Here is a 57671-nt window from a genome sequence, read left to right as displayed (position 1 = left end):
ATGAAGCGGACGACGTCGAGGAGCTGCTGCTCGGCGGCTTTTCCACGATTTACGACGATTGGTCGAAACATCGCACGCAGGGAGCGATCGCGGAGCGGCTTTACGCCGGCGGGATTCTTTCGTCCATGCATATCATCCTGCGCAAAGAAGCCCGGGTGATCGGCGTGCTGAATTTGATGTCAGGCGAAAAAAGTTTTTTCACCGCGCAAAAAAAAGACCGTCTGGAGAAGCTGTCGCCGATGATCGTTACCGCGCTCGAGAACGCCAGCGAAACGATCCGCATCCGGGATATGGCGATGCGCGACGGGCTGACGGGACTATGGAACCGGCGCTATTTCGAGCAGGCGTTCGACAGCCAATTGGCGAGACAGGCGGCGGGGCAATCGGACGGTCGTCCGCTGAGCCTGATCCTGCTGGACATCGATCGTTTCAAAGTGTTCAACGATACGTGGGGACATGCCGAAGGCGATCTGGTGCTCAAGCACGTCGGCCGACTGCTGCAGCAGCAGGTGCGTACCGGCGACATTCCGGTTCGTTTCGGAGGCGAGGAATTCGCGATCCTGCTTCCGGACACCTCCCAGGAAGAAGCGACGGTCGCGGCCGAACGGATCCGTAAAAGCCTGGAATCGGAATCGCCGTCGCGCAAATACTGCATTACCGCAAGCTTCGGCATCGCGACGAGCGGCGGGGGGCGGAGCAAAGAAAAATTGCTCGAAGGCGCGGACCGAGCTTTGTACCGTGCCAAAGACGAAGGGCGCAACCGGGTCTGCATAGACATGGGCCCCGGCGCGCAAAGCATTGTGTAGATCTGCGAACAGGCGTAGGCAGATCCGTTTTCCTGCTCGTTTCGACGCGTGCGGCGCGGCGGTCGCGTCTGATGATCGGACGAGTCGGGAAAGGATTCGCCGGAACGTCCGCGTGCGATCGGAGAACCGTTCGGAGCTTCGAGCTTCCGGGCGGTTCTTTTGCGCGTTTACGGAAAACGTTTGCGAAAGGGCAGGGATCGACGAAGGAAGCGCGAATCTGTTTAAGACGATCAGAGGTTTGAATCCGGAAAGGGGCAGGCAGGATGACAGAATCGCAGGAAAGAGCAATTTACGAACGCGTGCGCATGGGCGTCGATTATTACCCGGAGCATTGGGAAGAGACGATGTGGGAAGAAGATGCGGCGCTGATGAAAAAGTCCGGCGTCGCCCTCGTGCGCGTCGGCGAATTCGCCTGGAGCCGAATGGAGCCGCGGGAGGGCGAGTTCGATTTCGGTTGGCTGGACCGCGCGATCGATTTGTTCGGCCGCTACGGCATCGACGTGGTCATCGGTACGCCGACCCATACGCCGCCGAGGTGGCTGACCGACAAGTATCCCGACGTGCTGCCGATCACGCCGGGCGGAGGCGTCTATCAACCGGGCGTTCGCGGGCACCGCTGCTTCAACAGCCGTTCGCTGCGCAAATTCGGCGAACGGGTGATCGATAAGCTGGCCGAACGTTACGCCGAGCATCCGGCCGTGATCGGTTGGCAGACGGACAACGAGTTCGGCATGCTGGACAGCCAAACGCCGCAGGCCGCCGAAGATTTCCGCGATTGGGCTTATCGGAAATACGGGACGCTGGAAAACTTGAACCGCGAATGGGGAACGGTCGTCTGGAGCGGCGAATATTCGGATTGGAGCGAGCTGACGCCGCCGCTCGGCGGATCTCCGTACCAGAATCCGTCGTTCCTGCTGGACTTCGCCCGTTTCCAATGGGAAACGGTGGCCGATTTCCAAGCGGGACAGATCGCGGCGATCCGCAGGCACTGCCCGGATCATTTCATCACGCATAACTTCCACAGCTATCCGCAGCGGCTCGATCTGTATCAGGTCGGCGCGGACTTGGACTTCGCTTCGTTCGATTATTATCCGAACACGTCGCCGGATAAAGCCGCCACTTCGCCTTACAGCGGCGCGCTGTCGCTGGACGTGACGCGCGGCATCAAGCGCAAAAATTTCTGGATCATGGAACAGCTCAGCGGCTCGCCGGGCGCCTGGATGCCGATGTGGCGCATGCCGCAGCCGGGTTACATCCGCGCTTACGTCTGGCAGGCGATCGCCCGCGGCGCGGACACGGTCGTGCATTTCCGCTGGCGCAGCGCCCCGATCGGCGCGGAGCAGTTCTGGCACGGCCTGATCGACCACAGCAACGTCCCGGGCCGCCGCTTGGCGGAATTCGCGCAAACAAGTTCCGAGGCCGAGCATCTTGCGCCGCTGCTGGAAGGAACGTCGCCGGAGGCCGAAGTCGCCGTTCTGATGTCGCACGAGCAGCTTGAAGCGCTTCGCGTGCAAAAACAGGCGGACAGCTTCGACTACTACGAGAACCTGAAGACGTATCACCGGGTGCTGACCAAGCTCGGCATCGCTTGCGACGTCATCGACTGGCGTCAGCCGCTGGACGGTTACCGCGTCGTCGTCGCGCCGCATCTTTATCTGTTGGACGACGAAGTCGCGGAGCGCTTGTCCCGTTTCGCCGCGGACGGCGGGACGCTGGTTACTACGGCGCGGACAGGGGTTAAAAACATGAACAACGTCTGCGTGATGCAGCCTCTTCCGGGATTGCTGGCCGATTGCGCAGGCGTGAAGGTTCGCGAGTACGACCCGCTGGGCAGCGACGTTGTTCGGCTCGACGATCAGGACGGGGAGCAGTTTGCATGCAGCCAGTGGGCCGATATTCTTGATCCGATCGAAGGGAGCCGTACGGAAGTTCTGGCCCGTTACGGCGGTACTGCATTTTTTGCAGGGGAAGCGGCCGTTACCCGGCATGAATTCGGGCGCGGGGAGACCTATTATCTCGGCACGCATCCCGAAGAGAATTACTTGCGCAGCCTGCTGCTGCGGATCGCGCGGGAGCGCGGCGTGACGCATGCGGAAAGCCTTCCGCCGGGCGTTCAAGTATCCGTGCGCAGCGGCGGCAGCGGAGCGTACCTGTTCGTGCTGAACTTGGGACGCGAGCCGCGTCGGGTCAAGTTGTCCTCCGATGCTTATGCCGAAGCGGCCCGGGGCGAAGGATTGTTGAGCGGGAAACGCCACGGCGGCGAGATCGAGCTCGAGCCTTACGGCGTAGAAATTTTCCGGATAAAATGATGTTATAAGACTAATTTTTATAAAGCATCTAACTTAAATTTTTATTTTCCTATTGAAAATTTTAAATTAAAAGTAATAATAGAAAGAGAAGCGGAGAAATCCGCCATCCTCACGCAAATCGGAAAGGGGCTCGCCAAGCGATGATTCAGGTCTATCCGGCAAGTTCGCGTTTTGAATATGATAAAGGCTGGTTGAAAGGCGGACACAGCTTCTCTTTCGCCGAGTACTACGATCCGGAGAATGTGAAGTTCGGTCCGATGCGCGTGTGCAACGATGACGTGATCGCGCCGGGCAAAGGTTTCGGCGCGCATCCGCACAGCGACATGGAGATCATTTCGATCATTCTGTCCGGACGGCTGCGTCATGAAGACAGTCTGGGCAACGTAGCCGTTACCGGATTCGGCGGCGTGCAGCGGATGAGCGCGGGAACCGGCGTGATCCATACGGAGCATAATCCTTCGGAGCACGAGAACGTGCACATTCTTCAGCTTTGGTTCGAACCGGCCGAGCGCGGCAAGCAACCTTCTTACGCGACGGGCGAATTCGATACCGCCGCGCTGGACGGTGCGCTGCTGCCTGTCGCTTCCGGTCAAGGGCTTGAAGGCGTGACCGATATGGGACAGGACATGACCATCTATTTGAGCCGCTTGGAAGCCGGGCAGCAGATCGATTTCAAGCAGGCCGTCGGGCGCAGAGTATTCCTTTTCGTGATCGAAGGGGAATTGGCAGTGTCCGGCGCGGGCGAAAACGTCACTCTGGGACGCCGGGATACGGCCCGCATTACCGAAGCGCCGGAGCTTGCCTTAACCGCATCAAGCCCGGTCTTCTACATGCTGGTTGACCTGCCGTGAGCGAAAAGGAGGAATCGACAATGGCCGAACCGCAGCAAGATCATGAACGCATTCTCGTGAAACATGCCGTTACGGGGCGAATGTTCATCAACAGCGGAACCGACGACGTGACCTACGAGCTGGAGCGCTCGGGCGAAGACGGGAGCTGCGTGCTCAGCATCCGAGGTATCGCGCCTTGGTTAGCCGAGGATATTCGCGGCATGCAGCGCGAGCTTAACGTTTTTCACTTCGAAGAACCGCCCGGCATTCCGCCGATCAAGCATTGGTTCTATGTCGGCGAGCATGATGTGGTCTACGAAGAAGCCACGTCCACGCTGACGATTCGTACCGGCGCGGAAATTACGTACAAACCGGATGAATATTGGGCTTGAGCTTTAAAAAACATACAAGCAGCGATCGAAACCGACGTTTAACCGCGTCGGTTTTTTCGTTTTTTACTTTTCAGCAAACATTCAGCCCCGCTTCAGGTTCTTCACAAAATAGCCGGATAAGATGTCCTTGTACCTTCAATGTTGACAAGGTACTTGTCACCCCGTCGGCAGCCGTAACGCGTGAAACACGCCCCAAATATCCGTCCGAACATTCCAAACGGCATGTCGCAGATCGGACGATCTTCAAGGAGGAATACGATATGAACAGAAAAATCGCAACCGGTGCATTGGCTTTGGCGCTTGCGGCAGGAGGAAGCGCCGCCGTGTCGCATACGTACGCGGACGCCGCCGCAGCTCCGTCTTCAGGCAGCCAGACGACGGCTCCGACTATTTCTTCGGCCGACCCGCTTCAATCCGGCAAGCCGCTTCCCGGCCCCGGCGGACACGGCCTCCGCGGCGGTGCGGGAAGCGACCGGGCCGAACTCTCTTCGCTGCTGAAGCTGACGGAAGACGAATTGAAAACCCGTCAAGAAGCGGGCGAGACGCTGTCCGCGATCGCGACCGCTCAAGGCGTGGACCCGCAATCCGTGATCGACCTGCTCGTATCGAAGCACGAGACGAAGCTCAAAGAAGAACTGGCCGCCGGCGATATCACGCAAACGCAGCATGACGAGCGTCTTGCTAAAGTGCAGGAACGCGCGCAAAAAGAAATCGAACAAGTCTTCGACGCTTCGAAAAAAGGCCCGGGCAAAGGGCCGCACGGCGGTCCCGGTGCCGGTATCGGACCGAAAGAAGAACGCGAAGCGGTTGCTTCGCTGCTGGGCCTGACGTCGGATCAGTTGAAAACCCGTCAGGAAGCAGGAGAATCGCTTGAAGCCATCGCGACCGCGCAGGGCGTGGACAAACAGAAACTGATCGATCTGCTCGTATCCGACCGCGAAACGAAGCTCAAAGAAGAGCTGGCCGCCGGCGATATCACGCAAGCGCAGTATGACGAGCGCGCAGCCGAAGCGCGCGAGCACGCGGGCGAACGCATCGCGCGGGTAATCGACCCTGCCGCTGCCGTTCCGGCCGAAGGCCAAAAACGTCCAGGCGGCCCTCGCGGCGAACGGGGCGGCGCGGGCGAAAACGTCGACGCTCCGGCTCCGGAGACGCCTTAATTCGCAGTTTTCAATACCTTGCTCCGCAACCGGACGCCTTTCGGAACGCCACCGAAAGGCGAATGGTTAGTCGGCAGCAGATCTCAATGAAATAAGTGCGAGAGTGCCGTTATTTGATCTCTTTTCCATGCAAATATTAAAATAAGTACGTATGTACAGTTATTTCGAGAAAAGAAGCGAAAATAGGCGCAAATTAAAAGGATTAACTGTATATTTGTACTTATTTTCTTCGAAACGCAAAATAAAACCGAGATAACTGCATATTCGTATTTATTTAGGGAGTGTACGCAAAATCTGCTTCCGTCGGAGTTTGCGTACACTCCCTAAGGTAACCTTCATTATTTTTAGAACACATCACACAAAAAAGGCTGAACGAACGCCGAGGAACGGTATTCGTGTCAGCCTTTTTTATGAATTCAACTTGTATCCTGTCTTCAGAACCAAATTACGTTTTTAATTCGTAGCCGTAAAGCGTTACTGCTCGCTTTTCGACTATTTGCCGTTCAATCTATTCGCCTTTCAACACCACGGGTTCCGATTTGTTGCCGCTGTAATCTTCCAACACGACTTCGACTTTGGACGCCGTCGAGGCGAAGCTCAAGCTGGCCTTGGTCGTGCGGCCGCGGATGATGCGATCGCGGTCGCCGACGTTATAAGTCGTCGGGAACGAACGCAGTTTGCCGTCTTCGTAGACGTACAGGTAACGCCAATCGCGCGTATTCGGCATCGGCAGATTCAGCGTGCTGCCGTTCCAAGACCATTCTTCGGCATACGGTTCGGCGATCGTATCGGCGAAAGCGCCGGAGATCGAGACCGGAGTCAGGCCGTCTTTTTTCACGGTTACGATATACTCGTCGCCGTTAAGCGGCATGTTCTCGAATACGGCAGTCGTATCGCCGTGCGGGATCGTCAGCGTTTCGTCGATCGGCTGCGGCGTGGTCGTCCAGTTGACGGAGCGGACGTTTACCGTCGTATCGCCTTTGACGCTGCGCGGAACGGTCCATTTGACCGTCAATCCGCCGTTTGCGGCGGCTGTGGCCGTTAATTGTTCGGGTGCCGTGTTGAGGTTGAACGGCACTTCGGCGGCCGCGCTTTCCGTGCCGTCCGGTCCGACCGCTTTCAGTTTCACGACGCCGGATTGAGCCGGAAGGTTTTTGATATAAAACGTCTCGTCGTACTTGCCGCCCACGAAGGTGTCGTTGACGTACACGTTGTACAGCTGCACGTCGTCATAGTTGCCGTCCAGGTTCCAGTTCACGACCATCTCGCCGCTTTCCGGATATGCGGCTTCGATCTCAAGTCCGGTCGGAGCGGAAGGAGCGGTCTGCGTGTTGTTCGAAATTTGCAGCTCGCCGACGTTCATCCGGTAATCCGCGATCGGGCTTGCGCCAGGCTCGAACACGAGGCCGAAGGCGGCGATCTCGCGTCCGGCGTACGCGCCGAGATCGACCTGCGTCGTTTTCCAACCCTGCGTTTTGCCTCCGGTGTTCGGTACGGCTACTTTCACCACGTCGTCCGGAGCATCCGCGAAGATCAGGCCGACGCTCATGAGCGAGTCGTCGCTTTTGACCGTTTTATTGTACGTCACGGACAATTCGGAGCCGGAGGCGACGTTCAGGTCCGTTTTGTACAGGCGCAGGAACGTCTCGGCGTCGAGCTTGCCGCGCAGCGCCAGCGAGCTTCCGCCTTCGTAAGCGCCGATCATGGCGCGATCGAACTTGTCGGACACGCCCGTTTTGTACGAACGGCCGTAATCGAACGCGACGTCCAGCTTGCTGCCGGACGTTTCCTGCCACCACTGCCAGCTCGGAAGGATGTTTTGCAGGCTCATGTTGGACCATTCTTCGTCGTTCGATACTTTGCCGTTTACATAGTAATCAAGGCCGTGGCCGGTGTTGAAGTGGGTATGGAACGTATCGCCGCCGACAACGGAACGCTCCGCCACCACGGAAGCGATCCCCGGCCAGTAGCGCGTATCCGCATAGACGTCGGCTGCCTCGTTTTGCGCCGTAACCGCCGTGTTCGCCGGATCGAGGTTCGGACCGGACCACCACAAGCGCTCGCGGATATCCGTCATCCACTGGAAGTCGTTTTCGTTGCGTTTGCGGCTCGGCCAGCTCTGGTTCATGTCTTCGTCGAGACCCGCGTGCACGAAGTCCGCGCCGAGCGTCGCCAAGCCGGCGCGCATTTGGCCGTCGGCGTCGAGCTTGGCTTTCAGCGCCGAGCCCTGCACGTTTTTGAACCGGTCGCGGCCGGCTTCCAATCCGGCGTAGCCGTTTTCGAACAAGCTGAAGTCGGTGCCGTATTTGGCATTCCAATCCGCGAGGAATCTTTCCGCGTTGTCAATCTGGGTTTTGCCCATGCCGTAGTCGAAGAAGAAGGAATCGGATACCTGCTGCCCGTCTTCGGCGTCGTGCAGGAACATCATGTTATTGCCGCGGAACGTGCGGGCGAACGTGTTCGAGCCCGTATCCGTGTTGAGCGAGTCGTACCACTGGATATACAGGCCGGAGTTTTTAAGCGTCTTCACGAATTCCTGGTAATCCGGGATATCCGCGACGGCGACGTTCGGCCCGATCTCTTCCTGGTTCACGAAATAACCATCGTACCCGAAGTATTCCGCCATTTCGATCAGCTTTTCGGCGACGGGGAAATTGCCGTTTTCGTCTTTGACGATCATCTGCTTGTAGGTCTGCTGGCCGCGGTCGTTGTTGGAGAAAAAGATGCCGGCCAGCGACAGGACGCCGTTTTTGTGCGCCGCGTCGGTGTAGGTCGGATTCGGAATATTCAGCATGCCGAACTCGAACCATTTTTGCTGCCAGTCTTTTTGCGCCAGTTCGTCGTAGTATTCCGGCGGCGTGTACGCGGTCGCGGTGCCGTGCCAATACGAATAATAGTCCGTGTACTGCCAGAAGTTGAAATGGTACTGCGCGAACTTATTGGTGTAAGGCGCGTTTTCGATAAACGCGTTCCCGTAATCGCCCGCCACGTTCATCATATGTACGTCGGGACTGATGGTCGGGTCTGCTTGGGTGGCGGCGAACGGCGCGATCCGGGGCTGCAGCGGCACGCGCGAACGCAGCAGCTCGGAATCGCGGTCGCGTTCCGGCGTCCAGTCGAGAATATGCCCGCTGGTGTAGCCGTGCACGCTCGGTTGATTCAGACCCTGGGCACTGTCGCCGGTGAACGGCCAAGTATCGCCGGCGCTCGCTTGCAGCGGCAGGCCGGTCGCGATCAGGGACAGGGCGAGTGCCGCGGCGGCGGCTTTGCGCGGAAAACGGGACTGGGGACGGCGGGAAGACTTGATCCTTTTTCGAGAGCTCATGAGATTCCTCCGTTTCGATAAATGATCATCCAAAAGCACAACAGGCGGAATGAAGCTCGTCCGAATCGACGCGGATCGAACAAAGCTTCGACGGCTGGAAACGACTTCCTTACTAAGCTATACGATGAAAGCCTTTACAAAAAGGGGTGAAAGTAAAGATTGAAGGGCCAAAATAAAGAAAAAGCCCGGATTCGTATCCGTATCTCGGAATAAAAAAGATTGACCGTGACGCATACGTTATGGTTTACACTGAACCCGGAAGGAGCGAACCGCATGATTCGAACCGGAGCCTTGGCGCGCAAAGCCAACGTGAGCAAAAGAACGCTGCAATACTATGAACAGATCGGACTGCTGAAGCCGACCGTCATTTCGGAAAACGGCTATCGCCATTACGACGATCGGGCCGCTTTCCGGTTGCAAAAAATTTTGCTGCTGAAGTCGATCGGCTACACGCTTCAGCAAATCAAACAACTTCTTCAATCGCGCGAAGATGCCGACGAGCACGAGGAATGGCTGAACTCGCTGAAGCAGCAGATCGAACTCATGGAACGGCAAAAAGAAGAATTGAGCCGCAAGCAGTATTATCTGCGATCCGCGATCGATATTCTCAACCTTCGCGGCTTAAGCGGCATGGGCGATCTGCTGGAGATCATCGAAGGGTTGAACGACCGTCCTCTGGTCGAAGGCGTGGTGCCGGCCGAATTCGGCGACGATCCGTCGATCACGCGGGAGGAGCAAGACGCTTTGGCCAAACTGCCGGTATGGGGGAGCGACGACGAGCGATTGGAAGAGCTGTTGTCCCTGCTGCGGCAGGCGTCGGACATGATGCCGGCCTCCCCGTATTCGGAAGAAGCGCAAGCTCTCGCCGGCCGGCTGGACGCGCAAGCGACGGAGCTGTTCGGAGGCGACTCGAAGCTTTTGGATACGTATTGGGAATGGATCAGACCGCAAGAAGGCGAACAACCGGCGGTCATCGGATTGGAAAGCGAATTAATGGATTACGTGGAAAAAATGATCGACTTTTACCGAAAACGAAAAGAGGGTGGACCGGATGGGAAATCGTAGCCCGGGAAGTCGCAGGCCGATAAAAGCTTCTGAAAAAAAGGTCGGCGGGTTGATCTTAGCGTTGTTCCTGCTGCTTGTTCCGACGGCCTGCGGAGCGTGGCAGAGCGGACCCCAAAACGAAACGGAGCCGATTCGGCAGCAAGAAGCGGATTCGCACGATAACGTTAGCAAGCAGCCCGGCAGCAATTCCGACGACTTCATCACCGTCGAGGTGATCGTCGAAAGCGACCGAGATTCCGCTTCCGGATTCAAAACGGAAATCAATGCGCGCAAAAACCCGCAAAGCGCATCGTACGATACGATCGAACTGCCTTACCGCGAAACGTTCGAAGTGAGCAAAGACGCCTTCATCCCGCTTCCTTCCGTCCGGCTTCAAGCCGATGCTGCCGACGATGCCGAATGGATCAGCTGCACGATTTTGTATGACGGCGAAGAAGTAGCGACCCATCTCTCGCGCGGCGACGGCGCGCAGGCCGTGTGCGAGAAAAAGTTTCGTCTGGGTCCGGGGTGAGACGGCTGGCTTTCTTGCGCGTTTCGTTTACAATAAAACCGATCGTTTTTTTATACGGATCGGCGACGAAGAACGTCCCGCTCCTTTCCTGTTACCGGGAAAGGCAGTCGGGACGTTTTTTTGTTTTTGTCGTCTGAATTGCCTGCATATCATCATATACGGGGGGGGGAATTATCATGGATTTTGAATCCGCGCATCGCTTGTTTGTCGAGCATCATCTTGCGGAGCGTTCCGGCGAACGCCAAGATCGCCTTCGGCGAGGACATCGCGAAGCCGAACGGCTTTTTTGCCGAAACGTCTGGTGGCCGCTCCGTCAACATTTCGACCGCCTGCATCCGGAGTATGAAGTGACGGATTGGAGAGGATTGGTTTATTTTTGCGATTTCGCCTGGATCACGCCTTACGCGAAACTGATCATCGAGATCAAAGGCTTCGGCCCGCATATTCAAGATATGGACCGCCGCAAGTTTTGCCGGGAGTTGAGCCGCGAAACTTTTCTGACCGCGATGGGTTTTCAAGTGATTTCGTTCGCTTACGACGACGTGGCTCAGCGCCCGGAATTGTGTATCACGCTGCTGAGGATGGTATTGTCGCGGTATACGAGTTCCGAAAGTCCCGTCTCCGTCAAATCAGGCGTGCTTGCGGAACGGGAAACCATTCGATTGGCTTGCACGTTGGCTCGTCCGCTTCGGCCGATCGATATCAAAACGCATTTTCGAATCGATCATCGCACTGCGGTCAAAATTTTGCAGTCTCTTTGCGAAAAAGGAGCGATGACTGCAGTCTGCGCCGATCCGCAAACGGGCAAAACCCGATATATCGTTCGTTACGAGCTGCGGAGCGAGGCTTTGAATTGGCTTTAGCGGACAGGTGAGAGAAAAGATTTGAACAGGCGGAAGCTTGCACGGATCGAAATAAAATGTTGTGGATATCCATCATTTTCACTCTTATCTATCAATTTTATAAAAAGTGTTGCAGAAATCCATTATTTTTAACTCTATTGAACGACTTATAGCTTTTTCTTATTAAAATGATGGATACTTGCAACAATTTAGGCCGATTATGCATGGATGGTATAGATTTGTTGGATTTTCACAACATTTTGACTACGAATCCGGAGGAGGATGAAAAGGCGGCAAAAGATGCACATCGGAATGTATGAAGACATGTTCCGAGCTCTAGGCGGTGCGCAATATTTTGGTTTTTGATGACGCAGACATGAAAAAAAGGGCGGTTGCCCGCCCTTCGGCCAATTTCCAAAAAGGTTAGCCTAACACGACGACAACCTCATGGCTGCTGCCCGCTTCGAACACCGGCAGCACGTTGCTTTCGATCGGCGAGCCGTCCACCGTAACGGACTTCACGCCTTTCGAGACGTGATCCGGATTCTGAATCGAGATCTTGTACTCCGCGCCGCGGAACGAGCGGGTAATCTTGTAACCGTCCCAAGCTTGCGGAATGCACGGATCAATCCGCAGGCCGTCGTAATCCGGCTGGATGCCGAGAATCGCCTGCGTAATCGCGACATAGTTCCAGGCCGCCGTGCCGGTCAACCAGGAGTTTTTCGCTTCGCCTTCGCGCACGGCATCGCGTCCGGCGATCATTTGCGAGTAGACGTAAGGCTCCATGCGGTGCACTTCGCTGATGTCTTCCAGGTAAGCCGGAGCAATCTTGGCGTACGTCTCGAACGCGCGGTCGCCGCGTCCGATGACCGTCTCGGCAATCGTTACCCACGGATTGTTATGGCAGAAGATCCCGGCGTTTTCTTTATAACCCGGCGGGTAGGTCGAGATTTCGCCGAGGTTTAGATAATACTTCGAATACGCGGGCTGTTGCAGCATGATGCCGTAGTCCGTTTCCAGGCGGTCGCGGACGGAGTTGAGCGCTTTTTCCGCCAACCCTTCTTCAACGCCGATGCCGGCCATGACGCAGAAGCCTTGAGGCTCGATAAAGATTTGGCCTTCTTCGTTTTCGCGGCTGCCGATCTTCTCGCCGTGGTAATCGTAAGCGCGAAGGAACCAGTCGCCGTCGAACCCGTGCTCGATCGTGATTTTGCGCATGTTTTCGATCTCGCGCTCGGCGCGCGTTGCTTCGTCTTCCAGACCGCGTCTGCGAGCTAGCTCCGCGTAATCCGGTCCGGCGAACACGAACAATCCGGCAATAAACACGGACTCTGCCGTTTTGCCGTCCAGATTGGTCGTCGTCTGGAACGACTCGCCCGGTTCTTCGGAGAAGCAGTTCAGGTTGAGGCAGTCGTTCCAGTCGGCGCGCCCGATCAGCGGCAGGCCGTGCGGACCGAGGTTGTTCGTGACGTGGTCGAAGGAACGCTTCAAATGCTCGAACAGCGTCGCGCTGCCCTGGCGTCCGCTGTCGAACGGCACGTCCTCGTCAAGGATGCCGTAGTCGCCCGTTTCTTTGATATAAGCCGCCGTTCCGGTAATCAGCCACAGCGGATCGTCGTTGAAGCCGCTGCCGACTTCGTTGTTGCCCTGCTTGGTCAGCGGTTGATACTGGTGATACGCGCCGCCGTCGTCGAATTGCGTGGACGCGATATCGATGATCCGTTCGCGGGCGCGGTCCGGAATCTGATGCACGAAGCCGAGCAGATCCTGGTTGGAGTCGCGGAAGCCCATGCCCCGACCGATGCCGGATTCGAAGTACGAAGCCGAACGCGACATATTGAACGTGACCATGCACTGATACGGATTCCAGATATTGACCATAAGGCTGAGCTTGTCGTCGCTGCTTTGGATCGAATATTTGCCGAGCAGTCCGTCCCAATAAGCAGCGAGGTCCGCCAGCGCGGAATCGACCTGCGCGTCCGTCGCGAACGCTTCGATCATCGCTTTGGCCGGCTTTTTGTTGATCACGTTCAAGCTTTCCCACTTTTCTTCCTGCGGGTTCTCGACGTAGCCGAGCATGAAGATCAGGGACTGCTCTTCGCCAGGTGCCAGCTCCAGGTGGATGCCGTGCGACGCGATCGGGGACCAGCCGCTGGCGACGGAGTTGCCGGATTTGCCTTCGGACGCGACCTGCGGCGTATCCAGTCCGTTGAACGCGCCGAGGAACGTATCGCGGTCGGTATCGAAGCCGTCGATTCGGCGGTTGACGGAGTAGTAGGCGTAATGGTTGCGGCGTTCGCGGTATTCCGTTTTATGATAAATGACGGAGTCTTCGATCTCGACTTCGCTGATGCTCAAGTTGCGTTGGAAGTTGGTCATGTCGTCGTGCGCGTTCCAGAGGCAGAATTCCAGGTAAGAAAATAACGAAACCCTTTTCGGAGAATCGCTGACGTTGCTGACTTTTACGCGATACACTTCGGCATTGAATCCGAGCGGCACAAAAGCCAGTTGGTTGACTTTTAAGCCGTTGCGCTCTCCGGTAATCGAGGTATAACCGAGACCGTGGCGGCATTCGTAGAAGTCGAGGTCGCGCTTAACCGGCATCCAGCCCGGCGTCCAATAATCGCCTTCGTCATGTACATAGAAGTAACGGCCGCCGTTGTCGAGCGGAACGTTGTTGTATCGGTAACGGGTGAGACGTCTCAGTCTGGCATCGCGATAGAACGAATAGCCGCCCGCCGTGTTGGAGATCAGGCCGAAGAACTGTTCGTTCCCCAGGTAGTTGATCCACGGGTAAGGCGTTTTAGGCGTTTGAATGACGTATTCCTTGTTGGCGTCGTCGAAATAACCGAATTTCATCGTGTGAACTCCTCTCAAATAAACCCTCGATTGGTCAAGAACAACTCGAGTATAATAAGAATGTAAGCGGTTTACAACAGAGTGTGCACAAATGACATGAAATGTTCAGAAATCGTTTTCGGGAAAAATGCGTAGGTGGGGGAAGCGAGAAGACTCCGAGAGAAATTCGTTCAAGGCGCTGTCTCACTTGGAAAAGCCGATTGGAATTTTTAGTTGAAGGTTTCCAAGTTCAAAGGCGCCAACATGGTGCTGAATGTTACCGCAGGTTTTCTTCGAAAACCTGTATTTCACTGAATTTCTCTCTCCGTCTTCTCGCTTCCGGCTACGTTGGGGTTTTTCGACACGATTTAAAGAGGGAAGAGGGGAAAAGGGCATAGATCAAAATCGAGTAGATCGGGACTGTATAAATCAAAACAGTATAGATCAAGACGGGTTGATCCCGTCTTTTAGTTGCCCCATACGCGTTCGCGTTTGCCGTCGTTCATGGTTAACTTCAGCGTGCCGGTCTCCAGTGCGTTATTCCAACTCATATTGCTTGTGATATCGGCCAGTTCGGGGATTGGCTCGGTAAAATGAGCTCCGATGACTTCGATGCTGCGCGTATCGATGTGCGTGTCTTGGAGCGGGATGTCGAGTGTATAGGTGCCTCGGGAATGCAATTCGATATCGATTGAAATCGTCGATTTCAGATCGATCGGTTGACTGCCCCGATTCGTGACCACGAACGAGCAGCCGCCCGTCGCTACGCCTTTTTCAAGATCAATGTTACAAGCCGTTTGCTCCTGATCGACGGCAACGGCATACACGCCCGGCGGAATAGTAGCCTGATAGCCGAGTAATGCTGATTTTCCTAGCATGGGCAGCAGCCATAGTAGGGCCAGGCAAAAAATAATTCGATGGCGGTTGAGCGAATCCCAGATCAGGTACAAAGCCCAAAATGCGAATCCGATAAAGATCAAGTTGGCGTACATAATACTTCCGTTTCCCGCGATCGGAATCGTCAGCGGCAAACGGATCAGGAGCAGCGCCTCCTCGTACAACGGTCTGACGCCGGGATATCGGATCGAGAGAAACGTGAGTATGCCGGTTAGGATCATGGCTTTGCGGAAACGCTTGGGATCGCCAATCCACGGTGCGGCTTTGGGAGACGTGCGGGCGGTAGATTCCAGGTTCATATCAGCTCTCCTTTCCTAATAATCATTGCAGTTTATAAACGCTCGGGCTAAGCTATTCGTTACGGTCAACTTGCAATTCGGGTAATAGGGATTATAGCCACAGAAAAAGCAATGCGGCATAAGATCAGTAGGTTTTCACCCGCCGCACCGATAAGAATGGGGGATTTGTCGATGATTATACGCGAAACGAAAGATTCGTTCGTACTTGTCCAACAGCATGACCACGCCGCGTTTTCGGGAGAAGCCGCGGCTCGGTTTCAGGATCGTTTTTATATGATGGAGAGAGTCGAGGAATCGCCGGGCATGCCTGCGGTTACGAAGGAAGCGATCGTGCTGGGCGTGACGGAACATGACCGCGGTTGGATTCGTCCCGACGATACGCCCGTATGGGACGACCATCTGCATGCGCCGTATTCGTTCAACGAGTATCCGCTGCTGCCGAAAGTCACCTTTTACCGGATCGGGATCGACGAGCTGGAAGAAATGCACCCGTACGCCGCGCTGCTGAGCAGTCTGTATTACAGCGTGTTCGAAGATTTGCAGACGTCGGAGCGCGAAGATTGCGTGGCGTTCGTGCATAACGAGGAAGAGCGCCAACAGCGGATCAGTCAAAAGTATACGGGCGTGCAGCAGGAGACGTTATTGCTCCATCGCCAGATTTTGCAGACTTGCGACGGGTTGTCGCTGTATGTCTGCTTGAACGCGCCGGGCATCCCCAAAGAAGAAGAGCACGAGTGGTTCCAAGACGGCGTGCCGGGTTCGGAACCGTTCGGAGGCGGCGGACTCGTACAGCTGAGTTGGGTCGACGACAAGACGGTTAAAGCCGATCCTTCCCCGTTCGACGGCGAATTCTCCGCGACGCTGCGCGAGAAGCATGTGCCGAAAGACCGGATCAAAGAGGTCGGAATCGCGCAAGCGTATGAAGAGACGGAATGGACGGAGCGGGAGATTAAGTTCGTTTGATCTTTAACGTGAGAATTTGAAAAGGACGCCTTGCGCGAAATCCGCGCAGGCGTCCTTTTTTGCGTATCCGCTGATTTACGGATCACTTATCTTCGAACGTCACGTAAATCTGCACGTCCGAGCTGCGGATCACCGGGAGGGTCTCCGCGTATTGAATGCCCAAGAAATCCAGCTTCTCGCCCCAGTCCGCGCGCTCCGCGTCGTCGAACGCGTCGCCGTAACGATCCAGCACATAGGTCAGCGTATAGAGATCGATCAGCGCTTTGCCGTCCTCCATTTTTGACCAAGTGGCGGGCAGCACGATTTCGTTTTCTTTTGCCGCAATCTTTTTGCCGGAAAAGTTCAGAATCGCCGTCCGTCCTTCGTTTGCGATGGAGACGGTCTTGGCTGCCGAGTTCCAACGGATCGCTTCGACTTGGCCGCCGAACAGGTCTTTGACCGGGATATAGCGACTGTCGTAAAACGTGCCCGTTTGCGCTGCTTCCGGCGTGAAATCACCGCCCAGCCGATGCAGCCAAATTCCGTCAATGTCCGTGAAGTAGGCGATTTCGGCGCGCGTTCGCAGCGAAGGTTCGGCGTGAGCGCTGCCGTGCGGCAGCACGGTCAAAAGAAGCGCCGATGCGATAGCGACAAGAAACGGTTTTTTGATCCGAGAAACGTTCATCCGCAAGCTCCTTTCATGATGGACTTACAACATATGAACGCATGGACTTCCTGTCTTGTTCGACGATTAGCCCGGAATTTTCGTCCGGACGATGATTGCGGAAGGGAGTTTCGAGCTTGAAGATTGATCCGCCTTTTGCACCTCCGCCGAGCCTTCGGCTGCTTTGCTTTGATCGCTGTCCGAAGTTTCGATCGCGTCCGCACCGTACAAAGCCAACGCCTTCCTCGCCGTTTCCCGCATCCGGTATTTCAGGTAATTCCCTTCTACAACGCGGACCCGCTTGCCCAGAAAACGCAGCTTGGTCAGCACGAATTGGCCCTCGCTATCGGTAAACGTCAGATGAATCCGGTAGGTCCGTTCTTCCTCGTCGAACTCGACCCTTTTATCGAAGCAGGAAAAAGCATGCAGAATCCGCGTCAGTTCGGCGTTGAACGTCCGGATTACCTCGACGACGGCTTCGTGCCGCGGCGCTTCGAACAGCTTCTGCGCGCGAACCGTTTGCTCTTCATAAGAGGTACGGGATACGCGCGACTGCTCGACCGACACGATATGGCACAGCCGCGTATGCAGGATCGAGCGCGTCGACGAATTGTACCAGTGCAGATACCATTCGCGTTTGACCATCGAATACTCCAGCTTGTACGGAATCCCTGGCTGCGGCTCGTTGAGTTTGCCTTTTTTGGTGCGGCATTGGATGGTCATTCCCTGACGGTTGCGCAGGATGCGGCGGATCGGCGACAGTAGCGGATGGACGATTTGGGTTTCAAGGCTGCCCGCTTTTTGCTCCAGTCCGTCCAGCAGGTTCGAGATTTCGTCGTCCAGCACGCACTCTTGCAGCTTGGCGATCGTGCGCGGCTCCAGAGCTTCGCGCGCCGCCGGATGCTCCAGCATCGACTTCAGCCAGGAGCGTTCTTGCGACGTGAGCGTGTAGACGCCCGTTTCTTCAAGCCGCGAGGAGAGCTGGTAGTTGAATATTTTTTCAAAAGGATTATTCATAATAGTCTCCGATCTCCTTCCATTCGTCGATGAACGACTGTCTCAAATCCGCGGGCGCCAGCACTTCGCAGCTCGACCCGAACCCCCGCAGCCACGGCCGGATTTCCGTCACGCCGTTGACTTGGATCTCGTAGATGAAGAAGTCTTCGTTCTCCTCCACGATCTCTCCCCATTGGCCCTGCAGCCGCACGCGTTCCGCGATGAAGTCGGCTTGTCCGCGAGGACGGTAGAACTTGGCGCGTACCGTGACGGTCTCGCCGGTATCGATCAGCCAACTGTGGCGCATTTGTTCGTCGAGCTGCTTCTTTTTGAGCGCGAAATACTCGTCCGGCGCTTCCTGCTCTTCCGCGATGTCGATCATGCCCTCCATGCGGAACTTGACGAAACGGCCTTTTGCGGCGGCGCCGATCAGATACCATCTGCCGTATTGATGATCGTAGACGACCTTAAGCGGCAGCGTGTTTTCGCGACGGACCTCCGTTTCGCGGCCGAACAGGGGATTGGTTTCTTTGGCCGAGTAGCTTTTGCGATTTTTCGGCGAAAAGTATTGGAACGAGATGCGCTTGCGCAGATGGATCATGCGCAGCAGGGTATACAGATGGGCTTCGTCCAGAATGCGCGCATCGTAGTGATATTTGTAGGAAAACGGCTCTAATAAACCATCGTCCCATTCTTCCTCGGGTACGGCGGATTTCAGCGCTTTTTTGAGATTTTCGCGCAGCAGATAGCCTTGAACGGACGGAATCTGCGTGTTGGCCATGACATCGACGAACTCGTAGAGATCGATCAGTTCTTTTTGCGACAGGCAGTCGGTCAGGTCGTTGTTCAGCACGTAGCGGTACGGCCGGCCGCCCGTTTCGCGACGAACCACGCCGATCTCTTCCAGATAGCGCAGGTCGGAACGGATCGTTTTCTCGTCCGGCATGGCGGCATCCAGAGGGAGGCGTTCGCAGCAGGCGTCGAGCAGCTCGGCGGCAGTCTGCGGCGTGCCTTTGAGCGCGGTCAGGATGAGCGGCAGGCGGCGGCTTTCCGATTCTTTCATCGACTTGGCGCGGTACAGGAACAGCAGCACCGGCTCGGCCGAATCGGCGTAACCGTAGCGGAACAGGTCGGCAAAATCCGCGTCCCCGCTGATTTCGCGCAGTTTGCGGACCGTTTTGTCGAAGGTATGTACCGAGATGCCGAGACGTCCCGCGAACTGCTGCCGATCGTAACCGCCTCCGGTCAGGGCAAGCAGGCGAAGGAACTGGATCTCTTTGTCGAAACTTTCTTTGGCCATGGGTCTTTCCTCGCTTTCTCGTCACTCTCCATTGTAGACAGCGGGAGCGGGTTTGTAAAAATCCGGGTGCTGCGTGTACGGATATTTTAAACGGAAAGGGAGGAGAGGGGAAAGGGCGTAAGTATGGCGAACGAAGTATCACCTGATACAATTCGCGCTTAGGCAGAAAGTATGGTGAGAGGGCTTTTATCGAAAAGAGTATGTATGAGTTTCTAAGTAGAGAGTAAAATCTTGGTGTTCACAATATTTGAATACTTCTCCATCATTGAGAATTTCGTAAACGCAGTGAACCGGGAAGCCTGCACCAATCGAATTTGATTTGCTTGATTTTAAGTTGAGAAGCGACTTTGGAGCAAAACATCCGTCGTTGATGTGGGCGAGAGCCATGCAGAAGTTAGCTTTATTTGTACGTATTGCTGCGTCGTATTCTAATTTTAAATAGGTACCATTACCAACAATTCTCAAGTTGCAAGTTAAGATCTGATCGAGATGAGGAACGACTTCTAGTTTTTGATCCGTAGTTCCGTCTGGTTTTTTCTTTATCCCATCAGGAGTTAGCTTATTCTTGCTTAAAGCACTATAAATGGAGGAAGGGCTAAACTCTCGATTTGTTTTAGGGTCAATATATTTTATTCCGAAAAGGTGAGCAAAATTCGATTTTCCGGATTTTAGGATTAATTCGTGGTACTTTCCTCCCTTTTTGTATATGTAATGGACCTCTTTGTTTAAGAGTTTTTCATAGTGTTGTTGTGCAGTTTTTAAAAATGAAATCGTCTTTTTACTCTCCATACTGCCTCCAAAATCATAAAGAAAGGGAAGAAGGTAAATGCCCTTCTTCCCTTTCGAGAGTGTAAACAAATTAGGTTTTTATGTTGCTTGCCAACGCCTGGCACCCGAAGTCCAGGAAGAGTATCAGGTTTTTATGTTGCCTGCCAACTACCAGCATCCGAAGTCTGGTAAGAGTATCAAGTTTTTATGGTGCCTAATCACCATTGCTACATTCAATATTATACGTTAAAGAGCTTAAAATGGTCAAGAAAACAATGCCTATATTTATACAAAAATTATTGTAATATCCTTTAAGGCTGTGGATAAATCAAAACATGATCTTCACCGTGCTTGAGATATACGCGGTCCACTTTAGAGAAACCGTCGTTTTGAATCGAGATATCAAAATCTCCATGCGGATGCTTTTTCGTGACGAGTCCGCCTTGCAGCGTGATGTACAGATTGCTGCCGTCTTGTTCGTATTCGCAATCCCGATAGCTCAATGCGCTTGCCATCAGCGTTCCGCTGAGTCTCAGAGCATTAGGCGTCAATTCCACCTGATTGAACGCGATTTCGGCTGTCGACAGTTCGGATTCGTTCATCTCCAGCACCGAACGAAAAACCAAAATTCCGCTCAGGATCACGGCAAGAAGAATGGCGGTTGTCCAGACAAGACGTTTCTTTTTGAACATGGTATACACATCCCTTTATTGAAGATCAAGGTCAAAATTCGAATGATTATTTCTTGAACGCAATCCGATCGAGTTAAGTTACCGCTGTCCAAAAATAATGGATCTTCCCTGCATTTTTTGGCGTTTGCCATACTTTCGCCCTGTTGAAGCCCCTCCAGCCATGCGAAGATGAACCCAGGCAAACGAGAGCGGCGAGGCCAAACGGCCTTGAGCGTGACCGAAATTGTCCGAGGCGCCAGGAAGGGTTACTTCGACTTTTAATCGGCAGGTCGCCGGTTCGAATCCGGTTTCCGCCATGCGCGGCGGAATAGCTCAGCGGTAGAGCAGCTTGTTCCTTTCCACCTTTTTCCTCGGACATGCCCTAGTACTAACCGAACACGTAACGTCGACGAGGCGCGGGAGAGGGTTCCTTCGACCATAAAAGAGAACCAAAACGGCAGTAAAGGGTTTCGAGCAGCTTGTCTTGTTTGGAGGTAGGGGTACGCCCGTCTGAATCCCACCTAAAGCGTATGGGTTTCAGCCGATCGTAACCCAAAATTCAAGTCAGACAAGCTACTGGCCCCGCGTGACCTTCTCCGTTTTTCTTCGCCGGCGATTCGTGTTCATCTATTATCTGCTGCTTAAACGCAAGACGTTCATCCATGTCGTCGCGCAAAAACATGAACGTCCCGCGTGTGAGCAGCACAGCGATCCGTTTCCTGATCAACACTCCGAATAAACAGTCCGATATCCAAAGGAGGCCATCGACATGAGTCGTGCCGTGCAACGTTTTACCGAATCCCTGTTCAACGCCGAAGGGTACCGTGCCCACAATCGCAGCTTCGAAGAAGAATACGTGCAGATGCTGCTGACCAATACGCTCGGCAATACTTTTTATGCCGACGCCCGCGATCTGCTGGCTCAAGCTGCCGATACGCACGAAGCGATGGTCGAGCTGAATCCGGAATTCATGGCCAAGGCGCTGGTGTTCGCGAGAACGAAAGGCTTTATGCGTTTGCAGCCGATTTACGGGTTGGCGGTACTGTCCAAAGCGCGCCCTGACCTATTCCGCAAAGTATTTCTGCACGTCGTTCTGATCCCGCCCGATCTGTCCGATTTCCTGACGATTCTGAAAGGCATGGGCCGCGGGCAGGGAGGACGCGCGGTCAAGCGCCAGATCGCGGCTTTCCTGCAAAAAACGTCGGAATATTGGGCGATCAAATACGGCGGCCGCGGTCGGGGGTATAATTTGGGAGACGCGATCGCGACCGCGCATCCGATCCCGACCGACGAACGCCAGCAGGCGCTGTTCCGTTATCTGCGCGGCCGCGAGACGACGCTCGACGGTCTGCCGCAGATCCAAGCCGTCGAACAGTTGAAACAGGCGAGCAAAGACAGAACGCGCATCCGCCTGATCCGTGAAGGCAAGCTGCCGTACGAGACGGTGACCGGAGCGGTAACGGCGAACAAAAAAATCTGGGAAGCGCTGCTGTACCAGATGCCGATGTTCGCGCTGCTGCGCCATCTGAACACGTTCGAGCGCGAAGGATTGTTCGAGCATCCTCAGCATCTGCGTTACGCGGTCGAGCGTCTGAGCGATGCGGCGGCGCTGCGCAAATCGAAGATTTTGCCGCTGCGTTTTGCCACGGCTTACGGTCAGATGAAACATCCGGTTATCAAGGAGGCATTGGCCGAAGCCGTCGATCTGACTTTTGCCAGCCTGCCGGATCTGCCGGGACGCACCGCGATTCTGCTCGATATTTCGGGTTCGATGGAAGGCGATTATTTGCGGACGGGTTCCGTTTTCGCTTTGGCTCTGTATAAAAAGACGGGCGGGCGCTCGATTTTTCTCGCCTTTGACCATGAAGTGCACGACCCGCAGCCTTCGCGAAACGCGAGCATTATGGGACAAGCATCGCGGATCAAAGCCAGAGGCGGAACGGATACGGGCCTGCCGATGCGGCGTCTGACCGAGCTGGGGGAAAACGTCGACCAGATCATTATCGTGACGGACGAGCAGCAGAACGAAGGCAGTCCTTTTTACGCCGAGCTTCAGCGTTACCGTGCCCGAATCAACCGCGACGCCAAAGCGTTCATCGTCGATCTGTCGCCGTATCGCGGAGCGATGGTGCCGAAAGAAGACCTGAACACGCATTACGTCTACGGCTGGAGCGATCAGGTGCTGCCTTATATCTCGGCGGCGGCGCGCGGTTTCGATTCCATGAGCGCGCATATCGCGAGAATGGATCTGGATCGGTTAGCGGACGAAAAAGAAGGGAATGAAACATCATGAGTTACGAAACGATAGATAAGGTAAGGGTATGGGGAAAAGTGGACGAAAGCGCGTTGAAACAAGCTCAAACCTGCGCGTATCACGGCAGCGTGGTGCAAGCGCTGCTCATGGCCGATCACCATAAAGGGTACAGCCAGCCGATCGGCGGCGTCATCGCGTACGAAGGACAAATCTCGCCGAGCGGCGTCGGTTACGATATCGCCTGCGGCAACAAAGCGGTCCGCACCAACCTGACGGCCGACGACGTGAAGCCGCGCATCAAGTCCGTCATGGATCAGATTGCCCGCAGCGTGGAGTTCGGCGTGGGCCGCGTCAATCAGCAAAAGGTGGATCACGAGCTGTTCGACGATCCCGACTGGTCGGTGTACAAGCAGATCGGCGGGAACGTGCACGACAAGCTGAAAAAGCTGGCTCGGGATCAACTCGGCACGGTCGGCAGCGGCAACCATTACGTGGATATTTTCGAAGAGCCGTCGACGGGACGGATCTGGATCGGGAACCATTTCGGCAGCCGGGGCTTCGGTCACAAAACGGCGAGCGGGTTCCTGAACTTGGCGGCGGGCCGCGATTTTCTGGGCAAAGCGCCGGGCGAAAGCATGGATCAACCGCCTGTATTGTTCGATCTGGACAGCGAGACGGGCGACATGTATTACCGCGCGATGAAGCTGGCCGGACGCTACGCGTACGCGGGACGGGATTACGTCATCGAGCAGGTGCTGGGGATTTTGGGCGCGACAAGCGATTTCGAAGTACACAACCATCACAACTTTGCCTGGAAAGAAAAGCACGAAGGCAAAGACTGCATCGTCGTGCGCAAAGGAGCGACGCCTTCGGCCCCGGGACAGCTTGGCTTTATCGGGGGCAGCATGGCGGATATTTCGGTGATCGTGCGCGGGAAAAATACGGCGGAAAACGCCGAGTCCTTTTACAGCACGGTGCACGGAGCGGGTCGCATCATGAGCCGGACCCAGGCCGCGGGCAAAATGAACTGGAAAACCCGGGTGCGGATCGGCGGCGAGATCACCGAAGAGCGCATGATGAACGCGGTCAAGCAGTTCGATGTCGAGCTGAGAGGCGCAGGCACGGACGAAAGTCCTTTCGTGTACCGGAAGCTTCAAGAAGTATTGGACGCGCATTCGGAAACCATCGATGTGCTGCACACGCTGAAGCCCATCGGCGTCGCGATGGCGGGGGCGAACGAGTTCGATCCGTACAAAGATTAAAAGAACGTTCGCGCAAAAATGCGGCTCCGGGGAAACAAACGGAGCCTTATTCGCGTTGAATAAGTAGCGGAAGGGGCATGGATTGATGGAATCAGGCATTCATGAGTTGTACAAGCGCTTGGACAGGTTGACGGAACATCTGGACGAAGAGCGGGCCGTCATCGCTTTGATTGATTTGTATGCGGATGCTTCGGCGTGTACGGGTGCGCATGATATTACGGATTTCATCCCTATGGCGATTAATGAAAACGCGTCTTCGAACGTGATCGAAGAGCTGCATCGAACGATCGAAGCCGAAAGAGACCCTTGGCTCCGCGCCGAGTATGCCAGTTGGCTTCGGATGCCCGGCGTAAGGCGAGAAGAAACGAGGAGAACGACTAATGAGCAAAAACAATAAAAAGAGCGGCGGAGGCAATCCTTACCGGGGACAAAGCCGGGAACCGAAGTTGTCGACCGCCGAGCAGGACAAAAAAATCAGCAAACTGATGTCCATGATGCTGCGGCATTCGCCGGAAGATTTCGGCCTGACGCTTGATCCGGAAGACGGTTCCTGCGGACTCGACGAGCTGCTGGCGGCCGTTCGCGAACGCACAGGTTACGCGGAGACGACCGAAGAAGACATCCGGGGCGTGGTACGGCGTTCGGACAAGCAGCGTTTCGAAATCCTGGAACCTGCGGACGAAGCGGAAAAGGGAGCATCGGCCGAAAAAGCGCCCGAGCCGCGTATCCGCGCCCGTTACGGCCATAGCTTCGGACGCGTGACTTATCCGCAAAGCACGCCGCCGACCGTCCTGTACCACGGCACGGGACGGCAAGCGCTGCCTTCCATCGAAGAACACGGGCTGCTGCCGATGGGGCGGGAATACGTCCATTTATCTGCGGAGACGTCGTTTGCCGCTTTGGCCGGACGGCGTAAAGGCAAGCTGATCATGCTGCGTATCGACTCCGCGGCGGCGATGCGCGAAGGCATTGTTTTTTACGATGCGGGCAGCGGGGTTTGGTTGGCGGAGCGCATTCCTCCCAATCTGATCAAGCTGGACGAGACCTACGAAGACAAGCCCGAGCCGCGTTCGAAAAGTTAAAAGAACAAGGTTGGATGTATTCGGGCATCGATCAATGAACAGCAAAAGGAGTGTTGGATATGTCATCTTTTCGACAAACGATCGATATCGGCATCAATCTGATGCATCGATCATTCGGCTCAGACCGCGAGGAAGTCGTGCAGGCCGCGATCGAAGCCGGGGTATCCCCGATGATCATCACCGGGACGAGCGTGCGAAGCAGCGAAGCGGCCGCCGAGTATGCGCGCCGCTATCCGGGTAAGCTGTATGCTACCGCAGGCGTGCATCCGCATGACGCGAAAAGCTGCGGCGAGCGCACGCTGCAAAGCTTGCGCAAACTGGCGGCGGGCGATGAAGTACTGGCGATCGGCGAATGCGGCCTGGATTACAATCGCGACTTCTCGCCGCGAGACGCGCAGCTGGAATGGTTCGCGAAGCAGGTCGAGTTGGCGGAGGAGCTGGAAATGCCGCTGTTCCTGCATGAACGGGACGCCCACGAGGACTTCGCGCGGATCATCCGCCGGATGAAGCCTGCCGGACTTCCGGCCGTGGTGCATTGCTTTACCGGCACGGAGGCGGAACTGCGCGCTTATCTGGATATGGATTTGCATATCGGGATCACCGGCTGGATCTGCGACGAACGCCGCGGCAAACATCTGCGCGAACTGGTACGCCTGATTCCGCCTGATCGGCTCATGATCGAGACGGATGCGCCGTTTTTGACGCCTCGCGATCTTGTACCGAAGCCGAAAGACGGACGGAACGAGCCGATTCATCTGCCGCATATCGCGCGCGCCGTAGCGGAATGTACGGGAAGAAGCGCGGAGTTGGTTATGGAACAGACGACAGAAACGGCGAAAGCTTTTTTCAAACTTTAAAAAATGGGATCGGCTCTAACAAGTGCAAGGTGAATCCGCGATAGAATAGGTAAAAGAATAAACATTTTCTCGACGAACATTAAACATTTCGAAATGAGTATGTTAAAATGAAAATTATCCAATAAACATCAATTCACAGCGCGTATTTCAATATGAAGCGCGCTTCTTTATTACAAAAATCAGCCATGAATCAGGCAAGTGAAGGGGATGAAAGACGCTATGCGCAAACTGGTATTTTTCGTAGGGGGAGCCGGAAGCGGCAAAACGACGATCGCCAAAGGCATTACGATCAAGGAACATCCGGTTTTTCTGGATATGGACACCGCTTCCCGTCCGGCGAGCGAGAAGATCATGGAGTTGATGGGACACGATCCGCATGACCGCGATTCGGCCGCGTACAAGATGCTGTGCCGCGATCTGGGCTACCGCCTGACGATGGACTCCGCTTTGGAAAACCTGGAATTGGGCTCCGACGTGTTCGCGGTCGGGCCGTTCACCAGCGAGATCCGCAATCCGAACTGGATTCATGAAGAGCTGGCCAAGATCGGCGCAACCGTGAACGACGTCGAGGTCAAAGTCGTTTACGTCTATCTGGAAGACATGGCCCAGTACAAAAAACGCATCGAAGACCGCGGACACAAGGCCGACGAATGGAAACTGGCGAACTGGGACGAATTCGTGCAGCGCATGCAGCGTACCGAAGTCCAGTGGGAACTGCCGGGCCGATCGGTTCTGTACTTCGATAATTCGCAAGGGACGCTGGAAGAGAATATTATCAGCGTCGAACGCTTCATCTACGGCGATTCGGACACGACGGAAGACGGCGTTCCGGTGTCGATCGGCAAAGCCTGATTTCTTTTAACCGTAAAAGGATGCCAACCGTATGTCCATCGAGCCAAACGTGCTGATGTGTTTGAAAACAAAAAAACTAGCAACCAACGAAAGAACCAGATCCTTTCTCAAAAGGATCTGGTTCTTTTTTTCTATTTTCAAGCTGTGCAACGTCGCTTAAGCGGAGGGATGAATTCAGTGAAGGAGCGATAGCGACCGCCTTTGACTTGGGGAAGCTTCCTTATATCCATTCTAATCAGGCTTCCCCAAGTCAACACGCGGCCGAAACGAATTTATCCCGCAGCGCCACGCACGACTACAGCACTACAGCTCATCGTCTTCCTCCTGCTGATATAACCGACTCTTGGGCTGTTCCTCTTTAATCTCCGCCGAAATTCGGCGAAATCGTCTCATATTCATCACGAACGTATACGTGCGAAGCGCCGCAAGCAGCAGCGGCAGCAAAATACCGAGCGGCGTGTACAATTCGAAGTAGAAAATCGCGGCAATCGCCAGCGCCACGAATACGACGTCGAAAAACATTTTTTGCTGCAAACGCATCTGAAGTTTGCGATTATCCATCCCGGCGCTCCTTCGAAGCCCGCAGCGCGGCGAACTCTATTTCTTCAAGCAGAGGCGTAAAGTCGTCCTCGCACAGGATTTGAATGGTACTGCCGCCGGCCGCCAGCTTTTCGGCCGCCTGCGTCTTGCTGCTGGAGTAGCCGCCTGCCCTGTATTTTGCATAATCGTTGCGTCCTACTACGAGATAATCGGTTTTCCATTCGACCGAATCCGTGCAGAATGCGCCCAGATTCGCGGTACGCCGCAGCGCTTCTTCACGCTTGACGCTGCTCATCCGGCCGCTGAATACGATCCGTTTTCCATAGAGCGGGTTGCTTGGGTCGGCATCGCGATTGGATGCGGGAAGCGGCTTTTTTTTGGACGTCGGGGAGCTGTTCGCAGCAGCAGAACCGTCTCGTCCGTTGCGTCCCCGATTACTTTTCGGCGCCGAAGCCGAAAACGACACATGCTCGCCGACTTGCGTAATCTGTCCGATTCGATAGCCGTAACGCGCCGCGAGCGCATCGCAATCTGAAGCTTCGCCTTCCGTTGAACAACGCAGCATGATCTTGGCCGACGTTCGTGCATCCTCGATCGCGTCGTGATGTTTGAACGCGCTCAGTCCCAGTTCCTTTGCCACGGTATTCAGTTTATGATTCGGCATCGTCGGCCAAATCTTGCGCGACATCAGGAAGGAGCACATGTATTGGATATGCGGCAGTTCCAGACCGTATTCTTCGGCGCTGCGGCGCAATACGCTCATATCGAACGAAGCGTTATGGGCGACCAGCACGCGGCCTTCGATCCGGCGCTTCATTTCCGGCCAAATCTCCGCGAACGAAGGCGCATTTTCCACCTGATCCGGCGTTATGCCGTGCACCGCGATGCAGAAATAATCGAAATCGTCGTGCGGATTGACGAGCGTGTAATATTCGTCGACGATGCGCCCGCCGCGCACCTCGACCAGGCCTACCGCGCAGACGCTTGCCCGCTTGGAGTTGGCCGTTTCGAAGTCGATCGCGACAAAGTCCATGACTTCGACACCTCCTTTTTATCGGCACGGACGCAAACTCGCCGCTTCGAACGGGTCTGCATGCTTCCGTCCGGAGCGGCAGCGGAAAAGACCGGTTTGCGCACGCGCCTAATTCTATTTGTTTGTTGATACGAACCGATGTGTCAATATGCCTAACTTCCGATAAACGGACAGCGGCGCACATATTCCGCTTCGTCGATCTGGTTCACGAGGAAGCGGGCGACGTCTCCGTTATAGATCCGGTTTCCCGTCATCCGATCCGCGTCGGCTTTGATCGCGCAGCCGCCCTGTCCTTCCTTGACGACCGGCAGCCGGACGAGTGTCCATTCCACGGAGCTGCTCTGAAGCACGGCCAGTTCTGCCAAGCGATCCTGGGCGAAATGGGGATGCAGGGAACGCAGCATGCGCGAGACGACGCGTCCGCCGATCGATTTATGGTCGCCCTGAAGTTTCAGGGATAACCCGGTAACCCCGATGTAGCGCCGGACTCCGGCGCGTTCCATTTCTTCGAGTACCCGTTTCGTGACGCTGCTGTATAGGGGTTCCTCTTGCGGGGGGCGTCCGAAAGTGTTGATTACCGCGGAGCAGCCGTGCATCAGATCGCGCAGCGAGTCGAAGCGCGTCGCGTCGCCTTGGATGACGGACAGCCTGGCTGCCATCTCCGGCGGCAGTTGCATGCTTCGCACGCTGCGCGCGAGCATGCGTACCCGATATCCCTGCTGAAGTGCGCAGCTGACGACATAACGACCCACGCTGCCGGTTCCGCCGATCACGGCAATGAGCTTGGATTGATTCATGTGACCCTCCATCTATATCGATCCTGGAAATTCAATGAGCAGGCCCTTCGACCGAAGCGACGAGCCTCTTTCTATTATGCGTTTCCGGCGAGATTGTTTCAACTTCGCGAAGCTTCAGACAGCCGGCAAGGAGGGGCTTTTTTACACAAATCGTAACTCTTCTTAATACTGCGCAAACGCTCTCTTCCTAAACTGGAAGAGCTTTGGAAATCATATAAAACCTTGTCGACATCGAAGGCAAGGCACTAAAAGGAGTGGATCGATTTGCAAAAGCTCGGACCTGCACGCGGAAAAAACAAGACAACGGCTTGGATGGCGGGGGCTTTATCCGCTGCTATGCTGCTCGGAACCGGCGCGCAAGCGGCGTTTGCCGCCGAGCAGCCGGAGATCGAGGCTCAGAACGTCATCATTTTGATTCCGGACGGAATGGGCATGGACGGAACGACGTTGGCACGCTGGTATAACGGCGGCGAAGCCTTGGCCATGGACGAGATGGCGAGCGGGCTCGTGCGTACATACTCCGCCGACGCTGCCATAGCGGACTCGGCCCCGGCGGGTACGGCATTCGCAACGGGACACAAGTCGCATACGGGCTACGTCGGCGTACTGCCGGACAAGAACACGATGCCGGGCCTTGAAGCCATTGCATCCGGCGACGAGAAAAAGCCGGTCGCGAACGTGCTTGAAGCCGCACGTCTGGCAGGCAAATCGACAGGCATTATCGCCACCTCCGAAATCATGCACGCGACTCCGGCAGCCTTTAGCGCCCACTATCCGGATCGCGGCAATTACGATGCGCTGAGCGAACAGCAGGTGTATGCGGGTATCGACGTCGTGCTGGGCGGCGGAGCGAAATACTTCACGGCCGAGGAACGCGAAGACGGCGAGGATCTGCAAGCCGTTATCGAAGACCTAGGTTACGATCTGGTCAAAAGTCCGGCTGAACTGAAAGCGTCCAGCTCGGATAAGCTGTGGGGAATGTTCGCGGACAGCGCGATGAGTTATGAAATGGACCGGAATCCGGAAGAACAGCCGAGCCTGGCGGAAATGACCTCGAAAGCGATCGACGTGCTGGATCGCAACGAGGACGGCTTCTTCCTGATGATCGAAGGCAGCAAAGTCGACTGGGCTGCGCACGCGAACGATCCGATCGGCATTATCAGCGACGTGAACGCATTTGACGACGCAGTAGGCGAAGCGCTCGAGTTTGCGAAAGAAGACGGCAATACGATGGTCATCGCGGTAACGGACCACGCCAACGGCGGCATTTCGATCGGCGACCGCGCGACGACGGGCACGTACGATAAGGAACCGTTGGAGACGTTCATCGCGCCGCTGCTCAAAGCCAAGCTGACGGGCGAAGGTGTCGAAGCGAAGCTCGCGACGCCGCGCACGAACAATAACATCAAGCAGGTCATGGCCGAATACTACGGAATCTCCGACCTGACGAACAAGGAAGTCGAAGCCATCCGTCGCGCCGACGCGGGCAGATTGAACGGCGTGATCGGTCCGATGATCAGCGAACGCGCGCATATCGGCTGGACGTCCGGCGGCCATACGGGCGGAGACGTCGTACTGTACTCCTATGCGCCGAACGGCCAGAAGCTCAGCGGCGTGCTGGAAAACACGGACATCGCGCGCGAAATGGCTTCCGCGCTCGGCGTCGATCTCGATGCGGTAACGAAGCAGCTGTTCGTTCCGGCCGAAGCGTCTTTCAAAGCGAAAGGCGCTCAGGTAACGACGGACGACAGTGATGCGGCAAACCCCGTACTCGTCATAAAAAAAGGCAACAACACACTGCGCCTGCCCGTATTCAAAAGCGTAGCCGAATGGAACGGCCAACCCGTTCAATTGGACGGCAACGTTATCCACAACGGCCAACAATTCTTCGTCCCGCAAGACGCAGTAGATTTGCTCCCTTAAACGCATAAAGATAAAATACGAGCCCCGGAAAATAAATTCCGGGGCTTTTTCCTTGTCAATAATCCCCAACGTAGCTGGAAGCGAGAAGACGGAGAGAGAAATTCAGGTCAAGACGCCTTTGAACTCGGAAAATTCCTTATTCAAATCCAATCCCTTTTCCGAGTGAGACAGCGTCTTGTAAATCATTTCGAAGAAATGCACTTCGGAAGCGTATGCTGGCAATTTCTCTCGCAGTCTTCTCGCTTTCCCCGCCTACGTAACTTTCAAAGTTTGTTTTTCTCCCTCCCGTGATACCAAGCCGCCACAATCGGGTATTGATAAAAGAGAATGACAGACGAATTCCACGACAATCTACTTGGGAGAAAACTATGATCCTATTCGAGCATGTAACCAAAACGTATGATGATGGCCGTAAGGCTATCGACGGATTGTCTTTCGAGATCCAAAAAGGCGAGTTCTTCGTGCTGATCGGTCCCAGCGGCTGCGGCAAAACGACGGTGCTCAAAACGATCAACCGCCTGATCGAGACCAGCAGCGGGCAGATCCGTATCGAAGGTCGTCCCGTCGACGATTACAAGTTAAGCGAGCTGCGCTGGAATATCGGTTACGTGCTTCAGCAGATCGCGTTATTCCCGCATATGACGGTGGGCGAAAACGTGGCGCTGGTTCCCGAACTGATGAAGAAACCTCGCGAGGAGATCGAAAAATCGGTCAATCGACTGCTGGGCATGGTCGGACTGGACCCGGACGTCTATCGCGACAAGCTTCCTTCCGAACTGTCCGGCGGACAACAGCAGCGTGTCGGCGTCGTTCGGGCGCTGGCGGCGGATCCGGATATCTTGCTGATGGACGAGCCGTTCAGCGCGCTTGACCCGGTCACGCGCGAAAAGCTGCAAAACGACCTGTTGGAGCTTCAGCGCTCGATTCGAAAAACGATCGTCTTCGTGACGCACGATATGCGCGAAGCGATCAAACTCGGCGATCGCGTCTGTCTGATGAACGGCGGGAAAATCGTGCAAATCGGCTCGCCGGACGAGATCGTGCAGCATCCGGCAAACGATTTCGTCCGGGAATTTTTGGGCGATGCGGCCGGATCGGGAACCCATCGCGAAATCGCTTCGCATCTGACGGCGGAAGAATTGGCGGAGCCGTTGGAACCGGATAGCCGGATTACCAACGACGGCGCGGTGACCATCGGCGCGGATACCGCGTTGGGCGAACTGTTATGGCATTTTGCGGCCGAGAAACGCTTGTTGGTGAGACGGGGCGACGAGGTGATCGGCCTGCTGGATCGGGAACGAACGCTTAAGCGCATTGCCCGCGAAATTGAAGAAGGAGGCGAAGCCTGATGAATACCTTCTTCGACGTTCTTTCGCAGCGGCAGGATCAATTATGGAGCACGCTGGGCGAGCATATTGTGTTGTCGTTCATTTCTTTGCTGATCGCCGCGTTGATTGCCGTGCCGCTCGGACTGCTGCTGGCAAGGACGCCGCGCGCGGCGGAAGGCATTATCGGCGTAACCGCGGTGCTTCAGACGATTCCGTCCTTGGCGCTGCTCGGCCTGATGATTCCGCTGCTCGGCATCGGGCGCGTGCCGGCGGTCGTGGCGCTCGTGATCTATGCGCTGCTCCCGATTCTGCGCAACACGTATACGGGAGTGCGCGGCGTCGATCCCTCGCTGATCGAAGCGGCCGACGCGATGGGGATGAACCGGCGAAAACGGTTGTTCAAAGTCGAATTGCCGCTGGCGATGCCCGTCATCATGGCGGGCATTCGCACCGCGACCGTGCTGATTATCGGAACGGCCACGCTGGCCGCGTTGATCGGCGGCGGCGGCCTGGGCGAATTGATCCTGCTCGGCATCGACCGCAACGACACCAACCTGATTCTGATCGGGGCGATTCCGGCGGCGCTGCTCGCGATTATTTTTGACTTTGTGCTTCGTTTTCTGGAAAAGCTGTCGCTCAAGCGTTCGCTTGCGGCACTCGGCGGCTTTGCGGTTATCATCGCGGCTTTCCTGATTATCCCGCTTTTCGGTCAAGCCGCCAAAGCGGATCTGGTGCTCGGAGCCAAACTGGGACCGGAACCGGAAATTTTGATCAACATGTACAAAGAACTGATCGAGCAGGACACGGATCTGACGGTCGAGTTGAAGCCCGGACTCGGGAAGACTTCGTTCGTGTTCGCGGCTTTGCAAAACGGCGATATCGACATTTATCCCGAGTTTACCGGTACGGCCATCAGCGAATTCCTGAAAACCACCGCGACCAGCACCGATGCCGCCGAAGTGTATGCCCAGGCGCGGGACGGCATGAAAAGCGAATTCAATATGGCCCTGCTCGATCCGATGGCGTACAACAATACGTATGCGCTGGCGATGTCCAAGCGTCTTGCGGATCAATACCAGGTAGCGACGATCTCGGATCTCAAACCGATCGAGAACAATGTCGAAGCGGGCTTCACGCTTGAATTCTCGGATCGCGAAGACGGCTATCTGGGCATACAGGAGCTGTACGGCATCCAATTCCATACGGTATCCACGATGGAGCCGAAGCTGCGTTATCAAGCGATCGAAAGCGGCGATATCGACCTGCTCGATGCGTACTCGACCGACAGCGAATTGGCGCAGTACGATCTGACCGTGCTGGAAGACGACAAAGGTCTGTTCCCTCCTTACCAAGGCGCGCCGCTGATGCTTCAGGAAACGCTGGATAAGTACCCGGAACTGGCGGATACGCTGAATGTGCTGAGCGGACAGATTACCGACGACGAAATGCGGAAGATGAACTACGCGGTCAACGCGGAAGGGCGCTCGGCGGAAGACGTGGCTAAAGAATATTTGACGGAAAAAGGATTGCTGACATCGGCTGAATAATTAGAAAGGAGAACAAGCATGGAGCGCGATACGATGATGCAGGGAAGCCGCACGCTTCATTTTTATCAGAAACCGGGCAAAGCCCTGCAGATCGCGTTGTTCGGTCTGCTGTTCGTCGCCGTCGGCATCTATCTGATGGTTCTCGGCTTCAGTCCGGGGCCGGACCATTCGATCTTCGGCGGAATCATGGGCATTTTATCGCTGCTGATGGGGGTAACGGGCATGGGGTTCGGCGTTCGCCGGGCCTTCCGGTTCTCGCCGATCCTGACGCTGGACGAGAAAGGGCTGCACGATCGGGTGGCTGCGGCCAATGCCGGATTCGTAGCTTGGACCGAGATCAGCAAAATCGAACCTTATACGCTGATGAACCAGCCGTACATCGGGATCGATCTGCATAACGCGCAAGACTTTCTGTCGCGCCGAAGCGGCTTCATGCGGGGATTGATGAAAGCCAACCGCGGCCTCGTCTCGATGCCGGTCAATATTCCGATGCAAGGGTTCGGGGCCGAAGCTCCGGAAATTTTGCGGGAGATGGAACTGCGATGGCAGCGGTACGGGCATTTCGAAGACCGGTTAGGCGGTCATTCGTCGGACGGCTGGCCCGAAGAATAAGCGGCGCGGAAACCGAATATGCGAAAAAGGAGACGGCCGAGTATATTCGGCGGTCTCCTTTTTTGCGTTTGTTCGAGTGCCTGACTTTTCGAATCGAATCCGATCTGTTACTTCGGCACATTCCCGCCCGCGATCCGATCCCCCGAATCTCCGGCCGGATCGCTCTTCTGATCGTCCGCTCCCGCGTGGACGATAATCGAACGACCCGCGATGGACATCGGACTATCCGGCTGCAGATTAGCGCCTTCAAGGAAGAACTCCTGCACCGCTTTGCCGTTTTTGTCGGCGGTCAAGTTTTTGGTAAAGTCGCCGACGTGGGCGCCTTGCGGATTATTATGGCCGTGCTCGTGCTTGGTCGGATTGAAATGGCCGAGCGCCGTAGCGAAGTCGTTGTTTTTGATCGGCATTTGATGGACGTGGATGCCGTGCGGCCCCGCAGGAATATCCATCAAGCTCACTTTAACGCGTACCCCGCCTTTTTCCTCCATCAAATCAATGCTGCCGTGCACGGTGCCGTCCGCGCTTTTCACGATCGTTTTGGCGCTGCCTGTCGAGATGGCATTATTCGCGGCATCCCAATATACCGGAACGTCGAGCATGTCGCCGATCGCGCGTACCGGAACGTACGTCGTACCGTTGTAATTCAGCGCGGCCGGAGATTTGGCGCCGTTGCTGCCTGTCGGCGCGGGAGCTGCTTGTCTTTCGCCGAACGCAAAGAATGTCGCTTTGGAAATCATTGCGGATACCGACGTATCGGCCGCTGCAGCGGAAAGTCCGGAGAACAATACGGCACCGCATGCGAATGAGGCGACCAGATGCTTTTTGCCTAAAGGCTTTTTCGTCATGATAAATTCCTCCTCGATTGGGTTGCTTTTATCGCAGACTCGGGGAACGTTCCGACAATTGACTCTTCGTTGCACCTTACCCGTACAAGAAAACTCCGAAACGAACGATAAAAACAGTTTCATAGGCAGTTCTGCAAAAAAAATCTATTCAGACGCCGACTGATTTGCTACAGTAGACAAACTGCCAAGGAACTCGGCGGATATTCTGATCTTTCGGTGAACTGGAATAAAATGTTATAATTTAATTATCCGGATGAAAAGAGGGATACAGCTTGCATAAGACGATTAGCTTGGCGTTGGGTTCGATTTGCGCCATTTTTCTTTTTTTCACCATGATCTCCGCGATTCGATTCGTGCAATCCGCCTGGCAGCCGCCGCAGCTTCAGCATCGGGAAGAGGATCGTTATCGGCTTGTCCTCGTCACGCAGGATCTCGGCACGCCGTTCTGGAACGAGGTCGGCGAAGGGGCAGAGGCGGAAGCCCAGCGGCTGGGAGCGAATCTGGAAGTGTGGGGAACGTACGGCGAAGACCGGGAAGACTTTTTGAAGCAGCTTGAGATCGCGATCGATTCGAAGGTGGACGGCATCATCGTGCAGGGGATGGACGAAGATGCGTTCGATAGTCTGACGAAGGTAAAAGCGGCTTTTTACGGCATTCCGATCATTACGGTGGCAAGCGATGTGCCGATGTCCCAAAGCATGCGCAAAACGTATGTCGGCTCGGATGCCTTGGCGGCCGGAGAGCTGATTGCGAATACGCTGATTGCCGATATGGGCGACAGGGGCACGGTAGTCCTGATGGGCGATCAACGCGAAGAATATGATCAGCGGCAGCGGGTCGAAGGCATTCGCGGCATACTGGACCGGCATCCCGGTATCCGTATCGAATACGTGACCAGCTCGGACGAAGAGGAAAAGATTGCGGCCGCGACGCAGAACGTAATGAACCATTTCCCTGATGTAAACGCCTTCATATCGGTGGATGCCAACTTGACGCCGGCCATGGTGCAGGAGATCGGCCGACGCTCGCAGGTGGCGCCGTATCATATCTACTCTTTCGACGATAATCCCGATATCCTGGCTTTGCTGCGGCAGGGGAAGCTGGACGGAGTCGTTCAGCAATCTCCGTCGGAGATGGGAGAGACCGGCGTGCGAATGATGGTGCAGTGGCTGGAGGGCGAGACTGTTCCGCTTGACGCCGGGGGCTATCTGACCGATGTTCGCATGTTGACGACGGAGGATGCGCAATGATCGGAATTCAGCGAAAAATCTGGACGTTGACGGCCATTGTCATGTTCATCATGGCTTCGATCTGGATGATGCTCACCTACTACAACCAGAAGACGCAGGATCAATATAACGAGATTCTTCAGCGTTACCTGATCATGAACGAGGTCACGACGGCCAGCCGCCAGACGGTCAACGCGCTCAATATCTATCTGCTGACGCCGACCGAAGGGAATCTGAGCAGCTTGCGGCGCGGCGAACAGCAGCTGCGGGAAGCGCAAAGCTCGGTCGGCGTGCTGCGCAACGAAGAGAACGATTTCGCGCTGACCAGCTACATGAACCTGATCGATAGTCTTATTGAAACGACGGACCGATCGATCATGTTCAAATCCGAGCGCGAGACCGAGGAATCGTCGAAGGCTTTTGCGGAGGCGACGCGCGTTTCCCGTTATATATCGGAGATGACGCTGCAGCTGATCGATATCGAACTGAACACGTACGAGCGGTTCTACCGCAGCATCATCGAGCAAGCCGAAGAGTTGAAAAAGTTCGGGATCTGGATACTGCTTGCCATCACGTTCGGTCTGCTGCTGTTCACTTATTGGTTTTCGCTCAGCATCACAAGGCCGGTTCAGCAATTGACGAAAGCAGCGCAAGAGCTGGCCAAAGGCAAATTCGAACGGCAGATCGTCGTGAACTCGTCGGACGAGATTTCTTTTCTGGCGACGACATTCGAGCGCATGCGGGTGAACATCAACAATCTGATCCTCGAAATGAAAGAAAAAGCACGGCTGAAAAGCGAGCTGCAGCAAAGCCAACTGCTGCTTCAAGAAAGCCAGCTTCGCAGTTTGCAGAGCCAGATCAACCCGCATTTCCTGTTCAATATTCTCGACACGCTGTCCAAAAAGGCTTTTCTGGAAGGGGCGGAGGAGACAAGCGACCTGCTGGTAAGCGTGGCGGGGCTTCTGCGTTATAATCTCAAGCGGTTGGATCGCGCGGTGACGCTGTACGATGAGGTGCGCGTGATGCGGCAGTATATGGAGATCCAATCGGCGCGCTTTACGGAGCGGCTGAATCTGGTCACGGAGATCGACGAGAGCTGTCTGGCCGTGCAGATGCCGGGATTGACGCTGCAGCCGATTGTGGAGAACGCAGTCATTCACGCGATCGAACCTGCGGAAAACGGAGGAACGATTACGGTGACGATCGCGGATGCGGGCGACCATGTCGCGGTGGAGATTGCCGACGACGGGCCGGGGATGCACGAAGAAAAGATTCGCGGCATTCTGGAAGAACGCGACATGCAGCCGGAAGGGCATTCGACGGGAATCGGCTTCGGCAATGTGGTGAGGCGCCTGAGATTATTTTACGGCGTATCGGACGTGATCGAGATTCATAGCGGACAAGGCCGCGGCGTGCGGGTTCTGCTCAAATTACCGAAAACAAGGAGAAGCGACACCTATGATAAAGCTATTGATCGTGGATGACGAGCAGGTCGGCCGCGAAGGGCTGGAAGCTATTTTGCGCAAAGGATTCCCGGATCTGGTCATCGAGCAGGCGAAAAACGGGAAAATGGCGGTAGAGCTTGCGGAGTCTTTCGGACCGGACCTGATTCTGATGGATATCAAAATGCCGGGCATGGACGGATTGGAAGCGACGGAGATTATTGGCGACAAATATCCGGATATCAAGATCGTCATGGTGACCGCTTACGATACGTTCGATTACGCGCGCCGCGCGCTAAAGTTGGGCGTGAAGGATTATCTGCTCAAACCGAGCAAAGCGACCGAGATCAAAAAAACGGTCGGCCGCGTGCTGGAGCAGATCGATGAAGAGAAGCGTGAGCGCGAACGCAGCCGGTTGCGGGAAGACACGCTTGCGCGGGTGATGCCGGTGATCGAGACGGACATCGTGACGCAGCTATTGTTCGACCATGTGCACGAAGTGCATTCGGACGAGTTGGTGTCGTGGCTCGGCGCGGATGCGGGCAGCCAGACCTTTGCTTTGTCGGTGTTGGTGCCCGAAGGATCGGACGGCGCTTACGGCTCGATTCGCGATCTGGTGAGAAGGGAAGGCGCCGGATGGGTAGGAGCTTTATACGGCCGCCAGATTCCGATTATTGCTTTCCGCGACAACAGCCGTTCCTTCCGCGTGCAGGCATCGGAGCTTGCGAAAATGGTGCTCGAAACAGGCGGCCGCCATGTTCGGGACGGGTGGTTCGTCGGCGTAGGCAACGTCTGCGAATCGCTGTCGCAGGTGCGTCAGTCCTACCGCGAAGCGCTGCTGGCGACGCCGGATCCCACGCAGCCGGTGCGCTATCGACTGTATGTCGACAAGCCGGAGCCCGGCGCCGTCGGAACGGGCGAATCGCTGCTGGACCTGCCGGACAAGCGTTGGGAGCAGCACTTTTTCGAGCAGATTCGGATAAGGGATTGGGACGGTATTCGCACCGAAACGCTCGACTTTCTGCGCCGCTGCGAAAGCGAAGGAGCCGATCGCCTGCATGCGCAGCAGCGCGTATCGGAGCGGTTATGGGTATCGTCGCGGGTGCTTGCGGAGATGGGCGTGGAGATCGGGACGCCGACGTTTTCGTTCCAGGCTCAGGATTACCGTCAGCTGCGGGCGGAAACGGGAGCGATTCTGGATCGGATCAAACAGGCGTATGCGGAGCATCTGGAGCGGATCAAGCCCGATACGGTGCGGCGGATCAAACAGTACATCGCCGAGCATTCGCATGAGGACATCTCGCTGGAAGGGATCGGGGAGAAGTTCGAGCTAAGTCCTTTTTACATCAGCAAATTGTTCAAAGAGCAGGTCGGCGTGAACTACATCGATTTCCTGACCGAATGCCGGATCGACAAAGCGAAGAAGTTGATGAGCGACCCGGCGCGCAGTCTGAAAGAGATTACGTTCGAAGTGGGTTACCACGATCCGAACTACTTCAGCAAGGTGTTCAAAAAGATGTGCGATCTATCGCCGACGGAATATCGGAAGGCGCTGCTCGGAGGTGGCGAATGACGGTTACGGGAACCGGAAAGGAGAGCGGCAGCCGAACGTTTTTCACGCGGTATCCGCTGGTGCTGCTCGTGATGTTGTCGGCGCTCGCGATCGCGCTGCTGTCCGCCTGTTCGGGAAATGAGCCTTCGCCGGCCGGGGATGACCAATCGGCCGCGGCGATAACGGAGAACGGAAACGGGGAAACGGAGCCGCAAAAAGGCACGGGTACAGGTCAGGAGACTTCCGAAGAAGCAGATCCCGGAAAAAGCTCAAGCGAAGATCCGGCTTCTGCGGCGCTGCCCGGTCTCAAGCCGTCCGGCGAACCGCTCGTTATCGGCTTCACCATGGACACCTTGCTTGAGGAACGCTGGAAAAAAGACCGCGACCTGTTCGTGGAAGCGGCGGAGAAACTCGGCGCGGAAGTGGTCGTCAAGTCGGCCAACGGCGACGACGCCAGGCAGATCGCGCAGGCCGAAACGATGATCAGCCAAGGCGTCGACGTGCTGGTCATCGTGCCGCATAATGCGGAAGCGACCGCCGCCATTGTCAGCAAAGCGCACAAAGCGGGTATTAAGGTGCTGTCTTACGATCGGCTCGTGACCAATGCGGATGTCGATTTGTACGTATCGTTCGATAATATCGAGGTGGGACGATTGCAGGCCGAAGCGATCATGAAGCTTGTGCCGAAGGGCAATTACGTCTACATCGGAGGCGCCGATACGGACAACAATGCGCGTCAATTCAAAGAAGGCGCATTCGATGCGCTGCAGCCGTCGATCGATCGAGGCGATATCCGCGTCGTGTACGATCAATGGTCGAAAGATTGGAAGCCCGTCTATGCGTCGGAAAATATGCGCGAGGCGTTGGAGGCGAACGGCAGCGACGGAATCGATGCCGTAATCGTCGCCAATGACGCCACTGCCGGGGGAGCGGTGCAGGTATTGGAGAAAAACGGTTTGGCGGGTCGCATTCCGGTCGCGGGTCAGGATGCCGACCTGGCCTCGATCCGTCGGATCGTTGCGGGCACGCAGACGATGACCGTTTACAAACCGATCGGACGTTTGGCGGAGGAGACGGCAAAGTTTGCGGTTGCGTTGGCAAAAGGCGAGCAGCCTGCCGCGACCCGGCGAGTGAACAACGGCAAGATCGAGGTTCCTTCCGTCCTGCTGCCGCCGATCGCCGTCGATGCGTCGAACATCGACGAGACGGTGATCGCGGACGGCTTTCATTCGCGGGAGGACGTGTACGGTGCGGAAAACGCCAACGATTAACTGTCGTCCGTATGCAAGCCAGCAGGCGTTTGAAGCGAAATATTGCGCAAATCCTTTATTTTGACTCTATATTTTCAAAAAAACGAACAGAATGCTGCAAGCAGCCATCATTTTGCGTACTTGTTCCTTCTCGGAGGCGGAACAAGCGAAAAATGATGGATTGCCGCAGCATTTTTTTGTTATACGGAAGCACGGGCCTGAACAGCCCCGTAGCCCTCCGTTCGAACATCGGCAATCCGTTTGTCTGCACATTTTTGCAAGCGCTTTCTATTTGGCCTTAAAAAAGTACAGACGGTAGCAAAAGAGTGCTAATGATAAGCGCTTACACTTGCCCGATGCGATGCTATAGTTGATCTTGCCAGAAGAAAACAACACATTGCAACCTATTCAGACAAACCGAAAGGGGATCGTTCAGTTGAGAAAACAGTTTAAGGGGATTGTGCTCCTCGTTGCGGTCATGGTGTTCTCGATCGTCGCAACCGCGTGCGGCAACGGCGGCGGAACAAGCGGCAGCGGAGGAAGCGTAAGCGTCGGCATCGTACTGCCGACCAAAGACGAGCCGAGATGGGTGCAGGACGAGCAGCGCTTCAAAGACGCGCTGTCGGGCAGCAAATACACGACGGAAATCCTGTTCAGCCAAGGCTCTTCCGCGAAAGAAAAAGAAAACGTGGAAACGCTGCTGAATAAAGGCATCAAAGTGCTGATCATCTGCCCGCAGGACGGCGACGCCGCGGCGGCAGCCGTGGAAGCGGCGAAAAAAGACGGCGTAACGGTGATCTCGTACGACCGTTTGATCACCAGCACGGACGCGGTCGACTACTACGTGACCTTCGACAGCCTCGCGGTAGGCGCGGCTCAAGGCCAGTACCTGATCGATCATGCAAAAGGCAGCGGCCAACCGCTTTACCTGTATGCGGGCGCCGCTACGGACAACAACGCGTTCCTGTTCTTCCAAGGCGCTTGGGAAGTGCTGCAGCCGAAGATCGCGGACGGCACGTTCAAAATCGCGAACTCCACGGAAGCTGAAAAGCTGAAAGACACGAAAGACCTGACTCGCGACCAAATGAGCAGCATCATCGGCCAAGTGACGACGAACTGGGACCCGAACGAAGCTAAAAACAAAGCTCAAACCCACCTGACGGCAGCCGCCGCGGACATGAAAGGCGACGTATCGATCCTGGCTCCGAATGACGGCACAGCACGTTCGATCGCCGACGTATTCGGTTCCGACAGCGCGGTAACGAGCTTCGTGATTACGGGTCAAGACGCCGAGCAGGCTTCGATCCAGTACATCATCGACGGCAAACAATCCATGACGGTCTTCAAAGACGTGCGCACGCTCGTTAAAGACGCGATGGGCATGGCAGTCGAAGTACTCGACGGCAAAACGCCGGAAACGACAGGTTCGTACAACAACGGCGAAGTCGACGTCAAAGCGAAGCAAACCGACGTTATCGTCGTCGACAAAGAAAACGTGCAAAAAGAACTGATCGATTCCGACTACTACAAAGCGGAAGACTTCACGGGCCTGTAAGTTCAACAAACAGCCGGCTGAAAAGCAGGGACGGGGACGCCCCCGTTCCTCTTTCCCGGTAAACAAGGCGGTAAGGGGTGCGATAGAAATGGGCGGAACCAACCTGCAAAAAACGAACGGGCCGATATCGGAAGGTTCGGGCGGCAACATTCTCGAAATGCGCAATATTTCCAAAAACTTCACCGGCGTCAAAGCGCTGTCCGACGTGAATTTCCAAGTCAAGAAAGGCGAAATTCATTTCCTGGTCGGCGAAAACGGCGCAGGCAAATCGACATTGATGAAGGTGTTGAGCGGGGTCTACCCGTACGGCACATATGAGGGCGACATCGTTTACGAAGGCACGGTGCAGCAGTTCGCGAAGATTAACGACAGCGTCAAAACGGGCATCGCGATCATCTATCAAGAGCTGGCTTTGTTCCCGGACCTCAGCGTGTACGAGAATATTTTCGCGGGCAACGAGGTCAAGCGCGGCGGCGTGATCGATTGGAACGAGACGATCATCGAAGCGCGGAAAATGCTGCAAAAGGTCAAGCTGAACGTCAACCCCGAGACGCTGATCCGCGACCTCGGCGTCGGCAAGCAGCAGCTCGTCGAAATCGCCAAAACGCTCAGCAAAAACGTCAAGCTGCTGATCCTGGACGAACCGACCGCGGCGCTCAACGAGAACGACAGCGAAAACTTGCTCGATCTGCTGCGCGAACTGAAAAACCAGGGCATCACCTGCATCATGATCTCCCACAAGCTGAAAGAAGTCATCGCGATCGCGGACAAAGCGACGGTTATCCGCGACGGTAAAACGATCTGCACGCTGGATGCGTCCAAAGGCGAAATTACCGAAGCTTCGATCATCAAAAACATGGTCGGACGCGATATCGAAGACATCTATCCGAAGCGGCCCGACAAAAAGTTCGGCAACCACATCCTCGAGGTCAAGAACTGGACCGCTTACGATCCGCAGCTCGGCCGGAACATCGTCAAGAACGTCGACCTCTATGTGAAAAAAGGCGAGATCGTCGGCATCGCGGGCCTTATGGGCTCGGGCCGTACGGAGTTCGCGCTCAGCATTTTCGGCAATCCGAGAAATTACAAACTGGACGGCGAGCTGTACGTGGACGGCAAGCGCACGCGCTTCGGCCATACCAGCGACGCTATCAAGGCCGGCATCGCCTACGTGACCGAAGACCGCAAAGGCGACGGGCTGTTCCTGATCCAGGACATCAAAAGCAACGTCAGCGCGGCCAACCTCAAAGGCATCGCGCCGGGCGGCATCATCAACGACAACGAAGAAGTCAAAGTCGCCAACGAATACAAGGCGTCCATGAATATCAAAGCGCCTTCCGTCGAACAACTCGTCGGCAACCTGAGCGGCGGCAACCAGCAGAAAGTATCGCTCGGCAAATGGCTGTTCGTCGGCCCGCAGCTGTTGATTCTCGACGAACCGACGCGCGGTATCGACGTCGGCGCCAAGTTCGAAATTTACACCATCATGAACAAGCTGATCGCCCAGGGCATGAGCATCATCATGATCTCGTCCGAACTCGGCGAGGTGCTCGGCATGAGCGACCGGATCTACGTCATGGCCGAAGGCCGGATCAAAGGCGAGATCGCGGCCGAAGACGCCGATCAGGAAAAAATCATGGAGTTCGCGACGCAGTAAAAAAGTTCGACCGTAAAAACCACGCAATAGGATGCAGGAGGGGAAAACCGTGAACTTCTTTCAAGAAGCCAAATCTTTGCTCAAAGTAAATATCCGCGATTACGGCATGTATATCGCTTTGTTCGTCATCATGCTGACGTTCACGATCATGACCGACGGACTTTTCATGTCCTCGCGGAATATCAGTAACCTGCTTGACGCTACCGGCTATATCGCCGTGTTGGCGGTCGGCATGACGCTCGTTATCGTCATCCGGCATATCGACTTGTCAGTCGGTTTCGCCGCCGGCTTCATGGGCGCGATCGCCGCGATCATGCTGTCGCAGCTCGGCGTTCCCGTTTACTTCACCATTCCGATCATCCTGATCCTCGGTATCGTGATCGGCATGTTCAACGGCGTGCTGGTCGCGTCGGTCGGCATTCCGGCCTTCGTCTCGTCGCTGGCGGCGATGCTGATCTTCCGGGGCGCGCTGCTGCAAGTGACGGAGAAAACAGGCACGATCATCGTCAAAGACGACACGTTCAACGCGCTCGGCAACGGCTTCCTGCCTTCGCTGGGCCATATCGCCGGACTGAACGTGCTCTCGCTGATCCTCGGCGCCCTGGTTATCCTGTACTTCGTGTACGCCGAAATCTCCAAGCGCTCGCAAAAGATCAAATACAAATTCGAAGTGCCTTCCAACAAGATTTTCGCGATCAAGCTGATCTTCGTATCCGCGATCATCGCGTACCTGACCTGGATTCTCGCAGGCTACAACGGGTTCTCCTGGACGGTCGTAATCACCCTGCTGGTCGTGGCGATCTACCACTTCCTGACGACCAAAACGGTGCTCGGCCGCCATATCTACGCGGTCGGCAGCAACCCGGAAGCGGCTCACCTGAGCGGCATCAACGTTAAAAAGATCACGTATATCGTATTCGGCTCCATGGGCATGCTGTCCGCCCTGTCCGGCATCCTGTACACGGCCCGTCTGCAATCCGCGACGACGACCGCAGGCACGCTGTTCGAGCTTGACGCGATCGCGGCCGCTTACGTCGGCGGCGTATCCGCAGCCGGCGGCGTCGGCAAAGTCACCGGCTCCATCATCGGCGCGGTCGTTATGGCGTCCCTGTCCAGCGGCATGAACCTGCTGGGCGTCGGCATCTCTTACCAGTACATGATCCGCGGCGGCGTCTTGGCCGCAGCCGTAATCTTCGACGTCATGACTCGTCGGAAAAGAGGCTAAGCTTGAAGTTCCTGTTCGTTTGGGGGAAGCTGGGCGGGCGGCTGCGGGGGAATTCGTTCGAGCCGCTGTTTCGTCGAGAAAGCCTTCGGCTTTCCCGGCTCAAAGGCGTCTCTCACTGAATTCCCCCTACGCCGCCCGCTACGCTTCGGCCAAACCGGAACTTCCGCCTACCTCTTTAAAAAAGGGGTAGGGAAAAGCAGCCTCGACTTTCCGATCGTCTCGGCGGGCAGATCTTATTCATAAGAAGCGAAAGATTTTGTTCGATCTTTGGGTAGGGTCTTTGGCTGGAGGCTTTCTGTGGGAAGCCTTTTGCTAAAGTATTTGTTTAACCGCTTAGAGTAGTTCTACGATCTTATGACCTTAAAGCTTACCGTACATCGTTTCAACTGCAACAACCTTGATTCGAATTCTCTATTCACCCATCCCCTAAACCCCTAAAATAGCCGCCTTGCCCTTCTTCTTATCCCCAAGAAGAAGCCGCAAGGCGGCTTTTGCCGTCGGGGGAACATAAGGTTGGTTGGATAAGTCGTCGCAGAAGCGGAGGAGGGGATTCAGTGGAGGAATGAAATGTTCGCCTTTGCAATTGGGAAAATTCCTTACTACAATCCAATCCATTTTCCCAATTGCAACACGCGACCGAAACGAATCCCCTCCGCAGCGCCCCGCACGACCTCTCACCCAACCGCACGTCCCCTGACTTTTAGAAGCCAATAAAAAGGCTTCTTCCCCACCTCGCTACCTTTTCAACGTTCGATCTGGTAAAGTGTACAAGGAAAGGCTTACATCACGCGCGGGACGCATCGGGGTTCGAAAAAGCGCCGCGCCGAAACGTAAGCCGAAAACGATTTCTATTTCAAGGAGGATTCACGATGAGCGAGGCGGCAAACGGTAAGATCAAGTGGGGCATTCTGGGTACGGGCTGGATCGCCGAGCAGTTCGCAGCCGATCTGAAGCATGCTTCGAACGGCGAGCTGTACGCGATCGGTTCGCGCACGAAAGAAAGCGCCGACAAATTTGCGGAGAAATTCGGAGCGCCGGTTACGCACGGCAGCTACGAAGAACTGGCGAATGATCCGAACGTGGATGCGATCTATGTAGCGACCCCGCATCCTTTTCATAAAGAAAACGTTCTGACCGCTCTTGAAGGAGGCAAAGCCGTACTGTGCGAAAAGCCGTTCACGGTGAGCGCGGGCGAACTGGACGAGCTGATCCATTCGGCGCGCGAGAAAAAGCTGTTCTTGATGGAAGCCATGTGGTCGCGTTTCCTGCCGCCGATCGAGCAGGTGCGTCAATGGTTGAGCGACGACAAGATCGGCGACGTGCGCATCGTGAAAGCCGAGTTCGGTTTCGATGCGGGCTGGAATCCGGAAGGTCGTTTGCTGAATCCGGAGCTGGGCGGCGGGGCGCTGCTGGACGCGGGCATTTATCCGGTATCTTTTGCCTCGATGGTGCTCGGGCCGAACCCGAATAACGTCTGGACCACGGCGCATATCGGCGAAACGGGAGTCGACGAGCACTTCACGATCCTGCTGGATTACGGCGACGGCAAAACGGCTTCGCTGCACGGCGGCGTGCGCGTGAACTTCCCGAACGACGCGTTCATCCACGGCACGAAGGGGTATATCCATATCCCGCAATTCCTGTTTGCCAAGGAAGCGACGCTGTACGTCAACGGCGAAGAGCCGGTGAAAATCACGGACGATCGCGAAGACCGCGGCATCAAAGGCTATGCGTATGAAGCGGAAGAAGTCGGCCGCGCGCTGCTGGAAGGCCGTCACGAGAGCACCGTCATCACGTTGGCCGAGTCGCTGGGCATCATGCGGTTGCTCGATAACGTGCGCGGGCAGTGGGGACTGAAGTATCCGTTCGAAAAATAAGCCGAATCGATGGCGCCAAACGAACCCGGTCTTCTTTATGGAAGATCGGGCTTTTTGTTTTTTACAGAATTTGACGATAATAGATGCTTACCGGGCGGCTGTGGGTAAATAACTATCGTGCTTATGCACATCGACATCAGAGGGGGAAAAACATTGAAAAAACGTACATCGATCCTGCTTGCCCTGGCACTGACCGCTTCCGTCTCGACGGCAGCGATTACGCCGACTACATATGCAGCAGATAGCGCAACGAGTATCGTGAACGGAACGGCAAAGCCGGCGAGCTACCCGATGGTCGGCAATTTGAGCGAGGGACTCGTTTCGTTCTGGGACGGCAAAACGACGCTTTTCGGCTACGCGGACACGAACGGAAAAACGATCATCAAAGCGCAATATGACGAGGTTAAGCCATTTAGCGAAGGGTTGGCCGCCGTGCAAAAAGGATCACTGTGGGGCTTTGTCGACAAGACGGGAAAAGTCGTCGTGAAACCGAAGTATCAACAGGTCGGTCAAGGCTTCAGCGAAGGACTTGCCGCGGTTAAAGTCTCTTCCGGCAAATGGGCGTATATCAACAAGAGCGGCAAAGCCGTATTCAACGCGGCTTACGACGAAGCGCACGATTTCAGCGACGGAATGGCCGCCGTATGGAAAAAGAAAGGCACGTCGTATGTCGGAGGCTTTATCGATGCGAAAGGCAAAGAAATCGTCAAGCCTAAGTATGCCATGTTGAACGTATTCAGCGAAGGTCTGGCTCCGATCATGCAAAACGGCAAATGGGGCTATATCGATAAAAAAGGCAAAGTCGTCATCAAGCCGCAGTTCGACGGAGCCGCGCCTTTCAGCGAAGGAATGGCTTTGTTCCTCCAAAACGGAAAGTACGGCTACCTCAATACGAAAGGCAAAGTGATCGTCAAAGCGCAATATACCGGCGGCCAGTCCTTCAGCGAAGGACGGGCAGCGGTCAAAGTCGGCGGAAGCCTCAGCGACCGCAGCGGCAAATGGGGCTATATCGGCGTGACGGGCAAGCTGGTCATTCCGGCGCAGTTCAGCGACGAAGGCGCGGAGATCGGTTCGTTCAAGGAAGGCTTGGCTTTCGCGCAGCGCGCGGACGGCGTTAAAGTATTGATCGACCGCTTCGGCAAAGCGCGCGTGGATCTCAAAACGAATGATATCTACGTGGGCGAATTCGATAACGGGGTTGCGCTCGTGAAGGACATGTCGGAGCAAGGCGGTTACTACTTTATGAAAAACCCGATAAGCAGCAAATAAAGCCCGGACTTGGGCATGGATGAGGCAACCCGCGAGGAAAGTAGATCAAGCTGCGCTTCGCAGAATTTGCGTACATGTCCCAAGCTGCTTTTCCTTTAAAAAAAGCTGACCCGCCGCTCGTAACTTGAGCCGGGTCAGCTTTTTGCCGTATTAAAGTCGGGATTGAAATTCGAGCGTCTATTCGTTCGCCGAAGCTTCCGTTTGCACGGGAGCTTTTTCTGCGTCGGAAGCCGGTTCTCCCGAACCTTCCTCCGCCTTCGGCGGCATCGGGAACTCCGGCAGCGCATCGAAGTAAGCGTGCAGCTCGGCTTCCTTGCGCGGATCGTCGAACGGGATTTTTCCGTCCAAATAGTGCTTCAAGGCCAGTTCCCACGTCGGCACGATGCGGCGCGAGGCGAGCGATTTGGCGGCGGAACGGACGATGCGGCGCTCCTTCGAGTTCGAGAACATGTCTTTGTACTCTTTGGCGAGCGTCAGATCGAGCTTGTCGTAGACGGCGCGGAAAATATCGGCGGTCATCTTGGCGTCGTCGAGCGCGCGGTGCGCCGCGCCCGTCGCTTCGATGCCCAGCAGCTCAAGCGCGCCTTCGACGCTAACGTCGTTTTTGAGGTTCTGCGTGAGCAGGAAGCCTTTGAGCAGATCGAGCGAAGGGGTCTTCACCCAATACGTTTCTTCCAGCTTGTGCATGCGTACGTCTTGCACGATTCGCTTAATATCTTCGCCGCCCCAGACGACGAAGGTCAGCGGTCCGGGTACGGCATCCAGCCAGTCCCGGAAGTCGGCGATGACTTTCGGGAAACGGGCCGCGCTATCGATCGATTCCTGCGGGATGCCGGTTTTCTTTTTGATGAACGAGTTGAGCTTGGCAAAATAAACGGGTTTGATGAATGCCGAGAATGTATCGCTATCCCGCAAGGCCTCGTCCAGACGCACGGCCCCGATCTCGATGACTTCCATCGGATGCGGACTGGCGAACTTGCGGCCGTTAAATTCGATGTCCAAAACAATATAATTCAAAGATTCTGCCTCCATGCCGTATAGAAAATGAAAAACAATCGCTTTGTACAGTGTATCAAAAAACGGCGCGCATGGGGGAAGGATCGGAAAATCCGGGACTGCATAAAAAAATAGGCGTTCGGAGCGGACGGCGCGCGTCTTCAAACCTCGACGGCGGCATCAGGCAGGCAGCGCAGGATTCGAAGACAGTCGCTAAGTCAGCAATCATGGCTAGCCGGCGTGTCAAGGACTGCCTTGGAAAAAAAGAGGAAAATCGTTGACTAAAATGTGTAATTTTTTTGTCGAAAAAGGCCGATAAACCGCTTATAGGCATCGAGGGTGGTTTGCCAGTTCAGAGAGGGGAAGTCGATCATGAAGAAAAACAAGGATGAAAATCAACAAATCAAGCCTGGAGGGCCAAAGCGTTTATCGTTAAAAATCAAACTCCCATTACTCATTAGCGCTTTGACTGTCGTCGTTCTTCTGGCATGCAGCAGCGTGATCTATATCTCTGGAGCGAATCTCTTAACGAAGAAAAGCAAAGATGAAATGAATGCCAATGCGGACCGGATCGGCGAAAGTCTGTCGACTACTGTCGATTTGGAAGGTCAGCTTTCACATATTCTCTCGGTATCTCCCGCATTGCGCGACCTGTTGACCCTTCGGGAATCGGGCACGCTGACGGATGATCAATTTTTTGCTTCAAGTAACCGGGCACTCCAGCTTGCCAACACGCAATTCCAGGAAACCTTGGCAGGCGCGCACGGAATCGAATCGATGATGGTCGCGGACACTACGGGCACGGTTGTCGGCGCCAGCAATCCGGATTCGCTCAAAGGCGATCGTTCGGACCGCGAATATTTCCAAAAGGTCATGGAAACCGGGCAGCCGTTCGTCAGCGACGCCATCGTGTCCAAAACGACCGGCAACCTGATCGTCGTTTTTGCCCAACCGGTCAAATCGGACAGCGGACAGGTCATGGGCGTCTCGATCAACACGATCGCGGCCGACTTCTTCGTCAGCCAGCTTCAGAACATCAATATCAACGCCGACGGCTTTATCACCGTGACCAGCCGCGGAGGTACGATTATCTATCATTCGAAAGACGAAACGTTGATCGGCAAGCCGTATGAAGCAGACGGATTTGAAAATCTGTTGGCGCGAGAAACGGAAGGCGCGATTATTCAAGGCAGCGTGGATAACGCGGATTCATATATTCGGTATTCCAAAATTCCCGTCGCGGACTGGATTGTCATCGTGCAAGATTCCTATGCCGACATCGAGCGTCCGCTCGGCGATCTGATGCAAAAAATGCTGATTACGCTGATCGCTTCGATCATTCTGGCTGTCATCGTCGGCACGTTGATTTCCCGCAGCATCACTTCGCCGATCGTACGGTTGACCGGATTGTTCAAGCAATTGGCCGGCGGCGATCTGACGGTTCGCGCGGACGGCAAATACAAGAGCGAGTTTGCCGATCTGGCCGACAGCTTCAATACGATGGTCGATAGCAACAAAGACCTGATCGGACAGATGAACCATTCGATCGAAGTCTTGAACACCAATACGACGGACCTGGAACGCACGTCGACAAACACGGCCCGTTCGATCGGCGAAACGTCGGTCACGACGATGGAAATCGCCAAAGCGATGGAATCGCAGTCGCATGATACGGAACGAATCGTAGGCCGCTTCTATGAGATCGGGGATCGCATTGCTTCCCTCGGCCGCAAAACGGACGGGATTCAAGGCAGCGCGGATTCGATCAATCAAGTATTCGCGTCCAGCAGCACGGTCGTGAACACGCTGATCGATATCAATGCCAAAAACGAACTGGAGATCCAGAACATCTCGTCCACGACGGAAATGCTGGCCGAAAGCTCGCAGCGGATCGGTCAGATTACGGACGCGATTAACCAGATTTCCACGCAAACCAATCTGCTTGCGCTGAACGCCTCGATCGAAGCGGCAAGAGCAGGCGAGCATGGACGCGGGTTCGCGGTCGTGGCCGACGAAATTCGCAAGCTGGCCCAGCAATCGGCGGATCAGGCCAATGAAATCGGCGGCATTATCCGTCAGACGCTGGAGCAAGTCGACAAGAGCAACGAGAGCGTCGGCGCCATCCGTCAAATCTCGTCCACGCAAAACGAATACGTGGATCGCACCCGTCAATCCTTCGAGGATATTCTGGACAGCGTAACGGCGATCACGGGACAGATTCGCGATATGGCCTCCGAGTTCAAAGCGATGGAACGCGACAAAGACGCCGTGCTGGAAGCTTCGCAAAGCCTGTCGGCATCGGGCGAGGAAGTCTCGGCGTCCGTCGAAGAAGTAACGGCAACGGTGCAAGAGCAATCGGCGATGGTGAATCATCTGGCCGATATGGTCCAAAGTATCGAACGCCTGACGCAGCAGCTGGGCGAAGCCTCGGGGAAATTTAAAATTTAACATATTTGCTCGGTAAGTCGATAAAGAGAGCAGGAGCATAATCGCCCGACAAATTGCCCAAACGGTCGGGCCGTCAAGGAGGAAGCCGACATGGCGATTACACCGATCGATCCTGCAAGGAACGTATCCCTTATTCATCCGGTCCAACGCGTGCAGCGGGCTCAAGCTGCGGCTTTGCGCTTTAAGCTTCCGGGCACGGATCAGGCCGGGATGACGGTACAACGTCGCAAGCCGAAGCCCGGACGCAAGGTTACGGTTCATGAAGACGGATGGGTGCGCGAGTATGGACTGCTGCCGGACGGCACTCGAATTTTGCTATCCGAAGAAGCCGAACACGGAGCGCATCCTTTCCCGCTTCCGCACAACCCGGCGCCCCGAATCGTCGAAGTGAATCCGGACGAAAAGACGCATGATCCCGAGTGCAGCATGAAAGCCAGCGGACGCAAACTCAAGTCCTTGCTGGGCGACGGAAAATAACAGGATCAGGCCCGCAGTCTCCGCTACCGGAGATTGCGGGTTTTTCGTTTATCTAAGACAAGCTGCTGGGCGCCACGCCTTTGAATTTTTTGAAAACGCGCGCAAAATATCCCGGATCGCCGTACCCCACCAGCCGGGCGACTTCCTGCACGGAGCGTCCGCTGCCGCGAAGCAAGGATTCGGCCTCATGGACGCGCAATGTATTCACGTATTCGCTCAGCGTTTTGCCTGTGGTGCGTTTGAACGCATGGCAGAAGTACGTCGGCGTGATGCAGCAGATTTTGGCCGCCTCCCGCACGCCGATCGGCTCGCGAAAATGTTCGCTGAGATGAAGCAGCAGCGGATACACGGCGCTCTCCGCGTGCCGTCCGCTTTTTGCCGCGTGTTCTTCCGGAGTCTCGGACTGTCTCAGCGCAAGGCCGAGCACGCCGAGCAGCCCCGCTTTTACCAATAATTCGAAGCCGGGCCGCGCGTCTCGATGCTCCCGCACCACCTCCAGCAGTCGTTCCCTAATCCCCGCAGCGCCTTGTCCCTCGTAAAAAGAAGGCAATCCCAAGCGCCCTTCGAGCATCGGCCTGATATAGCGGGTTTCCGTATGATCCAGAGCGTGATTGCGCAGCAAAGCCTCGCCGAATACCAACGCGTACAGCTCGCTGCCGCGCTCCAGAGGGAAGGCCGAATGCAGCTCCGCCGTATTGACGAATAGGCAGGAACCGGATTCCAATTCCCGAAACGTGGCGCCGATCTGCACGCTGAAGCGTCCCTTGAGCACCACGACCCATTCCAGATGTTCATGCCAGTGCGGAGGAATGCAGAACATGTCGGGATCGCTCTCGCGGATATGGAACACATTAAGCGGAAACGTTCGGTCGGGAATATCGGTATGTTCGCGCCGCCAGGAAGACGGGTCTGCCAATTGCCGGCTGCTGCCGGACGAGCGTTCCGGTTCTGACCGTCCATCAGCGTCAGACCGCTCCGTTTTGTCCGCAGCCGCTTTGTTTTCCTCGATCCATGCGTGTATAGTTGCTCCTTCATCGTGTTTGCCCACTGCCAAGCCTCCTGATGATAAAACGTAATCTAGTCCCAATATTTCGTATTCCACGCCCTCCCTTCTATCCCTGCTAACGCTCTATAATAGACACGAGAAAAAGATAACGCTTGCAAAAATGACCGAGCGCACGTAATTGCATCCTAGCCGCATAGAGGGAACTGAATAATTTGGAGGAGGATTATCGAATATGTTGTACACACAGGAGCAAGCTTTGATCTGGGAATACGACCATGAGATATTGCGGATTGAGCCTTGGGGAGCGAATTCGTTTCGGGTGCGGGCTTCCAAGGACAAGCTGCACGATGACGATTGGGCGCTGCTACCGGCCGGGGCGGCTTCGGAGAAAGCGGATGTGCAGGTAGCGGAGGACGGGCGCAGTGCCTGGATCGTCAACGGTAAAGTCCGGGCGGATGTCGAAAAAAGCGGCCGGATTACATTCACCAACGACAAAGGCGAAGTACTGCTCAAAGAAACGGAGAAAACGTATCAGCTCAAATCCGGGGGGCGCGATATCGTGCCGATACCGGGCAGCCGCGATTATGCGGTCACGCTGCGCTTTGAAAGCAATCCGGGCGAGAAACTGTACGGCATGGGGCAGTATCAGCAATCGCTGCTCAATCTCAAAGGCTGCTGTCTGGAGCTGACCCATCGCAACAGCCAGACCAGCGTGCCTTTCCTGCTGTCGAGCGCGGGCTATGGCATGTTATGGCATAATCCGGCGATCGGACAGGCTAGCTTCAATACCAACGTGACCGAATGGGCGGCGGCGTCCACGAAGCAGCTCGACTATTGGATCACGGCAGGCGATACTCCGGCGCAGATCGAGGAAGCCTATGCCGACGCGACGGGTAAAGTGCCGATGATGCCGGAGTTCGGAATGGGCTTTTGGCAGTGCAAGCTGCGGTATCGGGATCAAAACGAGCTGATGAGCGTTGCCCGCGAGCATGTGCGCCGGGGACTGCCGATCTCGGTGATCGTCATCGACTTTTTCCACTGGACGAATCAAGGCGATTGGAAATTCGACGAGAAATACTGGCCGGACCCGGAAGGCATGGTGCGCGAGCTGAAAGAGATGGGCATCGAACTGATGGTCTCCGTCTGGCCGACCGTGCAAACGGAGAGCGAAAACTACGGACAGATGGTGGAAAAAGGCTATCTGGTGCGCTCGGATCGCGGGGTACGCACGCAGTTTCAGTTTCTCGGGCAAAACGAAATCTTCGACGCTACGCATCCCGGCGCAAGGCGGTTCGTATGGGAGACGGCGAAGCGCAATTATTACGACAAAGGCATCAAGTTATTCTGGCTGGACGAGGCGGAGCCGGAGTTTGCCGTGTATGACCATGATATCTACCGCTATGACGCAGGCCCGGCGCTGCAAGTCGGCAATTGGTATCCGAGCCAGTACAGCCGCACCTTTTACGAAGGGATGACGAACGAAGGACAGGAGAACGTGATCAATCTCGTGCGCAGCGCTTGGGCGGGCAGCCAGCGTTACGGCGCGCTCGCCTGGTCCGGCGATATCGCGTCGAGCTTCGAGGTGTTGGGGCATCAGGTGCGGGCGGGATTGAACATGGCGATCGCGGGCATTCCGTGGTGGACGACGGATATCGGCGGCTTCCACGGCGGCAACCCGGATGATCCGGCGTTCCGCGAATGTATCATCTGCTGGTTCCAATACGGCACGTTTTGTCCGGTGATGCGGCTGCACGGGGATCGCGCGCCTTATCAAGAAGCCGACACGGGTCTGCCGGGCGGCGGACTATGGGGCAGCGGCGCGGATAATGAAGTGTGGAGCTACGGGGAAGAAGCGTACGATATTTTCGCGGAACATATGCGGTTGCGGGAGCGTCTGCGCCCTTACATTACCGAGCTGATGACCGCCGCGCATGAAAAAGGAACCCCGCCGATGCGTCCTGTCTTCTACGATTTCCCGGAAGATGCGGCGGCTTGGGACGTGGACGATCAGTTTTTGTTCGGGCCGGATCTGCTCGTGGCGCCTGTATTGCACGCGGGTGAGCGCAGTCGGAGCGTCTATCTGCCTGAAGGGGCGGACTGGACGGATGCGCATACTGGCGAGACTTTCGCGGGCGGGCAGAGTATTGGGGCGGATGCGCCGTTGGAGCAAATTCCTTTGTATTTGAAAAACGGAGCCAAACTGCCGATCGCGGAATAAAAGGCGGGTCGGCCGGATTTTTCGTCATCGCGGTATCCTCCGGTTTGGACAGCTGGCCTTCGCAAATTGCCGTTGGTATACTGAGTAGGGCTTGCGGATGCAGGCCGTCAAACTCTAAACGATGAACTCAGGAGGAACCTATGACAAACTCATACAAAATCGAAGTAGACGCATCCCGCAAACTTTTCGTGGCAGCCGTCGGCGGCTCTTTTCAAATAAGCGATGCGGGCGGGCTGGCGATGGCTTTCCTGATGGAAGGCAGCAAGATCCAGAGTCAGACGAGCGAGTATACGTTCGTGGCCGATCTGTCCGAATTGGAAAATGTCGAGCCGTCGCTGCTGGATATGTTGGAACAAGCATTCAAGATGTATAGTTCGATCGGGTTTAAAAAGCTGTACGTTATCGAATCGAAGTCTGCTGCGACCCGCCAACAGATTCGCGAAGCGGCGGAGAAGATGAACTTCGGCGGCGAATTCGTGAGCAACATGAACGAGATCGCCTAATCGTCGACAGAATCAAGCAGGTATGACCCGAAGCCGTTCCGGACGCAGACGCGTGTCAAGGAACGGCTTTTTGCATATTCCGCTATTCCACCGCAACGCGCAAAAAAAAGAAAGCGGTTGCGGAGCGGAATACGATTCGTTAATATTTAATGGAATGATTAAGGAATAACGAAATCTATTTGATCCGAGGAGGAACAAACGATGAAATATCGGAATCTGGGACGTACCGGTCTTAAAGTCAGCGAGATCGGGTTGGGAAGCTGGCTTACTTATGGCACGGCGGCTGAGCAAAAAGCTGCGGATCTGTGCATCGAAGCGGCTTTTGAACAGGGGATTAACTTCTTCGACACCGCCAATGCGTATAATCGCGGCGAAGGGGAAAAGGCCATGGGAGCGGCGCTCAGCAAGTACGAGCGTTCAAGCTATGTGCTGAGCACGAAGGTGTTCTTCCCGATGGGCGACGGTCCCAACGACCGCGGTTTGTCGCGCAAGCATATCGTCGAACAGTGCGAAGCCAGCCTGAAGCGGCTGGGCACGGACTATATCGACGTCTATTTCTGCCATCGTTACGACAACGACACGCCGGTCGAAGAGACGCTGCGCGCGCTTGACGATCTGACGGCGCAGGGCAAAATTCTGTATGCAGGCGTCAGCGAATGGACCGCCGCGCAGATCGCGTCCGCAGCCGCGATCTCGGACCGCCGCAATCTGCGTCCGCTCGCGTCGAACCAGCCGATCTACAATCTGTTCGAACGTTATATCGAGGACGAAGTGCTGCCGGTATCGGAGCAAGCCGGGTTGGGACAGGTTGTGTTCTCGCCGCTGGCGCAAGGAATTTTGACCGGGAAATACAAGCCGGGGCAAAAGCCCGCCGAAGGCACGCGCGCTGCGGACAGCTCGGTCAATCAGGTGATCGGCAGCTATCTGCGCGACGATGTATTGAACGTGACGCAGGAGTTGAACCAGCTTGCGGAAAGCCTGGACTTGAAGCTGTCGCAGTTGGCTTTGGCCTGGATTTTGCGACAGAAAGGCGTGAGTTCCGCGATTATCGGCGCAAGCCGTGCGGAGCAGGTACGCGAGAACGCGGCTGCATCCGGCGTAGTGTTGAGTGAGGAGACGCTTGCGAAGATAGAGCGGATTTTGGAGCCGGTGAAGGATTTCGCTCCGGCGCGATAGAATGGCGGGAGGAAGCGAGAAGACTCCGAGACAAATTCGGTAAAGCCGCTGTCTCACTCGGAAAAGGGATTGGGTTTAACTAAGGAATTTTCCGAGTTCAAAGGCGTCTTGACCTGAATTTCTCTCTCCGTCTTCTCGCTTCCAGTTACGTTGGACTTTCTTGGTAGGTTAAGGGAAGAGGCTTATATAGCTTCTTCCTTTTTTGCTATCTTTGTTATTCCACCCACAATGCGATCCAAATAAA

47 protein-coding genes, 1 tRNA gene and 1 pseudogene (2 of these 49 running past the window's edge) are annotated in these 57671 nt (G+C 55.6%); 34 read left to right on the top strand and 15 right to left on the bottom strand.

Going from position 1 to position 57671, the window contains the following annotated elements:
* The 5 genes from HRQ63_RS10710 to HRQ63_RS10690 form a co-directional block, all read left to right on the top strand.
* Window positions 1-806: the end of a sensor domain-containing diguanylate cyclase gene (locus HRQ63_RS10710; RefSeq protein WP_229714127.1), read on the top strand. Its footprint begins 1018 nt before the window's first position; 806 of the gene's 1824 nt are visible here — the last part of the coding sequence; its start codon lies beyond the left edge, outside the window; it ends in the stop codon at window positions 804-806.
* 263 nt (window positions 807-1069) lie between these two features.
* Window positions 1070-3115, top strand: a complete 2046-nt coding sequence (locus tag HRQ63_RS10705; protein ID WP_172243022.1) for a beta-galactosidase — start codon at window positions 1070-1072, stop codon at window positions 3113-3115.
* A gap of 140 nt (window positions 3116-3255) precedes the next feature.
* Complete coding sequence (locus HRQ63_RS10700) at window positions 3256-3966, top strand: pirin family protein (RefSeq protein ID WP_172243019.1); 711 nt, start codon at window positions 3256-3258, stop codon at window positions 3964-3966.
* Window positions 3967-3986: 20 nt separating this feature from the next.
* Window positions 3987-4337 carry a hypothetical protein gene (locus tag HRQ63_RS10695; protein WP_172243016.1) on the top strand — a complete coding sequence of 117 codons (351 nt, stop codon included), beginning with the start codon at window positions 3987-3989 and terminating at the stop codon, window positions 4335-4337.
* A gap of 260 nt (window positions 4338-4597) precedes the next feature.
* Complete coding sequence (locus tag HRQ63_RS10690; RefSeq protein WP_172243013.1) at window positions 4598-5497, top strand: hypothetical protein; 900 nt, start codon at window positions 4598-4600, stop codon at window positions 5495-5497.
* A 1888-nt stretch (window positions 5498-7385) separates the two neighbouring features.
* Here the strand turns inward: HRQ63_RS10690 and HRQ63_RS26360 are convergent.
* Window positions 7386-8492, bottom strand: a pseudogene (locus tag HRQ63_RS26360) (endo-beta-N-acetylglucosaminidase); the annotation flags it as partial.
* 603 nt (window positions 8493-9095) lie between these two features.
* Between HRQ63_RS26360 and HRQ63_RS10680 the strand changes: the two are divergent.
* From HRQ63_RS10680 to HRQ63_RS10670, 3 genes are all read left to right on the top strand, one after another.
* Window positions 9096-9887 (top strand): MerR family transcriptional regulator, encoded by a 792-nt coding sequence (locus HRQ63_RS10680; protein WP_172243007.1) that lies wholly within the window; start codon window positions 9096-9098, stop codon window positions 9885-9887.
* A complete protein-coding gene (locus HRQ63_RS10675; protein ID WP_172243004.1) occupies window positions 9874-10398 on the top strand; it encodes a hypothetical protein in 525 nt (174 codons plus the stop codon). The genes HRQ63_RS10680 and HRQ63_RS10675 overlap by 14 nt, the downstream gene beginning before the upstream one ends.
* 176 nt (window positions 10399-10574) lie before the next feature.
* A complete protein-coding gene (locus HRQ63_RS10670; RefSeq protein WP_172243001.1) occupies window positions 10575-11261 on the top strand; it encodes a DUF559 domain-containing protein in 687 nt (228 codons plus the stop codon).
* Between the two features lie 402 nt (window positions 11262-11663).
* On the opposite strand, the gene HRQ63_RS10665 is transcribed toward HRQ63_RS10670, so the two are convergent.
* Entirely contained in the window at window positions 11664-14099 is a 2436-nt protein-coding gene (locus tag HRQ63_RS10665) for a glycoside hydrolase family 94 protein (protein ID WP_172242998.1), read from the bottom strand.
* A 446-nt stretch (window positions 14100-14545) separates the two neighbouring features.
* Window positions 14546-15274, bottom strand: a complete 729-nt coding sequence (locus HRQ63_RS10660; protein WP_172242995.1) for a hypothetical protein — start codon at window positions 15272-15274, stop codon at window positions 14546-14548.
* 171 nt (window positions 15275-15445) lie between these two features.
* Between HRQ63_RS10660 and HRQ63_RS10655 the strand changes: the two genes are divergently transcribed.
* Complete coding sequence (locus HRQ63_RS10655; RefSeq protein WP_172242992.1) at window positions 15446-16237, top strand: DUF3891 family protein; 792 nt, start codon at window positions 15446-15448, stop codon at window positions 16235-16237.
* Window positions 16238-16319: 82 nt separating this feature from the next.
* Here the strand turns inward: HRQ63_RS10655 and HRQ63_RS10650 are convergent, their stop codons facing one another.
* From HRQ63_RS10650 to HRQ63_RS10630, 5 genes are all read right to left on the bottom strand, one after another.
* Complete coding sequence (locus HRQ63_RS10650) at window positions 16320-16901, bottom strand: hypothetical protein (protein WP_172242989.1); 582 nt, start codon at window positions 16899-16901, stop codon at window positions 16320-16322.
* 66 nt (window positions 16902-16967) lie between these two features.
* The gene (locus HRQ63_RS10645; RefSeq protein ID WP_172242986.1) at window positions 16968-17897 is read right to left on the bottom strand and encodes a WYL domain-containing protein; all 930 of its coding nucleotides are present in this window, start codon (window positions 17895-17897) and stop codon (window positions 16968-16970) included.
* Entirely contained in the window at window positions 17890-19176 is a 1287-nt protein-coding gene (locus HRQ63_RS10640) for a helix-turn-helix transcriptional regulator (protein ID WP_172242983.1), read from the bottom strand. Before HRQ63_RS10640 ends, HRQ63_RS10645 begins: the two co-directional genes overlap by 8 nt.
* A gap of 186 nt (window positions 19177-19362) precedes the next feature.
* Window positions 19363-19965, bottom strand: coding sequence for a PBECR4 domain-containing protein (locus HRQ63_RS10635; protein ID WP_172242980.1), 603 nt, complete (start codon window positions 19963-19965; stop codon window positions 19363-19365).
* Window positions 19966-20255: 290 nt separating this feature from the next.
* Window positions 20256-20636, bottom strand: coding sequence for a hypothetical protein (locus HRQ63_RS10630; protein ID WP_172242977.1), 381 nt, complete (start codon window positions 20634-20636; stop codon window positions 20256-20258).
* Between the two features lie 238 nt (window positions 20637-20874).
* Here HRQ63_RS10630 and HRQ63_RS10625 point away from each other — a divergent pair.
* The 7 genes from HRQ63_RS10625 (at window position 20875) to HRQ63_RS10595 (ending at window position 26922) form a co-directional block, all read left to right on the top strand.
* Window positions 20875-20932, top strand: a tRNA-OTHER gene (locus HRQ63_RS10625).
* A gap of 452 nt (window positions 20933-21384) precedes the next feature.
* The gene (locus HRQ63_RS10620; protein WP_172242974.1) at window positions 21385-22908 is read left to right on the top strand and encodes a TROVE domain-containing protein; all 1524 of its coding nucleotides are present in this window, start codon (window positions 21385-21387) and stop codon (window positions 22906-22908) included.
* Window positions 22905-24131: an RtcB family protein gene (locus tag HRQ63_RS10615; protein ID WP_172242971.1), complete on the top strand. Its 1227-nt coding sequence runs from the start codon at window positions 22905-22907 to the stop codon at window positions 24129-24131. Before HRQ63_RS10620 ends, HRQ63_RS10615 begins: the two co-directional genes overlap by 4 nt.
* 85 nt (window positions 24132-24216) lie before the next feature.
* Window positions 24217-24528 (top strand): hypothetical protein, encoded by a 312-nt coding sequence (locus tag HRQ63_RS10610; RefSeq protein ID WP_172242968.1) that lies wholly within the window; start codon window positions 24217-24219, stop codon window positions 24526-24528.
* On the top strand, window positions 24512-25213 hold the full coding sequence (locus HRQ63_RS10605; protein ID WP_172242965.1) for an RNA 2'-phosphotransferase: 702 nt from the start codon (window positions 24512-24514) through the stop codon (window positions 25211-25213). Before HRQ63_RS10610 ends, HRQ63_RS10605 begins: the two co-directional genes overlap by 17 nt.
* Window positions 25214-25272: 59 nt before the next feature.
* On the top strand, window positions 25273-26070 hold the full coding sequence (locus HRQ63_RS10600) for a TatD family hydrolase (RefSeq protein ID WP_172242962.1): 798 nt from the start codon (window positions 25273-25275) through the stop codon (window positions 26068-26070).
* A 219-nt stretch (window positions 26071-26289) separates the two neighbouring features.
* A complete protein-coding gene (locus HRQ63_RS10595; RefSeq protein WP_172242959.1) occupies window positions 26290-26922 on the top strand; it encodes a P-loop nucleotide/nucleoside kinase family protein in 633 nt (210 codons plus the stop codon).
* 303 nt (window positions 26923-27225) lie between these two features.
* Here the strand turns inward: HRQ63_RS10595 and HRQ63_RS10590 are convergent, their stop codons facing one another.
* The 3 genes from HRQ63_RS10590 to HRQ63_RS10580 all read right to left on the bottom strand — a co-directional run bounded on the left by HRQ63_RS10590 (window position 27226) and on the right by HRQ63_RS10580 (window position 29292).
* Window positions 27226-27483, bottom strand: a complete 258-nt coding sequence (locus tag HRQ63_RS10590) for a hypothetical protein (protein WP_172242956.1) — start codon at window positions 27481-27483, stop codon at window positions 27226-27228.
* A complete protein-coding gene (locus tag HRQ63_RS10585) occupies window positions 27476-28495 on the bottom strand; it encodes a 3'-5' exonuclease (RefSeq protein WP_172242953.1) in 1020 nt (339 codons plus the stop codon). Before HRQ63_RS10585 ends, HRQ63_RS10590 begins: the two co-directional genes overlap by 8 nt.
* A gap of 152 nt (window positions 28496-28647) precedes the next feature.
* On the bottom strand, window positions 28648-29292 hold the full coding sequence (locus HRQ63_RS10580) for an NAD(P)-dependent oxidoreductase (RefSeq protein WP_172242950.1): 645 nt from the start codon (window positions 29290-29292) through the stop codon (window positions 28648-28650).
* 312 nt (window positions 29293-29604) lie between these two features.
* Between HRQ63_RS10580 and HRQ63_RS10575 the strand changes: the two genes are divergently transcribed.
* From HRQ63_RS10575 to HRQ63_RS10560, 4 genes are all read left to right on the top strand, one after another.
* The gene (locus HRQ63_RS10575; protein ID WP_172243490.1) at window positions 29605-31215 is read left to right on the top strand and encodes an alkaline phosphatase; all 1611 of its coding nucleotides are present in this window, start codon (window positions 29605-29607) and stop codon (window positions 31213-31215) included.
* Window positions 31216-31583: 368 nt separating this feature from the next.
* Window positions 31584-32564, top strand: a complete 981-nt coding sequence (locus HRQ63_RS10570) for an ABC transporter ATP-binding protein (protein ID WP_172242947.1) — start codon at window positions 31584-31586, stop codon at window positions 32562-32564.
* A complete protein-coding gene (locus HRQ63_RS10565; protein WP_172242944.1) occupies window positions 32564-34090 on the top strand; it encodes an ABC transporter permease/substrate-binding protein in 1527 nt (508 codons plus the stop codon). The genes HRQ63_RS10570 and HRQ63_RS10565 overlap by 1 nt, the downstream gene beginning before the upstream one ends.
* An 18-nt stretch (window positions 34091-34108) precedes the next feature.
* Window positions 34109-34702, top strand: coding sequence for an STM3941 family protein (locus tag HRQ63_RS10560; RefSeq protein WP_172242941.1), 594 nt, complete (start codon window positions 34109-34111; stop codon window positions 34700-34702).
* 107 nt (window positions 34703-34809) lie between these two features.
* Here the strand turns inward: HRQ63_RS10560 and HRQ63_RS10555 are convergent, their stop codons facing one another.
* Entirely contained in the window at window positions 34810-35547 is a 738-nt protein-coding gene (locus HRQ63_RS10555; protein ID WP_172242938.1) for a superoxide dismutase family protein, read from the bottom strand.
* A gap of 272 nt (window positions 35548-35819) precedes the next feature.
* Between HRQ63_RS10555 and HRQ63_RS10550 the strand changes: the two genes are divergently transcribed.
* The 9 genes from HRQ63_RS10550 to HRQ63_RS10510 all read left to right on the top strand — a co-directional run bounded on the left by HRQ63_RS10550 (window position 35820) and on the right by HRQ63_RS10510 (window position 48603).
* On the top strand, window positions 35820-36797 hold the full coding sequence (locus tag HRQ63_RS10550; RefSeq protein WP_172242935.1) for a sugar ABC transporter substrate-binding protein: 978 nt from the start codon (window positions 35820-35822) through the stop codon (window positions 36795-36797).
* Window positions 36794-38260, top strand: a complete 1467-nt coding sequence (locus HRQ63_RS10545; RefSeq protein ID WP_172242932.1) for a sensor histidine kinase — start codon at window positions 36794-36796, stop codon at window positions 38258-38260. Before HRQ63_RS10550 ends, HRQ63_RS10545 begins: the two co-directional genes overlap by 4 nt.
* Window positions 38235-39791 carry a response regulator gene (locus HRQ63_RS10540; protein ID WP_172242929.1) on the top strand — a complete coding sequence of 519 codons (1557 nt, stop codon included), beginning with the start codon at window positions 38235-38237 and terminating at the stop codon, window positions 39789-39791. Before HRQ63_RS10545 ends, HRQ63_RS10540 begins: the two co-directional genes overlap by 26 nt.
* The gene (xylF, locus tag HRQ63_RS10535) at window positions 39788-41041 is read left to right on the top strand and encodes a D-xylose ABC transporter substrate-binding protein (RefSeq protein WP_229714126.1); all 1254 of its coding nucleotides are present in this window, start codon (window positions 39788-39790) and stop codon (window positions 41039-41041) included. The genes HRQ63_RS10540 and xylF overlap by 4 nt, the downstream gene beginning before the upstream one ends.
* A 415-nt stretch (window positions 41042-41456) precedes the next feature.
* On the top strand, window positions 41457-42575 hold the full coding sequence (locus HRQ63_RS10530; RefSeq protein WP_172242926.1) for a sugar ABC transporter substrate-binding protein: 1119 nt from the start codon (window positions 41457-41459) through the stop codon (window positions 42573-42575).
* 88 nt (window positions 42576-42663) lie between these two features.
* A complete protein-coding gene (locus HRQ63_RS10525) occupies window positions 42664-44232 on the top strand; it encodes a sugar ABC transporter ATP-binding protein (protein WP_172242923.1) in 1569 nt (522 codons plus the stop codon).
* A gap of 49 nt (window positions 44233-44281) precedes the next feature.
* Entirely contained in the window at window positions 44282-45457 is a 1176-nt protein-coding gene (locus HRQ63_RS10520; RefSeq protein WP_172242920.1) for a sugar ABC transporter permease, read from the top strand.
* Between the two features lie 869 nt (window positions 45458-46326).
* Complete coding sequence (locus HRQ63_RS10515; RefSeq protein ID WP_172242917.1) at window positions 46327-47334, top strand: Gfo/Idh/MocA family protein; 1008 nt, start codon at window positions 46327-46329, stop codon at window positions 47332-47334.
* 153 nt (window positions 47335-47487) lie between these two features.
* Window positions 47488-48603, top strand: a complete 1116-nt coding sequence (locus HRQ63_RS10510) for a WG repeat-containing protein (protein WP_172242914.1) — start codon at window positions 47488-47490, stop codon at window positions 48601-48603.
* Window positions 48604-48780: 177 nt separating this feature from the next.
* On the opposite strand, the gene HRQ63_RS10505 is transcribed toward HRQ63_RS10510, so the two are convergent.
* Window positions 48781-49620: a 3'-5' exonuclease gene (locus tag HRQ63_RS10505; protein ID WP_172242911.1), complete on the bottom strand. Its 840-nt coding sequence runs from the start codon at window positions 49618-49620 to the stop codon at window positions 48781-48783.
* A gap of 351 nt (window positions 49621-49971) precedes the next feature.
* Between HRQ63_RS10505 and HRQ63_RS10500 the strand changes: the two genes are divergently transcribed.
* Both HRQ63_RS10500 and HRQ63_RS10495 read left to right on the top strand, forming a co-directional pair.
* The gene (locus HRQ63_RS10500; protein ID WP_172242908.1) at window positions 49972-52047 is read left to right on the top strand and encodes a methyl-accepting chemotaxis protein; all 2076 of its coding nucleotides are present in this window, start codon (window positions 49972-49974) and stop codon (window positions 52045-52047) included.
* Between the two features lie 90 nt (window positions 52048-52137).
* On the top strand, window positions 52138-52524 hold the full coding sequence (locus HRQ63_RS10495; protein ID WP_172242905.1) for a hypothetical protein: 387 nt from the start codon (window positions 52138-52140) through the stop codon (window positions 52522-52524).
* 52 nt (window positions 52525-52576) lie between these two features.
* On the opposite strand, the gene HRQ63_RS10490 is transcribed toward HRQ63_RS10495, so the two are convergent.
* Window positions 52577-53572 carry a helix-turn-helix transcriptional regulator gene (locus HRQ63_RS10490; RefSeq protein WP_172242902.1) on the bottom strand — a complete coding sequence of 332 codons (996 nt, stop codon included), beginning with the start codon at window positions 53570-53572 and terminating at the stop codon, window positions 52577-52579.
* A 190-nt stretch (window positions 53573-53762) separates the two neighbouring features.
* On the opposite strand from HRQ63_RS10490, the gene HRQ63_RS10485 reads away from it, so the two are divergent.
* The 3 genes from HRQ63_RS10485 (at window position 53763) to HRQ63_RS10475 (ending at window position 57427) form a co-directional block, all read left to right on the top strand.
* Entirely contained in the window at window positions 53763-55748 is a 1986-nt protein-coding gene (locus HRQ63_RS10485) for a glycoside hydrolase family 31 protein (protein WP_172242899.1), read from the top strand.
* 140 nt (window positions 55749-55888) lie between these two features.
* Window positions 55889-56251: a hypothetical protein gene (locus HRQ63_RS10480; protein WP_172242896.1), complete on the top strand. Its 363-nt coding sequence runs from the start codon at window positions 55889-55891 to the stop codon at window positions 56249-56251.
* 201 nt (window positions 56252-56452) lie between these two features.
* A complete protein-coding gene (locus HRQ63_RS10475; protein WP_172242893.1) occupies window positions 56453-57427 on the top strand; it encodes an aldo/keto reductase family protein in 975 nt (324 codons plus the stop codon).
* 214 nt (window positions 57428-57641) lie between these two features.
* Here the strand turns inward: HRQ63_RS10475 and HRQ63_RS10470 are convergent, their stop codons facing one another.
* Window positions 57642-57671, bottom strand: partial view of a hypothetical protein gene (locus tag HRQ63_RS10470; protein ID WP_172242890.1) — the final stretch only. It continues 246 nt past the right edge of the window; the window shows 30 of its 276 coding nt (coding positions 247-276); the start codon falls outside the window, past its right edge; its stop codon occupies window positions 57642-57644.

Origin of the sequence: Saccharibacillus endophyticus (assembly GCF_013185185.1) — a bacterium.
Lineage (GTDB): Bacteria > Bacillota > Bacilli > Paenibacillales > Paenibacillaceae > Saccharibacillus > Saccharibacillus endophyticus.
Note: the sequence above shows the minus strand (reverse complement) of the source record. Positions and strands in the feature narration are given on the sequence as shown.

What these genes read in the sequence shown, in the direction of transcription:
- HRQ63_RS10580 (WP_172242950.1), bottom strand. Translation starts at nt 29,292, where the DNA reads ATGAATCAATCCAAGCTCATTGCCGTGATCGGCGGAACCGGCAGCGTG.
- HRQ63_RS10555 (WP_172242938.1), bottom strand. Translation starts at nt 35,547, where the DNA reads ATGACGAAAAAGCCTTTAGGCAAAAAGCATCTGGTCGCCTCATTCGCA.
- HRQ63_RS10700 (WP_172243019.1), top strand. Translation starts at nt 3,256, where the DNA reads ATGATTCAGGTCTATCCGGCAAGTTCGCGTTTTGAATATGATAAAGGC.
- HRQ63_RS10485 (WP_172242899.1), top strand. Translation starts at nt 53,763, where the DNA reads ATGTTGTACACACAGGAGCAAGCTTTGATCTGGGAATACGACCATGAG.
- HRQ63_RS10635 (WP_172242980.1), bottom strand. Translation starts at nt 19,965, where the DNA reads ATGGAGAGTAAAAAGACGATTTCATTTTTAAAAACTGCACAACAACAC.
- HRQ63_RS10540 (WP_172242929.1), top strand. Translation starts at nt 38,235, where the DNA reads ATGATAAAGCTATTGATCGTGGATGACGAGCAGGTCGGCCGCGAAGGG.
- HRQ63_RS10525 (WP_172242923.1), top strand. Translation starts at nt 42,664, where the DNA reads ATGGGCGGAACCAACCTGCAAAAAACGAACGGGCCGATATCGGAAGGT.
- HRQ63_RS10610 (WP_172242968.1), top strand. Translation starts at nt 24,217, where the DNA reads ATGGAATCAGGCATTCATGAGTTGTACAAGCGCTTGGACAGGTTGACG.
- HRQ63_RS10640 (WP_172242983.1), bottom strand. Translation starts at nt 19,176, where the DNA reads ATGGCCAAAGAAAGTTTCGACAAAGAGATCCAGTTCCTTCGCCTGCTT.
- HRQ63_RS10575 (WP_172243490.1), top strand. Translation starts at nt 29,605, where the DNA reads ATGGCGGGGGCTTTATCCGCTGCTATGCTGCTCGGAACCGGCGCGCAA.
- HRQ63_RS10570 (WP_172242947.1), top strand. Translation starts at nt 31,584, where the DNA reads ATGATCCTATTCGAGCATGTAACCAAAACGTATGATGATGGCCGTAAG.
- HRQ63_RS10650 (WP_172242989.1), bottom strand. Translation starts at nt 16,901, where the DNA reads ATGAACGTTTCTCGGATCAAAAAACCGTTTCTTGTCGCTATCGCATCG.
- xylF (WP_229714126.1), top strand. Translation starts at nt 39,788, where the DNA reads ATGACGGTTACGGGAACCGGAAAGGAGAGCGGCAGCCGAACGTTTTTC.
- HRQ63_RS10565 (WP_172242944.1), top strand. Translation starts at nt 32,564, where the DNA reads ATGAATACCTTCTTCGACGTTCTTTCGCAGCGGCAGGATCAATTATGG.
- HRQ63_RS10495 (WP_172242905.1), top strand. Translation starts at nt 52,138, where the DNA reads ATGGCGATTACACCGATCGATCCTGCAAGGAACGTATCCCTTATTCAT.
- HRQ63_RS10660 (WP_172242995.1), bottom strand. Translation starts at nt 15,274, where the DNA reads ATGAACCTGGAATCTACCGCCCGCACGTCTCCCAAAGCCGCACCGTGG.
- HRQ63_RS10560 (WP_172242941.1), top strand. Translation starts at nt 34,109, where the DNA reads ATGGAGCGCGATACGATGATGCAGGGAAGCCGCACGCTTCATTTTTAT.
- HRQ63_RS10620 (WP_172242974.1), top strand. Translation starts at nt 21,385, where the DNA reads ATGAGTCGTGCCGTGCAACGTTTTACCGAATCCCTGTTCAACGCCGAA.
- HRQ63_RS10605 (WP_172242965.1), top strand. Translation starts at nt 24,512, where the DNA reads ATGAGCAAAAACAATAAAAAGAGCGGCGGAGGCAATCCTTACCGGGGA.
- HRQ63_RS10695 (WP_172243016.1), top strand. Translation starts at nt 3,987, where the DNA reads ATGGCCGAACCGCAGCAAGATCATGAACGCATTCTCGTGAAACATGCC.
- HRQ63_RS10475 (WP_172242893.1), top strand. Translation starts at nt 56,453, where the DNA reads ATGAAATATCGGAATCTGGGACGTACCGGTCTTAAAGTCAGCGAGATC.
- HRQ63_RS10545 (WP_172242932.1), top strand. Translation starts at nt 36,794, where the DNA reads ATGATCGGAATTCAGCGAAAAATCTGGACGTTGACGGCCATTGTCATG.
- HRQ63_RS10615 (WP_172242971.1), top strand. Translation starts at nt 22,905, where the DNA reads ATGAGTTACGAAACGATAGATAAGGTAAGGGTATGGGGAAAAGTGGAC.
- HRQ63_RS10690 (WP_172243013.1), top strand. Translation starts at nt 4,598, where the DNA reads ATGAACAGAAAAATCGCAACCGGTGCATTGGCTTTGGCGCTTGCGGCA.
- HRQ63_RS10675 (WP_172243004.1), top strand. Translation starts at nt 9,874, where the DNA reads ATGGGAAATCGTAGCCCGGGAAGTCGCAGGCCGATAAAAGCTTCTGAA.
- HRQ63_RS10585 (WP_172242953.1), bottom strand. Translation starts at nt 28,495, where the DNA reads ATGGACTTTGTCGCGATCGACTTCGAAACGGCCAACTCCAAGCGGGCA.
- HRQ63_RS10515 (WP_172242917.1), top strand. Translation starts at nt 46,327, where the DNA reads ATGAGCGAGGCGGCAAACGGTAAGATCAAGTGGGGCATTCTGGGTACG.
- HRQ63_RS10480 (WP_172242896.1), top strand. Translation starts at nt 55,889, where the DNA reads ATGACAAACTCATACAAAATCGAAGTAGACGCATCCCGCAAACTTTTC.
- HRQ63_RS10630 (WP_172242977.1), bottom strand. Translation starts at nt 20,636, where the DNA reads ATGTTCAAAAAGAAACGTCTTGTCTGGACAACCGCCATTCTTCTTGCC.
- HRQ63_RS10680 (WP_172243007.1), top strand. Translation starts at nt 9,096, where the DNA reads ATGATTCGAACCGGAGCCTTGGCGCGCAAAGCCAACGTGAGCAAAAGA.
- HRQ63_RS10600 (WP_172242962.1), top strand. Translation starts at nt 25,273, where the DNA reads ATGTCATCTTTTCGACAAACGATCGATATCGGCATCAATCTGATGCAT.
- HRQ63_RS10670 (WP_172243001.1), top strand. Translation starts at nt 10,575, where the DNA reads ATGGATTTTGAATCCGCGCATCGCTTGTTTGTCGAGCATCATCTTGCG.
- HRQ63_RS10705 (WP_172243022.1), top strand. Translation starts at nt 1,070, where the DNA reads ATGACAGAATCGCAGGAAAGAGCAATTTACGAACGCGTGCGCATGGGC.
- HRQ63_RS10500 (WP_172242908.1), top strand. Translation starts at nt 49,972, where the DNA reads ATGAAGAAAAACAAGGATGAAAATCAACAAATCAAGCCTGGAGGGCCA.
- HRQ63_RS10595 (WP_172242959.1), top strand. Translation starts at nt 26,290, where the DNA reads ATGCGCAAACTGGTATTTTTCGTAGGGGGAGCCGGAAGCGGCAAAACG.
- HRQ63_RS10655 (WP_172242992.1), top strand. Translation starts at nt 15,446, where the DNA reads ATGATTATACGCGAAACGAAAGATTCGTTCGTACTTGTCCAACAGCAT.
- HRQ63_RS10665 (WP_172242998.1), bottom strand. Translation starts at nt 14,099, where the DNA reads ATGAAATTCGGTTATTTCGACGACGCCAACAAGGAATACGTCATTCAA.
- HRQ63_RS10645 (WP_172242986.1), bottom strand. Translation starts at nt 17,897, where the DNA reads ATGAATAATCCTTTTGAAAAAATATTCAACTACCAGCTCTCCTCGCGG.
- HRQ63_RS10590 (WP_172242956.1), bottom strand. Translation starts at nt 27,483, where the DNA reads ATGGATAATCGCAAACTTCAGATGCGTTTGCAGCAAAAAATGTTTTTC.